The sequence below is a fragment of the Kitasatospora sp. NPDC048286 genome (assembly GCF_043201735.1).
GTDB lineage: Bacteria > Actinomycetota > Actinomycetes > Streptomycetales > Streptomycetaceae > Kitasatospora.
In genome coordinates this window covers 115,344-173,014 of record NZ_JBICZE010000019.1, presented here as the reverse complement: position 1 = coordinate 173,014, position 57,671 = coordinate 115,344, and the positions used below count along the sequence as shown (strand labels likewise).

General features: G+C 74.4%; 19 protein-coding genes (2 of these 19 cut by a window edge). 16 read left to right on the top strand and 3 right to left on the bottom strand.

Annotated elements, in window-relative coordinates:
* Positions 1-15,259, bottom strand: the 5' portion of a protein-coding gene (locus tag ACGF13_RS34910; RefSeq protein WP_392883159.1) for a non-ribosomal peptide synthase/polyketide synthase. The gene continues 10,004 nt to the left of window position 1, outside the view; 15,259 of the gene's 25,263 nt are visible here — the first part of the coding sequence; its start codon is at positions 15,257-15,259; its stop codon lies off the left edge, out of view.
* Positions 15,260-15,916: 657 nt separating this feature from the next.
* On the opposite strand from ACGF13_RS34910, the gene ACGF13_RS34905 reads away from it, so the two are divergent.
* From ACGF13_RS34905 to ACGF13_RS34885, 5 genes are all read left to right on the top strand, one after another.
* Positions 15,917-17,431: a TIGR02677 family protein gene (locus tag ACGF13_RS34905; RefSeq protein ID WP_392883158.1), complete on the top strand. Its 1,515-nt coding sequence runs from the start codon at positions 15,917-15,919 to the stop codon at positions 17,429-17,431.
* Positions 17,432-17,492: 61 nt separating this feature from the next.
* The gene (locus tag ACGF13_RS34900; RefSeq protein WP_392883157.1) at positions 17,493-18,707 is read left to right on the top strand and encodes a TIGR02678 family protein; all 1,215 of its coding nucleotides are present in this window, start codon (positions 17,493-17,495) and stop codon (positions 18,705-18,707) included.
* A 16-nt stretch (positions 18,708-18,723) separates the two neighbouring features.
* Entirely contained in the window at positions 18,724-22,809 is a 4,086-nt protein-coding gene (locus ACGF13_RS34895; protein WP_392883156.1) for a TIGR02680 family protein, read from the top strand.
* Complete coding sequence (locus ACGF13_RS34890; protein ID WP_392883155.1) at positions 22,806-24,029, top strand: TIGR02679 family protein; 1,224 nt, start codon at positions 22,806-22,808, stop codon at positions 24,027-24,029. Before ACGF13_RS34895 ends, ACGF13_RS34890 begins: the two co-directional genes overlap by 4 nt.
* An 868-nt stretch (positions 24,030-24,897) precedes the next feature.
* A complete protein-coding gene (locus ACGF13_RS34885; RefSeq protein ID WP_392883153.1) occupies positions 24,898-25,626 on the top strand; it encodes a GntR family transcriptional regulator in 729 nt (242 codons plus the stop codon).
* 19 nt (positions 25,627-25,645) lie between these two features.
* Here the strand turns inward: ACGF13_RS34885 and ACGF13_RS34880 are convergent, their stop codons facing one another.
* The gene (locus ACGF13_RS34880; protein ID WP_392883152.1) at positions 25,646-26,314 is read right to left on the bottom strand and encodes an HAD family hydrolase; all 669 of its coding nucleotides are present in this window, start codon (positions 26,312-26,314) and stop codon (positions 25,646-25,648) included.
* 179 nt (positions 26,315-26,493) lie between these two features.
* On the opposite strand from ACGF13_RS34880, the gene ACGF13_RS34875 reads away from it, so the two are divergent.
* The 6 genes from ACGF13_RS34875 to ACGF13_RS34850 all read left to right on the top strand — a co-directional run bounded on the left by ACGF13_RS34875 (position 26,494) and on the right by ACGF13_RS34850 (position 31,625).
* On the top strand, positions 26,494-27,645 hold the full coding sequence (locus ACGF13_RS34875) for an ABC transporter substrate-binding protein (protein WP_392883150.1): 1,152 nt from the start codon (positions 26,494-26,496) through the stop codon (positions 27,643-27,645).
* Positions 27,645-28,496 (top strand): ABC transporter permease, encoded by an 852-nt coding sequence (locus ACGF13_RS34870; RefSeq protein WP_392883148.1) that lies wholly within the window; start codon positions 27,645-27,647, stop codon positions 28,494-28,496. Before ACGF13_RS34875 ends, ACGF13_RS34870 begins: the two co-directional genes overlap by 1 nt.
* The gene (locus ACGF13_RS34865) at positions 28,481-29,284 is read left to right on the top strand and encodes an ABC transporter permease (protein WP_392883146.1); all 804 of its coding nucleotides are present in this window, start codon (positions 28,481-28,483) and stop codon (positions 29,282-29,284) included. Before ACGF13_RS34870 ends, ACGF13_RS34865 begins: the two co-directional genes overlap by 16 nt.
* Positions 29,281-30,393: an ABC transporter ATP-binding protein gene (locus ACGF13_RS34860; RefSeq protein WP_392883144.1), complete on the top strand. Its 1,113-nt coding sequence runs from the start codon at positions 29,281-29,283 to the stop codon at positions 30,391-30,393. Before ACGF13_RS34865 ends, ACGF13_RS34860 begins: the two co-directional genes overlap by 4 nt.
* 7 nt (positions 30,394-30,400) lie before the next feature.
* On the top strand, positions 30,401-31,252 hold the full coding sequence (locus tag ACGF13_RS34855; protein ID WP_392883143.1) for an alkaline phosphatase family protein: 852 nt from the start codon (positions 30,401-30,403) through the stop codon (positions 31,250-31,252).
* A gap of 88 nt (positions 31,253-31,340) precedes the next feature.
* A complete protein-coding gene (locus tag ACGF13_RS34850; protein WP_392883140.1) occupies positions 31,341-31,625 on the top strand; it encodes a hypothetical protein in 285 nt (94 codons plus the stop codon).
* A gap of 57 nt (positions 31,626-31,682) precedes the next feature.
* Here ACGF13_RS34850 and ACGF13_RS34845 read toward each other — a convergent pair whose 3' ends face one another.
* On the bottom strand, positions 31,683-32,339 hold the full coding sequence (locus ACGF13_RS34845; RefSeq protein ID WP_392883183.1) for a response regulator: 657 nt from the start codon (positions 32,337-32,339) through the stop codon (positions 31,683-31,685).
* A 570-nt stretch (positions 32,340-32,909) separates the two neighbouring features.
* Here ACGF13_RS34845 and ACGF13_RS34840 point away from each other — a divergent pair.
* The 5 genes from ACGF13_RS34840 to ACGF13_RS34820 form a co-directional block, all read left to right on the top strand.
* Positions 32,910-33,332 carry a DUF6223 family protein gene (locus tag ACGF13_RS34840; protein ID WP_392883138.1) on the top strand — a complete coding sequence of 141 codons (423 nt, stop codon included), beginning with the start codon at positions 32,910-32,912 and terminating at the stop codon, positions 33,330-33,332.
* Between the two features lie 240 nt (positions 33,333-33,572).
* Positions 33,573-34,802, top strand: coding sequence for an NAD(P)/FAD-dependent oxidoreductase (locus ACGF13_RS34835; protein WP_392883136.1), 1,230 nt, complete (start codon positions 33,573-33,575; stop codon positions 34,800-34,802).
* Positions 34,803-34,820: 18 nt separating this feature from the next.
* Positions 34,821-35,774 (top strand): sigma-70 family RNA polymerase sigma factor, encoded by a 954-nt coding sequence (locus tag ACGF13_RS34830; protein WP_392883133.1) that lies wholly within the window; start codon positions 34,821-34,823, stop codon positions 35,772-35,774.
* 644 nt (positions 35,775-36,418) lie between these two features.
* Positions 36,419-50,707 (top strand): type I polyketide synthase, encoded by a 14,289-nt coding sequence (locus ACGF13_RS34825; protein ID WP_392883131.1) that lies wholly within the window; start codon positions 36,419-36,421, stop codon positions 50,705-50,707.
* 16 nt (positions 50,708-50,723) lie between these two features.
* Positions 50,724-57,671 carry the 5' end (the start) of a type I polyketide synthase gene (locus ACGF13_RS34820; RefSeq protein WP_392883128.1) on the top strand. 8,052 nt of this gene lie beyond the right edge of the window, so the window shows 6,948 of its 15,000 coding nt (coding positions 1-6,948); it begins with the start codon at positions 50,724-50,726; the stop codon falls past the right edge of the window.

Genomic DNA, 57,671 nt, shown 5'->3' with positions numbered 1-57,671 from the left:
AGAACCCGTCCTCCGGGCCCACCTGCGCGACACCGAGCACTCCGGCGAACAGCTCGCACAGCGCCCGCTCCCGCTCGGTGCGCGGTTCCCGGCCCTGACCGCTCCCGGCCGGGTCGGGAGCGGTCAGGGCGGCCCGGTCGAGCTTGCCGTTCGGGGTCAGCGGGAGGGAGTCGAGGAGGACCAGGGCCGCGGGCCGGGCGTACTCCGGCAGTGCCTCGGCCGTGCGGGCGCGGACACCGTCCAGGTCGGGGGTCGTCCCCGGCTCGGGGACGACGTGGCCCACGAGCCGCTTGGCTCCCGAGGGCGTGTGGTGGACCTGTACGACCGCGTCGACGATGCCCTCGCAGGAGCTCAGCACCGCCTCGATCTCGCCGAGTTCGACGCGGAAGCCGCGGATCTTCACCTGGTGGTCGGCTCGCCCCAGGAACTCCAGGACGCCGTCCTCGGTCCAGCGGACCAGGTCGCCGGTGCGGTACATCCTCCCGCCGGGCGCGCCGAACGGGTCGGCGGTGAAGGCGGCGGCGGTCTGCCCGGGGCGGCTCCGGTAGCCGCGGGCGAGGCCGTCACCGGCGACGTACAGCTCACCCACGACGCCGGCCGGCACCGGGCGCAGCCGGGTGTCGAGGACGTACGTGCGCATCCGGTCACGGGAGCGGCCGATCGGCACGATCGCCGGGACGCGGTCGGCGGCGGCCAGGGTGTGCGAGGCCGCGAAGACGGTGATCTCGGTGGGGCCGTAGGCGTTGGTGACGCGGGTGTCCGGGCAGTGCTCCAGCACCCGGCGGACGGTGGCGGAGGTGACCACGTCGCCGCCCACGAACACGTCGCGGACGCCGGCCAGGCAGCCCGGGTGCTCCTCGGCCACCACCCGGAACAGGCCGGAGGTCAGCAGGACCACGGTGACGTCGTGCACGCGCAGGGTGCGGGCGAGGGTGGCGACGTCCAGTTCGCCGGGCGGTGCCAGCACCACCTCGCCGCCACGGAGCAGCGGCACCCACAGTTCGAGGGTGGCGCCGTCGAAGCCGTACGGGGAGTGCTGGAGGTAGCGGTGCGCAGTGCCCTCGGCGGGGCCGAAGGCGCTGTCGCAGGCCATCGAGAGCACGCCACGGTGGGTGATCTCGACACCCTTGGGCTCGCCGGTGGAGCCGGAGGTGAACATGACGTACGCGGGCTGGTCCGGCAGGACGGCGGCCGGGGTGCGGGGGTCGGGCGCGGCTTCGGTGTCCGGCCCCACGGTGAGATGGTGGTCGGCCGCCGGGAGCAGGGTCGGGGCGGCCTCGGCGTGGGCCTCGTCGGTCAGGACGGTACGGGCCCCGGCCACGCGGAGCATGGTGGCGAGGCGGGCCTGCGGCTGCCGGGCGTCCAGGGGGACGTAGGCCGCACCGGCCTTCAGGACGCCGAGGGTGGCGGCGACCAGCCAGGGTGAGCGGTCCATCAGCAGGGCCACCCGGTCCTCGGCGGCGGTGCCCAGGCCGGTGAGGCGGCCGGCGATCCGCTCGGCGTGCGCGTCGAGTTCGCGGTAGGTCCAGGTGCCGCCGTCCCAGCGCACGGCGACGGCGTCCGGGGTGCGGGCGGCCTGGTCGAGGAACGCCCCGGCCAGGCCGGGGCCGGGGAGCTCGGTCCGGGCGGCCGGACCGTCGGCGTTCCACCCGATCAGCAGCCGCCGTCGTTCGGCCGCGTCCGGGAGGCCCAGCTCGCCGACGGGCAGGTCCGCGCCGTCCACGAACTCCTGGAGCAGGGCGACGTAGCGCCGGGCGAGCCGGTCGGCCGCGTCGGCGCCGAACGCCTCGGTGGCGTAGTCCAGCCGCAGCCGCAGGCCGGTGGCGCCGTCGGGGGCGGCGACCATCAGCAGCGGGTAGTGGGTGGCCTCCCGGGTCTCGACCCCGGTCAGGGCGAGGCCTCCGGGCAGCACGGTGGCCTCGGGGTCCAGCGGGTAGTTCTCGTAGACCAGGGTCGAGTCGAACAGCCGGGGCAGCCCGGCGATGCGGTGGATCTCGGCGAGCCCGAGGTGCTGGTGCGGCAGCAGGGCGACCTGCTCGCGCTGGAGGGCGGACAGCTGCCGGGCCAACGGCAGGTTCTCGTCGAGCCGGACGCGGACGGGCAGGGTGTTGATGAACAGGCCGGCCATGGTCTCGACGCCGGGAAGCTCGGCGGGGCGGCCGGAGACGGTGGTGCCGAACACCACGTCGTCGCGGCCGGTCAGCCGGGCGACCAGCAGGGCCCAGGCGCCCTGGAGCACCGTGTTCACGGTCAGACCATGGGCACGGGCCCAGGCGCCGAGCTGCCCGCCGAGGCCCGCGGGCAGCGTGGGCTCGATCCGGCCGGGCCGGGCGCCCGGGGAGCCCTCGGCGGCCGCGGGGGCGGTCAGGGTCGGCTCCTCGGTCCCGGACAGGGCGTCCGCCCAGGCGGCCTTCGCCAGGTCGCGGTCCTGGGTGGCGAGCCAGCGCAGGTAGTCGCCGTAGGGGGTGACGCGGGGCAGGCCGGCGTCGGCGCCCCGGGCGGCGTACAGGGCGAAGAGGTCGCGGGCGAGGACGGGAACGGACCAGCCGTCCAGCAGGATGTGGTGGTGCGTCAGGATCAGCCGGTGGCGGTCCTCGCCGAGCCGGAGCAGCGCGGCGCGCAGCAGCGGGGGCCGGGTGAGGTCGAAGCGGCGGTCGTGCTCCTCGGCACCGATGCGCGCCAGTTCGGCGGCTCGGGTCGGCTCGTCGTCGAGGCTGCTCAGGTCGGCCTCGCACCACGGCAGTTCAGGGTCGGCGACGACGACCTGGACGGGGCGGTCGCTGTGGGCGTCGGTGAAGGCGGCGCGCAGGTTGCCGTGGCGGCGCAGCAGTGCGGCCCAGGCGGTGCGCAGCCGGCCGGCGTCGAGCGGGCCCGTGAAGTCCAGGTGCAGCTGGGGGGTGTAGACGTCGCTCGCGCCGCCGTCGTACGCGGCGTGGAAGTGGAGCCCCTCCTGGAGCGGGGAGAGCGGCAGGATCTCCTCAAGGCCGGGATGTGCCGCCTCGATGCCGTCCACCTGGTCCTGGGTGAGCGGCACCAGCGGGAAGTCGGACGGGGTGTGGCCGCCGGTGCGCTCGCCGCCCTCGACGAGGGTGCGCAGGGCGTTCAGCCAGAGTTCGGCCAGGTCACGGACATCGTCCTCGGTGAACAGCGCGGAGGCGAACGAGAAGGTGGCGGACAGGACCGGGCCGTGGGCGCCGTCCAGGGCGATGGCGTCGATGTCGAGCGCGTGCGTGCGGGGAGTGGCGGGGTCGGCGCCGGCGCCGAGGGCGTCGGAGTCCGGAGCGATCGACCAGTCGCCGGCCGCGCCCTCGCCGGCCGTCATCCGGCCGAGGTAGTTGAAGCCGATCTGCGGCTTCGCGCAGGTCGCGAAGAGCGGGGCGGTCTGCGGGTTGAGGTAGCGCAGCAGGCCGAAGCCGAGCCCGGCGCCGGGGATCCTGGCGAGCTGTTCCTTGGCCTGTTTGACGGCCTCGGCCGGGTGGTCGCCGGTGATGCTCAGCCGGACCGGGTACTGACTGGTGAACCAGCCCACGGTGCGGGAGAGGTCGGCGCCGGCGAGGTCGCCCGCGCGGCCGTGGCTCTCCAGGTCCAGCAGGACGCCCGGCAGACCGCGCCAGCGCTGTGCGGCGAGGGCCAGGGCGCCGAGCAGGACGTCGTTGACCCCGCCGTGGAAGGCCGCCGGCACGGTGGACAGCAGGGGGCCGGTGACGGACTCGGGCAGGGTGACCGTCAGGCTCGCGGAGCTGCCGACGGTGTCCTCGGCCGGGCTCAGCGGACGCGGGCCGAGCGGCGGTTCGTGAGCGGCGAGTTCCTCGGTCCAGTACGGGAGCTCCGCCATCAGGTCGGGGTCCTGGGCGCGGTTGCCCAGCACCTGGCTCCAGCGCCGGAAGGACGTGCCGACGGGGTCCAGCCGGACCGGCTCGGACGCGGCGAGCGCCTCCCAGGCATGGCGCAGGCCGGGGAGCAGGATCCGCCAGGACACCCCGTCCACGGCCAGGTGGTGGATGACCAGGAGCAGCCGTCCGGGGGCGTCCGGGCCGGCGTCGAACCAGACGGCCTGGAGCAGCGTGCCCTCCTCGGGCGCGAGGCGGGACACGGCGGCGTCGGTCTCGACGCGCAGGTCGGCGGCCGCGTCCACGCGCCGGACGCAGCCGGCGGCGTCGGCCGACCCGCGCTCGGCGACGGCCATCGCCCAGACCAGGCCGCCGACGGTGCGGGTCAGGCGCAGACGCAGGGCGTCGTGGTGGTCGAGGAGCGCCTGGACCGCGCCGGTCAGGCGCTCCTCGCCGAGCCCGGCGGGGACCTGGAGGAGGACCGACTGGTGGAAGGAGTCCACCGGTCCGCGGCGTTCCCTCAACTGGTGGACGATCGGGGTGAGTTCGACCGGTCCGACGCCGTCCTCGGTCCGGGTGGCCGGGCCGCCGGCGTCCTCCGTGCGGCAGATCGCCGCGAGCGCGGCCGGGGTCTGGTGCTCGAAGACCTCGCGCGGGGTGACGACCAGACCGGCCCGGCGGGCCCGGCTGACCAGCTGGATGGAGGTGATGCTGTCGCCGCCGAGGGTGAAGAAGCCGTCGTCGGCACCGACCCGGGGGACGCCCAGGAGGTCGGCGAAGAGTTCGCAGAGGATGCGCTCGCGCTCGTTCGCGGGGGCGCCGGGCCCGGCCGGGGCGGCGGGGCCGGCGAGGAAGGCGGGGGCGGGCAGGGCCCTGCGGTCGAGCTTGCCCGCCGCGGTCAGCGGAAGGGCGTCGAGCAGCACGATCTCGCCGGGCACGAGGTAGCCCGGCAGGGCGCGCGCGGCTCGCTGCCGCATCTCCTCCTCGTCGAGGGCGCTGTCCGGGGCGGTCACCACGTAGCCGGTCAGACGCTTGCCGCCGGCGGGCGTGTCGTGGGCGAGCACGGCGGCGGCCGCGACCCCGTCGAGGGCGCCGAGCACGGCGGAGATCTCGCCGGGTTCGACGCGCACCCCGCCGATCTTGACCTGGTCGTCGGCGCGGCCCCGGTACTCCAGGACGCCGTCCGGGGTCCAGCGGGCGAGGTCCCCGCTGCGGTACACCCTCGTGCCGGGGGCGCCGAAGGGGTCCGCGACGAACGCGGCGGCGGTTCGGGCGGGCTGGTCCAGGTAGCCGCGGGCCAACTGGACGCCCGCGAGGTACAGCTCGCCGGTGATGCCGGGGGGCACCGGCTGGAGGGCGGCGTCGAGCACGTACAGCCGGCAGTTGCCCTCGGGGCGGCCCAGCGGGACGATTCCCTCCGCGATGCCGTCCGGGACCTCGTACCAGGCGACGTCGACGGTGGCCTCGGTCGGCCCGTACTGGTTGAACAGCGGCACGTCCAGCACCTCGCGGCAGCGGCGCGCGAGCTCGGCGGGCAGGGCCTCGCCGCCCGAGAACACCCGGCGCAGGGGGGTGCGGGAGGCTGCGGCGGGCTCGTCGAGGAAGGCGCGCAGCATGGGCGGGACGAAGTGGACGGTGGTGACCCGTTCCGTCCGGATCAGCTCGGCGAGCCGGGCGGGGTCGCGGTGGTCCTCGGGGCCGGCCACGACCACGCAGGCGCCGACCAGGACCGGCCAGAACAGCTCGCCGACGGAGGCGTCGAAACCGGTCGCGGTCTTGTGCAGCACCCGGTCGTCGGCGGCCAGGCCGTACTGGTCGACCATGCCCCACAGCCGGTTCAGCATCGAGCGGTGCGAGACCGCGACGCCCTTGGGACGGCCGGTGGAGCCGGAGGTGTGGATCACATAGGCGGTGGTGTCGGGATGCGGTGCCGCGAAGGCGCTCTCGTCCTGCGGCGCCGGAGTGTCCGGCGCGTCGGTGAGGACCAGCGGGAGGGTGGCCCCGGCGGGCAGGCCGGCGCGGGACTCCGCCGTGGTCACCACGCACAGCGCGGCGGCGTCCTCCAGCAGCAGGGCGATGCGCGCGGGCGGCAGGGCCGGGTCGACCGGCACGTAGGCGGCGCCGGTGCGCAGCACGGCGTGCAGGGCGACCGGCAGGTCGAGGCCGCGGGGCACCGCGACGGCGATCCGCCGCTCGGGGCCGGCGCCGACGGCGCGCAGCCGCCGGGCGAGGGACTCGGCGCGGGCGTCGAGCTCGGCGTACGTGAGGCTCTCGTCGGCGAAGGCGACCGCCTCGGCGTCCGGCGTGCGGGCGGCCCGCTCGGCGAGCAGCTCGGGCAGGGTGGCGGCCGGGATGTCCAGGGCCGAGTCGTTGAAGCCGGTCAGGACGAGATCCCGCTCACCGTCGGTGAGGGCGGCGGCGGTGGAGACGGTCAGAGCCGGGTCGTGCACGAAGGACTCCAGGAGCGTGGTCCAGCGGTCGGTGAGCCGCCGGACGGTGGTGTCGTCGAAGATGTCTGCCCGGTACTCGGCGCGGGCGTCGATGCCGTCGGGGGCGCCCTCGGGGGTGCGCCGCTCGGTCAGGTCGAAGGACAGCTCGAAGCGGGCGACGGTGGCGCCGACCGGCATCAGCTCGGCGGCGATCCCGGGCAGGCGCACCGCGTCCGCGACCAGCTCGGGCTGGGCCGACAGCATCACCTGGAAGAGCGGGTTGCCGTCCGCGGTGCGCTCGGTGCCCAGTGCGTCGACCAGCCGCTCGAAGGGGAGGTCCTGGTGGCTGAAGGCGGCCAGGTCGGTCTCCCGTACGCGGCGCAGCAGTTCGCGGAAGTCCGGGTCGCCGGACGTGTCGGTGCGCAGCACCAGGGTGTTGACGAAGCAGCCGATCAGCGGCTCCAGCGCCGTGTCGGTGCGTCCGGCGACGGCGGTGCCGAGAGGGATGTCGGTGCCGGCTCCGGACCGGGTGAGCAGCGCGGCGAGCGCGGCCTGGAGGGTCATGAAGACGGTGGCCGAGTGCGCGCGGGCCAGTTCGGCGAGCCGGGCGTGCAGCGGTGCGGGGATGCGGAAGGTGAAGGAGCCGCCGGGGATGTCCGGGCCGGTGCCGGGTGCGGCGGGCCGGTCGGCCGGCAGGTCGATGCGGTCGGGCAGGCCGGACAGGCGCTCGCACCAGTGGGCGGTCTGCGCGTCGGCGAGGCCGCCCTCACCGGCAGTGAGGACCTCCTGCTCCCAGAGGCTGTAGTCGGCGTACTGGACCTCCAGCGGCGCCCGGTCCGGCTCCCGGCCCGCCGCCCGGGCGGTGTACGCGGCCGACAGGTCGGCGGCCAACGGGCCGAAGGACCAGCCGTCGGCCGCGATGTGGTGCAGGACCAGGACCAGGGCGTGGTCCTCGGCGCCGAGGGTGAACAGGGCGGTCCGCAACGGGGTCTGCGTGGCGAGGTCGAAGGGGCGCTCCACCAGATCGGCGACCGCGGCGGCGAGGCCGTCCTCGGTGGCGGGGCCGGCCGGGAGCGCCGGCCTGGCCCGTTCCGGGGCCAGGACCTGCTGGTAGGGGCGGCCGTCGGTGTCGGGGAAGCAGGTGCGCAGGGACTCGTGACGGTCGGTCAGATCGCCGAGGGCGGCGCGCAGTGCGTCGGCGCGCAGCGGTCCGCGCAGCCGCAGGACGACCCGCATGTTGTACGCGGCGGAGCGGCCCTGGTCGAGCCGGTGCAGGAACCACAGTCGGCGCTGCGCCGCGGACAGTGGGACGTGCTCCGGTCGGGTGCGGTGGACGAGGGGCGGCCGGGCCGCCGCGCCGCGGACGGCCGCCTGCACCCGCTCGGCGAGTGCGGCGACGGTCGGGGCGTCGAACACGGCCCGGACCGGCAGGTCGGCGCCGACGGTCGCGCGGATCGCGGAGGTCAGCCGGGTGGCCAGCAGTGAGTGCCCGCCGAGCGCGAAGAAGCTGTCGTCGATGCCGACGCCGGGGGCGTCGAGGAGCCGCCCGTACAGGCCGCACAGCAGCTCCTCCAGCGGGGTGCGCGGGGAGCGCCGGGTGGTCTCGGCGAGCGCGAGGGCGTCCTCGCCCGGGGTGGGCAGGGCCCGGCGGTCGACCTTGCCGTTGGGGGTGAGCGGGAGTCGTTCCAGGGTGACGAAGGCCGCGGGGACCATGTACGGGGGCAGGTCGGTGGCGACGTGCCGGCGGAGCTCGGCGGGGGTGGGCCCGGCGGGCTCCGGTGCGGCGGCCGCCGGTCCGGGCGCGGCGGCGCGCTCCGTGGCCGCGTCCTGTGCGGCGGCGGGTACGACGTAGGCGACCAGGCACGGCTCGGCGTCCTCGTCGTCGCGCCGGACGGTGACCACGGCGCGTGCGATGTCCGCACGCCGTTCCAGCACCGCCGCGATCTCGCCGAGTTCGACGCGGTGGCCGCGCACCTTGACCTGGTGGTCGGTGCGGCCGAGGAGGTCCAGGCGGCCGTCGGCGGTCCAGCGGGCCAGGTCGCCGGTGCGGTACATGCGGCTGCCGGGCTCGTCGTAGGGGTCGGCGAGGAAGCGTTCGGCAGTGTGGCCGGGGCGGCCCGCGTAACCGCGGGTGACGCCGTGTCCGGCGACGTAGAGCTCGCCCGGCGTGCCGATGGGAGCCGGGCGCAGCATCCGGTCGAGCACGTATGCGCGGGCGCCGGGGATGGGCGTGCCCACCAGGTGGCCGCCGTCGGCGCGAAGGGCGCCGGGTTCCGCCACGTCCTGGTACGTGCTGGTCATGGTGGTCTCGGTGGGCCCGTACTGGTTGACCACCCGGCAGGACTCACCGAGTGCCGCGATCCGCGCCAGATGGCCCCGGTTGAGTGCCTCGCCGCAGGTCATCACCAGGCGCAGTGCGGGGCGCTCGGCGGCGGGCAGGGCCTCGGCCTCCTCGGCGACGGCCGCCAGCAGCGAGGGAACGGCGGACAGCAGCACGGTCGCGCCGTGCCGCCGCATGGCGCGCGCCAGGGCGCGTGCGTCGTTGGCCTCGTCGGGGGCGACCAGGGCGACGCAGCCGCCCGCGGCGAGGGTGCCGAACAGGTCGCGCACGGACGGGTCGAAGGAGACCGATGCGAGGTTGAGCACGGTGTCGGCGGCGCCGAGACCGGCGGTTCCGGTGAGGTGGTCCAGGTAGCCGGCCACGCCGCGGTGCGGGACCACGACGACCTTGGGCAGTCCCGTGGAACCGGAGGTGGGGATCAGGTACGCGGGGTGGTCGGGGCTCAGCGGGGCGGTGCGCTCGGCGTCGGTGAGATCGGTGTCCGCGAACGCGGCGGCCGCGTCGACGGTGCGGGGAGCGTCGAGCAGCAGGCGCTCGGGCCCGTCGGCGCCGGCGGGCATCGCGCCGGCCGCCCCGCTGGTGGTGAGGACGAGCCGGGCCGCGGAGTCGCTCAGCAGGTGGGCGATCCGCTCGGCCGGGTAGCCGGGGTCGACAGGGACGTAGGCGGCACCGGACTTGAGCACGGCGAGGAGGGCCACGACCAGGTCGGCGGAGCGGGGGACGGCCACGGCGACGGTGGTCTCGGGGCCGGCGCCCCGGCCGACGAGCAGCCTGGCCAGCCGGTTGGCGCGGGCGGCCAGCTCACCGTGGCTCAGCTCGGTGTCGCCGAACCGGACGGCGGGAGCCTGCGGGGCGTGCGCCGCGGCGGCCTCGACCCGGGCCGTCACGGTGGTCCGCGGCCGGTCGGCGGCCGGGCCCCGGCCGGCGCGCAGCAGTTGCTCGTGCTCGGCGTCGGGCAGCAGCGGCACCTGGGCGACCGGGCGGTCCAGCCCGTCGGCGAGCGCGGTGAGGGCCCGGGTGAACAGCCGCAGCGCGGGCTCGTCGCCGGTCAGGGAGAGAGTGAGCCGCTCGCCGGGGACGACGGTGAGCTTCTGCGCGTAGTGGGTGCTGATCCGGTGGTCGACGCCGGTCAGCCGCAGGCCGTGGGCGGTGCCGATCGCGTCGACGTCGACCGGGTAGTTCTGGAAGACCACCATGGTGTCGGCGACCGCGCCGCTTCCCGCTGTGCGATGGATCTCGGCGAGCCCCAGGTGCTGGTGGGCGGCGAGAGCGGCCTGCTGCTCCTGGAGGCGGGTCAGGAAGGCGGCGACCGGCTCGGCGGGGTCCGGGCGGCCGCGGACCGGGACGGTGGTCAGGTAGAGGCCGACAGCGGTCTCGATGCCGGGCAGCTCGGCGGGGCGGACCGCCACCGGGGTGTCGAACACCACGTCGTCGCGGCCGGTGAGGGCTCCCAGGACCAGCGTCCAGGCGCCCTGGACCAGCGTGTTGAGGGTCAGGCCGCGGTTGCGGGCCAGCTCCGCGAGGCGGGCGGTCAGTGCGGCGTCGAGTCGGTGCTCGTGAGTGGCGCCGGTGGTCGCCGCGCCGGCCCGGGTCGGCTCGGTGAGACCGTCGAGGGCCTGCCGCCACGCGGTGCGGGCGGCGTCGGCGTCCTGCCGGTCGAGCCAGGCGTGGTAGGCCGCGGGGGACACGGCCGGCGGCAGCTGCGGCGCGTCCGGCCCGGCCTGGTACAGGACGAAGAGTTCGCCCAGCAGGACGGGCATGGACCAGCCGTCCAGGATGAGGTGGTGGTGGGTCAGGGTCATCCGGTGTCGGTCGTCACCGAGGGCCTCGTACCGCAGGCGCAGCAGGGGGGCGGCGGCGAGGTCGAATGCGGCGTCGTCGCCGTCGGTGCCGGAGCCCGCGTGCCAGCGCACCTCGGCATCGGCGAGGACGACCTGGACCGCGGTGCCGGAGCCGTCGGCGGACGTGTCGGTGAAGGCGACCCGGAGCGCGGCGTGTCGGCGCACCAGGGCCTGCCAGGCGGCGCGCAGCCGCGTCTCGTCCAGCGGGCCGGTGAGCTCAAGACGCCACCGGGTCAGGTAGTCCCGGCGGGTGGCCTCCTGGTAGCGGGCCTGGAAGAGCAGTCCCTGCTGGACGGGGGAGAGCGGGAGGAGGTCCGTCAGCGCCGGGTAGGTCTCCTCCAGCCGGTCGATGCCGGGCTGGTCCAGGGTGACCAGGGGGAAGTCGGTGGGGGTGTGGCCGGTGACCGTTCCCTGCCGGAGCTCGCGCAGGGCCGCCAGCCAGGCGTCGGACAGGGCGCGCACGTCGGATTCGTCCAGCAGGCCCGAGGCCCAGGTCCAGGTGGCCGTGAGCACGGGCCCGCCGGGACCGTCGTGCACGAACGCGTCCACGGTCAGTGGGTGGGCGACGGGCAGCCCGGGGGCGCCTCCGCCGCCGAACGCGCCGGTGGCACCGGCGGGGGACCAGTCTCCGGCCGGGGCGGGCGTGCGGCCGAGGTAGTTGAACAGCACCTGGGGGCGGGGCAGGGCGGCGAGCGCGGAGGCGGTCTGCCCGTTGACGTGGCGGAGCAGGCCGTAGCCGGCTCCCGCGTCGGGGATGCCGCGCAGTTGCTCCTTGATCTGCTTGACGACCGCGGCGAGCGTGAGCCGCCCCGCGTCGAGACGGACCGGGAACGTCCGGGTGAACCAGCCGGCCGTCCCCGAGAGGTCCGCGGTGCCGTCGCGGCCGTGACGCTCGACGTCGACGACGAGCGGCAAGGCGTACCGGTCCCGGGCGGCGAGGGCGAGGGCGGCCAGCAACACGTCCTCGGCACGGCCGTGGAAGGCCGCCGGAACGGTGGTCAGGAGACCCTCGGCGGGCACCTCGACGGTGAACCGGCCGGTGCCGGCCAGCGTGTCGACGGCGGGGTCCAGCGGCCGGCCGCCCAGGATCAGCCCATCCGTCAGAACGTTTTTCCAGTAGGCGAGTTCGTCGAGCAGACGCGGCTCGTTCGCCCGCAGGACGGTGTCCCGTGCCCAGCTGCGCAGCGGGGTGGGGACGGGGTCGAGGGCGCGGCCCCCGTACGCGGCGCGCAGGCCGGCGAGCAGCAGCGGCCAGGTGACCCCGTCGACGGCGAGGTGGTGGCCGACCAGCAGCAGCCTGCCCGCCTCGGGGAACCACACGGCCTGGAGCAGGACGCCCTCCTCCGGGGCGAGCCGGGTGACGGCCGCCTCCCGCTCGGCGTCCGGACCGGCAGCGCCGTCGGAGCCGTCCAGGCCGCTGTCGGCCCGGCGGATCAGCTGTTCCGCGCGCACGGTGCCGGGCGCGGTCACCTCCATGGCCCAGGCGTCGCCGCGCACGGTCAGCCGCAGTCGCAGGGCGTCGTGGTGGTCGAGCAGGTTCTGCACCGCGCCGGTGAGCCGGGCCTCGTCGAGACCGGCGGGAACCCGGACCAGCACCCACTGGTGGAAGGTCTCCGTCGGGCCGCCGCGCTCGCGCAGCCAGTGCGCCATCGGGGTGAGCGGCACCGCGCCGGTGCGCTCGGCCGGTGCGGTGGTGGTGGTGGCGGTGGTGGTCGAGGCCCCCGTCGCCCGGGCGACCCGGGCCAGTGCGGCGGCGGTCGGGTGGGCGAAGACCTGGCGGAGTTCGAGCTCCACGCCCTGGCGGCGGGCCCGGCCGACCACCTGGATCGCCAGGATGCTGTCCCCGCCCAGTTCGAAGAAGTTCCGCCCGGGAGCCACCTCGGGCAGGCCGAGCACCTCGGCGAAGACCCGGCACAGGACCGCCTCGGCACCGGCACCGGCCTGCGAAGGGCCCGTGCCGTCCGTGCTGCCCGTGCCGTCCGTGCTGCCCGCGACGGCGAAGTCGGGCGCCGGCAGCGCCTTCCGGTCCAGCTTCCCGTTGGCGTTCAGCGGCATGGCGTCGAGCACCGCGACGTGCGCGGGCACCATGTACGCCGGCAGCGTACCGGCGACCAGGTCGCGCAGTTCGCGGTCGCCGGGCGGGGTGACGCCGGGTCCGGCGGGGACGACGTACGCCACCAGCCTGGTGACGCCCGCGCCGTTGTCATGGGCGGTCACCACCGCCTGCCCGATCCGCGGATCGGAGGTGAGCGTCGCCTCGATCTCGCCGCACTCGATGCGGAATCCGCGCACCTTCACCTGGTGGTCGGTGCGCCCGAGGTACTCCAGCTGGCCGTCCCGGTTCCAGCGTGCCAGGTCTCCGGTGCGGTACATCCTCCCTCCGTGCCCGTAGGGGTCGGCCAGGAACCGCTCGGCGGTCAGTCCGGGGCGGCCCAGGTAGCCGCGGGCCAGCTGCACGCCGGCCAGGTAGAGCTCGCCCGGGGCACCGGCCGGTACCGGCCGCAGCCCGGCATCGAGGACGTACGCGCGGGTGTTCCAGACGGGCGCGCCGATCGGGACGGTCGGCGCCCCCTCGACGCACTCCCATGCCGTCACGTCCACGGACGCCTCGGTGGGCCCGTAGAGGTTGTGCAGCGGCACGTTCGGGAGCAGGCGGCGGAAGGTGTCGGCCAGTTCCGGCGGGAGGGCCTCTCCGGAGCAGAGCACGCGGCGCAGCCGGGCGCACCGGCCGGGGACGGACGGGTCGTCGAGGAAGGCACGGAGCATCGACGGCACGAAGTGCACCGTGGTGACGCCCGCGTCCCGGATCAGGTCGGCCAGGTAGTCGGGGTCCTGATGCCCGCCCGGCCGGGCGACGACCAGGGCCGCGCCGGTGGTCAGCGGCCAGAAGAACTCCCACACGGACACGTCGAATCCGTACGGTGTCTTCTGCAGGACGCGGTCGTCGGCGCCGAGTCCGTACCGCTGCTGCATCCACAGGAGGCGGTTGACGATCCCGCGGTGGGGGACGGCGACGCCCTTGGGACGGCCGGTGGAGCCGGAGGTGAAGATGACGTAGGCGGGGTTCGCCGGGTCGGCGGGCGCGTGCACCGGAGAGCCGGTGTGCGTGCGGGCGTCGGCCATGCCCTGCGCGTCGAGCACCAGGACCGGACGGGAGTCGGCGAGGACGGCCTGCGCCCGGGCGGCCGGAAGCGCGGGGTCCAGCGGCAGGTAGGCGGCACCCGACTTGAGCACCCCGAGCAGGGCTATGACCAGGTCGGCGGAGCGCTCCAGGCGCACGGCGACGACCGACTCGGGCCCCGCGCCGCGGGCGGCCAGGAATCCGGCGAGGCGCCCGGCCCGGTCGTCCAGTTCGGCGTACGTCAGCGTCTCGCCCTGGAAGACCACGGCGGGGGCGTGCGGAGTCCGGGCGGCCTGGGCGGCCACGAGGTCGTGCAGGGTGGTGACCGGGACCTCGTGCGCGGTGTCGTTCCACGCGCCGAGCACCGCGGCGCGGTCGTCCGGGGTGGTGAGGCCGACCTCCCCCACGGGGCGGCCGCTGTCGAGGAGTTCGGCGAGGAAGTGAAGGAAGCGGTCCCGGTGGGAGGCGAGCTCGCGCTCCGTGTAGAGCGCCGGGTTGGCGTCGAAGTCCACCCGCAGGCCGTCGTGCTTGCCGGGGCGGCCGCCGTAGAAGGCCATGGAGAGGTCGTCCACGGGGCCGTTGGAGAGGTTGTGCATCCGGCCGGAGACCTCGCCGAACCTGAGGTCGTAGTCGAACGGCATGACGTTGACGGTGGGTCCGTACAGCCGACGCGCGGTTCCGGTGATCCCCAGTGCGTGGCGCATCTCCTCGTGGCGGAAGCGCTGATGGGCGACGGCGGCCTTCACCGCGTCGGCGGCGTCGGCGGTCAGCTCGGCGAGGGTCGCCGCCGGGTCGACGTGAAGCCAGAGCGGCACCAGGTTGGAGAGCATGGCCGGGATGTTCTGGGCGGCGCTGGTGACCCGGGCGGAGACGCAGAAGCCGAGGGCGACCTCCTCCTCGCCGGTCAGCCGGTGCAGGTACGCGGCGGCCGCCGCGACGAGCACCCGCGGCCAGCTCGACCGGGCCTGCCGGGCGACCATGCGCAGGCCGCGCTCGACGGCGGGATCGATCCGGGCACTGCACCGCAGCATGTGCCTGGAGCCGGGGGCGCTGCGCGGCGTCAGCGACACCGGCTCGGGGCGGCCGCGCAGCTGCTCCGACCAGTAGGCGCGGTCCGCCCGGTGGTCCTCGGACGAGCGGTACTCGGCGGCCTCGTCCACCATCAGCCGGACGGAGTTCAGCGCGCCCTCGCCGGGGTCGCTCCCTGAGGCCAGTGCCGTGTAGATCGCCGCGATGCGCCGGGTGCTGACGGCGGCGCCGAAGGCATCGGTCAGCAGATGGTGGATGCTCAGGTACCACCAGTGGTGGTTCTCGCCGAGCCGCATCACCACCGCGGTCATGTGCGGGGGTATGCCCAGCGGCCGGGGCCGGGCCATGTCCTCGGCCATCCGCTCCCGTGCGGCGGATTCCGGGTCGGGAAGCGTGGAGAGATCGGCGTACCCCTGACTCCAGTCGCCCAGCGGCTCGACCCACTGACGGAGCTCGCCCTCGTGCTCCGCCACCCGGGCGCGCAGTCCGTCCGCCTCCGCCAGGAACCGGCGGGACGCCTCGCCGAGGAGCTCGACGTCGAGCGGCCCGTCGATGTCGATGTACACGCCGATGGTGTAGGCGGGGCTCTCGGGATCGAGCTGCTGGCCGAACCAGATGCCCGACTGACCCGGGGTCATGGGCAGGCCGAGAGGGCGGTGGTCGTACATGTGGGAGCTCCGGGAAGCGTTCAGGGCACAACGGCAGGGGCGGGCCGGCAGGAACTGTCAGCGAGGCTTGCCCGCGCTGCGGATGCCACTCAGATCCTCCCAAAAGTATTGATGTCGGGTCAGGGATACTTTTATCAGGTCAAGTTGACCGATTGGGCATGCGGTATCGCCCCAGCCGGCGGCCGGATGAACGGGCGTCGGCCCGGTTTTCCGGACGTCGGACCATCAGGGCTTACGGGCATCCATACGAGGCCGGTTCATCGGTCACCGGCGCTTCGGGAAGTGTTCACCTGGGTGAACTTCCGGCTCGTTCCGGGACGTCACCCCGTATCGGCCGTGCGCGAAGGTCGCGCGGACCGCATAGCCTCACGCCGAGGAGCGGACCGCATAGCCTCACGCCGAGGAGCGGACCGCATAGCCTCACGCCGAGGAAACGCCAATGCTCCGCCCGTCGGACTCCATGCCGGCACCCCTCGCCGCCGTACCGCGTCGGACCCCGCGGGAGTGCACCGAGCCCTGCGGTTGCTGCCACCCCGGCGACACCGACCTCATCCGCACCCCTGGCGTCGACGGCCTCGGCGTCGGCGCCGTCCGTGCGTCCGCGTACTGTGGTGCCGACGGAGGGGAGGGGCGCCGTTGCGCAGGGTGCCGCCGGAGATGTTCCGGTTCACGACGGGGGACAAGGCCGAACTCTACGGTGCGATCCTCAGGGCCTTCGGCGCGGCCAACGAGCGGTTGGAGACCGCGCTCGGGCTGGATGACGTCCGCGCCCGTCTGCGGACGGTCGGATGGCTCGACGAGATCCACGACGACGACCTGCGGGAGGCGCTGCGAAGGCTCAGGGAGTGGCAGCTGCTGGATGTCGTCCAGAACCACGCGGAGAACTACCGCACCGCCGAGGAGTACGAGCGCCGTAACCTCCAGTACTCGCTGACCCGGCGCGGCGAGGCCGCGTTCGCGGGGGTCGAGCACGCCCTCGCGGTGCTCGCGTCGACGGGTGCGCTCCAGACCGCGGTGCTGGAGGCGATCACGGACCGGCTCGACGAGCTGTACGTCCTGCTGGGGGACTCCGCCTCCTCGGACCGTCGGGTCTTCACCACGCTCCAGGAGCTGGAGGGCCACCTGGAGGCGCTCCTGTCCAACACCAAGGCGTTCAACGGAGAGTTGCAGCGCCTGCTGCGCGCCGAGGGTGCGGACCTGGCGACCTTCCGGGAGGTGAAGGCCGCGACGGTGGCCTATCTCCAGGAGTTCCTCGTCAACCTCGACCAGCGGGGACAGACGGTCGCCTCCGCCGTGGAGCGGGTCGAGCAGCGCGGGGTGAGCCTGCTGTACGAGCGGGCGCTGCGGGGCGCCGAGCTGCCGCCGGTCGCCGACGGCGATCCCGCGCCGGCCTGGTTGGAGCGGCGCCGGGCGCGCTGGGAGGGGCTCCAAGCCTGGTTCCGGCCCGCGGACGGGTCACGACCCCGTGTGGAACAGCTGCACGACGTGGCGCGGCGGGCGATCGTGACGCTCCTCCAGGTCCTCGACCGGATCACCGAGTCACGGCGTCGCTCCTCCAGCGCGGTCCAGGACTTCCGGGAACTGGCCCGCTGGTTCGCCGCGGCGCCCACCGACGACGACCTGCACCGTCTGTGGTCGGCCGCCTTCGGTCTCGGCCCGGCCCGCCACGCCCATCTCGCCCACCCCGACCCGGAGTTGGTTCCCTCGTCGGGCACCTGGGCCGAGGCCCCGCCGGTGGAGGTGTCCGCCCTGCTGCGCACCAGCGGCCGCACCGAGCGGTTCACGCGTACCGGCAGGGTGCGCGACATCGGCGGGATCAAAGCGGCCCGGGCCGAGCGGGCCCGGAAGGAGCGTGCCGAACTCGAAGCCGCCTGGGACGTTCTGGGCACCGACGGCTCTGTGCGGCTCTCCGACTTCGGCATGCTGGACCACGCCGTCTTCGAGCGACTGCTCGACCTCCTCGGCAGGGCCCTGGCCGTACGACCGGACGCCGGCGGGGCTCGCCGGGCGGTCACCTCGGACGGCCGGGTCGAGGTGGTGCTCCGGCCGCTGCCCGACGGCGGACGGGCCGTCCTGCGGACGCCGCAGGGGAGGCTGGAGGGACCGGACCACCTGGTGGAGATCCGCAGCCGGGGCGCCTCGCGGGCGATCATCCGCGAGGAGGGCGCATGAGCGGGCGGAGCGCGATCACCATCAGGACGGGCACAATCGCGATCACCATCAGGACGAGCACATGAGCACCCTTGCCAATCAGCTGGTCCTCGCCGAGCGGCAGGACGTCGCCCGTGGCATCAGACTGCTCCTCGGCCGGCCGCTGATCACCGAGCGCGGCGACCCGCCCGCCTTCGAGCTGATCCGCCGCCGACAGGATCCGTTGACGAAGTGGTTCGACTACCACTGCGGCTGGCAGCTCGTGGTGGAGCCGCGCCTGGGGTACTCGCGCCTGTTCAAGATCCGGACCGTCCCCGACAGCTCACGCCCCGCCCGCAGGCTGCGGTCCGGAAAGGCGCCGTTCGACCGCCGCCGCTACACCCTGCTGTGCGTCGTCGCGGCCGAGCTGCTCCCGGTCCCGGTGACGACGGTCGGCCTGATCGCCGACCGCGTCGTCCAGGCCTGTGCCACCGACGAGGCGCTGCCGCCCTTCGACACGGCGAGCAAGCCCGAGCGCATGGCCTTCGTGGACGTCCTCAAACTGCTGGAGTCCTACGGGGCTCTCCTCACCGTGGACGGCGTCACGGACAGCTTCGTCGACTCGGCGGAGGCCAAGGTCCTCTACCGGGTGGACGCCACCGTGCTGATGCGCCTGCTCGCCGCGCCCGTCGGGCCGTCCCGGCTGGCCGTACCGGCGGAGGACGTACCGCTGCGCTTCGAGGAACTGGTCGAGGGCACCGTACGCGAGAGCCGGTACGGTGGTGCCGACGCCTCCGACGCACAGCGCAACCTCAGGCTGCGGCACTCGGTGCTGCGCCGCCTCTTCGACGATCCCGTCCTCCACCACGACGAGCTCCGCGCCGACGAACTGGCCTACCTCACCTCCCCGACAGGGCGCCAGATCGTCCGGCGCGCCGCCGAGCAGGGCGGATTCGTGCTGGAGGAACGGGCCGACGGCCTGCTGCTCGTCGACCCGGACGGGATCGCCACCGACAGCCGCTTCCCGGACGACTCCGCGACGGCCCGTGTCGCCGCCCTGCTCCTGCTGGAACCGCTGACGGCGGCTCCGGGCGGGCTGACGCCGGAACAGCTCACCGGAGAGGCGAACGAACTCCTGCGGCGCTTCCCCCAGTGGGCGAGGAGCTACCAGTCGGAGGACGGCGCCCAGCGCCTCACCGCCGACGCCGTCCGCGTCCTCACCGACTTCGGCCTGGCCCGCCGGATCGGCGACCGCACCGTTCCCCGGCCCGCGGCGTTCCGGTACCGGACCACGATGGCCGACGGCCCCGCAACATGACCAGCGAGGACTCCCGATGACCGTGACACGACTCCCGCAGCCCTCCACGTTCCGGACGCCGGGGGCAGCAGCGCGGTGGCAGCCCTCCAGGGCCGGCATCCTCAACGTCTGGCGCTACTACGACGAGACCTTCACCTTCCACGAGGGCCGGCTGCTCCTGCGGGGGCAGAACGGCACCGGCAAGTCCAAGGCGCTGGAGGTGCTGCTGCCGTTCCTGCTCGACGCCAGCCTGCGCCCCAACAGGCTGTCCACCTTCGGCGGCTCCGAACGCACCATGCACTGGAACCTGATGGGCGAGGGCACCTCGGGCAAGACCCGGGTCGGATACGTGTGGCTGGAGTTCGTCCACGACGACGGCGATCCCGTCTGGTTCACCTGCGGCGCCAGGCTCCAGGCCAGCGTGCACACCACCGGTGTCACCGCCGACTACTTCACCACCGGCGGCCGGATCGACAGCCCAGGCGGTCTCTCCCTGGTCAACGACGCCGGACAGCCACTCACCCGCGCAGCCCTGGCCGAAGTCCTGCAAGGCCGGGGCGAGCTGCACGGATCGTCGACCGACTACCGCAACACCGTCCGGAGCACGCTCTTTCCCGGATTGAGCGAGCAGCGCTACGACGCCCTGATCACCGCCCTGCTCCAGCTCCGCACCCCCAAGCTCTCCGAGCGCCTGGACCCGTCGCTGCTGTCCTCCCTGCTCTCCCGGGCCCTGCCCCCGCTCGGTCAGGGCGAGATCACCGAACTGGCCGAGGGCTTCGAACGCCTCGACCGGCAGCGCGAACACCTGAAGACCCTGGACGACGAAGTGGCCGCGGCCACCGCCGTCGCGAACCAGCAACGCGGCTACGCCCAGCGCGTCCTGCGCGCCGGGGCGGCGGCGCTCATCTCCGCGACGACCGAGATGGACAACCTCACCCGCATCGCCCGGGAGAGCGAGGTCGCGCACGCCGAAGCCCTGCGCGAGCGCGAGGCGAGCACTCGTACGAAGGACGAGCTCGGACACCGGGCTCAGGAGATCGACGGCGCCATCGAGGGGCTGCTCGACTCCGAGGTCTACCGGCAGGGACAGGAACTCGACCAGCTCCGCCGCAGGGCCGACCACGCCGCCGGGACCGCAGCCCGTCTGCGCGCCGGCGCCGACCGGAAGATCCACGCGGCCACCGAGGAGGCCGAGCGGGCCGCCGAGGCGCGGCTGCGCTCCGAGCAGCGGGCCGAGCACACCCGCGTCGCCAGGGAGGACACCCGGGGCGCGGCGCGGCGTGCGGCCATGGAGTCCCTCTGCACCGAGATGCAGACGACGCTCGACACCGCACCGGGTCCGGCCGGGGACGCGGAGGAGCAGCGGCGCGTCGCCCGCCGCCTGCTGCGCGGTGCGGTCACTTCGCGGCACGGCCAGATCGCCCAGGTCCGGGCCGCCCTCGAACGCCACGAACGTCGCGTCGCGGACCGGACGACGGCGGAGCGCCACCTCGACACGGCGCGCGAGCGACTGGCCGAGGCGACCACGCGGCGCGACGGCAACGCCCGCGCCTACGAGACCGCCGTCGATGCCCACACCGACCGGCTGCGCCAGTGGGCGACGGCCGATTGCTCCGAACTGCACATCGACGACGTCGAGGAACTCGCCTCCCGGGCCGCCGCCGAGACGGACGTCCTCACGCTGGTCGAGGCCGCGGCCCGTGCGGCGGAGAGCGCCATCACCGCCGAGGAGACGACCGTCCGCGCCGGCCTGGAGGACGCCCGCGCCCGGCGTGACCGGGTCGCCGCGGAGCTGGAGGACACGGCGGCGGCGACCGATCTCCCGCCGGTCCCACCGCACACCCGCACGGCCGACCGGTCGGTCCTGCCGGGAGCGCCGCTGTGGCGACTGGTGGCGTTCCGGCCGGACGTGCCGCTCGAAGACCAGGCCGGTATCGAAGCTGCCCTGGAAGCGGCCGGCCTGCTGGACGCCTGGATGACCCCCGACGGCGGCACCGCCGTCGTCGGTCACGACACCCTGGCCGACCCCGCATCGGCCGTGCCCGCACCGGGCTCCTCGCTGCTCGACGTCCTGGCTCCCGAACCCGACGGCCCGGTGCCGGTCGTCCGGGTGCAGCGGCTGCTCGCCGGCATCGCCTACGGCCCCACACTCCCCGCGGGCCACCCCGCCGCCGTGGCGGCCGACGGAAGCTGGCGGCTGGCGACGGCGATGGGCTCCTGGACGAAGGAGGAATCCCACCACATCGGAGCCGCGGCCAGGGAACGCGCCAGGCAGCGGCGAATCGCTGCCCTCACCTCCGAACTGGCCGAGGCCGGCACCACCGTCACCGGATTCGAGGTGCGGCTGCGCGCCCTCGCCGACCGCCGGCAGCGCCTCGGCGCCGACCTCCGGTCCCGGCCGCACCATCGGGACGTGGACCAGGTCAAGCGCGCCTGGGAGCGGTCCGAGTCCGAGGTGGGCGCCCGTGAGGACGCCGTGCGCGAGGCCGTCGAGCGGCTCGCCCAGCAGGAGGACGCGGTCGCGACCGCGCTGCGCGCCCTCGCCCTCGCATCTGCCGAGCACGCCCTGCCGACCGAACGCACCGCCCTGGACGCGACCGCCACGGCCGTCGACGGGCTGCGCGAACAGGCCGACGTCTGGCTGGACGCCCACCTCGTCTGGGTGGCCGCCCGGCACTCCTGGGACACCGCCCGCAGCCACGCCGAGGCCTCCGCGGACGCCGCCGCGGAGAGCGTGGCCGAAGCCGAGGAGGCCGAGGCGTCCGCCCGAGGGCTGCGATCCGCGCTCCGGGCCGTCGAGAGCACCGTCGGCGAGGACTACCGCCAGGTGGCCGCCCGGATGAGCGACCTGCGAAAGTCGCTCGACCGGACCCGCCGCGAGATCGACACCAGTACCCGGGCGCTCATCATGCTGGAAGGCCGGATCGGCTCACTGAGCGCCACCATGGCCCAGGACGCGGGCCGGCGTGACGACGCCGTGGCGGCCCGCAACGAGGCCGCCCGGGGCTTCCGGCGCCTCTGCGTCCTCGGATTCCCCGAGGACGCGGGCCTCGGCCTCGCCCTCACCTCCGAGGACGGCACCCGCGCCACCCTCGAAGCGGCCCGCGAGACGGCTGCCGCCTGGCCCAACCTGCCGCACGGCACCAGGAACCTCGGCGACTCCCTGAACCGTCTCTCCGAAGCCGTCCACCGCGCCCGCCAGAGCCTCAGCAGCCGTGCCGACCTCGAACTCGAAGCCGAGGACGACATCCACGTCCTCACCGCCACCGTCGACGGCATCCGGGCCGGCGCGGCCGGCCTCCTCTCCATCCTCACCGGAGACCGTGACCGCAGCCAGGACGACATCACCGCCGCCGAACGCGGTCTCTTCGACCGGACCCTCACCGGCGACACCCGCCGCCACCTCGCCTCCCGCATCCGCCAGGCCGGTGAACTCGTCGAGCGGATGAACGGCCACCTCGAACGGGTCCGCACCGCCTCACGGGTGGCCGTCCGCCTGGTGTGGCAGATCCACCCCGACCTGCCCGCCGGCACCCGAACGGCCCGGGAACTGCTCCTCAAGGACCCGACCCGGATCACCGAAGCCGACCGCGAGGCCCTGCACGCCTTCTTCCGGGGCCGCATCGAGGAGGCCAAGACCCGTAACACGGCCGCCACTTGGGAGGAGCAGCTCGCCGAAGTCCTCGACTACACGGCCTGGCACCAGTTCGTCGTCAAGCTGGACCGCGCCAACGGCTCCGGGTGGCAGCTGCTCACCAAGAAGCTCCACGGCGCGCTCTCGGGCGGCGAGAAGGCCATCGCCCTCCATCTTCCGCTGTTCGCCGCTGTGGCCGCCCACTACGAGGCGGTGCCGGGTTCCCCGAGACTGATCCTGCTCGACGAGGTGTTCGTCGGCGTCGACACCGTCAACCGGGGGCAGGTCTTCGCCCTCCTCGCGGCGCTCGACCTCGACCTGGTGCTCACCTCGGACCACGAGTGGTGCACCTACCGGGAGCTCTCCGGCATCGCCGTCCACCAGCTGATCACCGGAGGCGACGGCGACGATGCCGTCACCAGCGCCCGCTTCACCTGGACGGGCACCGACCTGCTGCCCGACGAAGCCGACACGGACGAACCGGCATGACGGACCGCCATCCCCTCGACCTTCCCGGGCTCCGCCCCTTCTGGTCGGCCGTCCACGAGCGCCTGTCGACCGGCCGCCCCGTCAGCCGTGTGCGGTCCGGGCCACTCGACGACGCCGGCCGGGAGGCCCTGGCCGACCTCCTCGGGCTCGACCGGCTCCCCGGCGTCGAACCGACGATTCCCCTCGCCGGACTGGAGAGCGCCGTGGTGGACGCCTGCGGTCGAACGGTCCGGGAGGTGGTGACCGCGATCCTCGGCCCGATCCCCGACCGGGCCGCCGAGCGCGAGCGCAAGGCCGGTCAACGCGACGCCCTGTGGGGGTGGTTGGCCGGCCACCAGGTGGTCTGCGCCCAGCCCGTTCTCATGGACTGGGTCGGCCACCTGCGGACCAACGGCCTCGTCGACGGCTCACCCGGCCGAACCCGGAGCCTGCTGACCGCCGCGCTGACCGTCCTCGCCGCGCTCCCGGCCGACGGCGAGCCACTGCCGGTCATCGCCGCCCGCCACCTCGACGGCGACGCCCACGCCCTCGACGACGGCACCCGGCTTTCCGGCCTCGTCCTGCGCGCCCTGGCGGCGCTGTACGGCACTGACGTACCGGACAGCGCCGAGGCCCGGCGTGCGCTCTGGAGCCGGGCCGGCGTGGCCGACGACCAGCTCTCCGCCACCGTGCTCGCCGTCGGTCTGCGCCTCGACGGCGACGGCCCGGTCGCCAGGGTCTCCCGCGTCTGCGCCGAAGCCGGTCACCCCGTCAGCCTCACCCTCGCCCAGCTCCGCTCACCCGGCGAACTCGCCGTACCCGCCGGGCCGGTGCACATCACCGAGAACCCCAGCGTGCTCGCCCTGGCCCTGCGCCGCTTCGGCCCCCACTGCCCGCCGCTGGTCTGCACCTCCGGCTGGCCCAACACCGCCGTCATCCACCTGCTGCGCCGACTCGGCGGCGACGGCGCCTCCCTCCACTACCACGGCGACTTCGACGGCGAGGGCATCCGGATCGCCGCCCACGTCATGGCCAAGACCGGAGCCGTACCCTGGCGCATGACAACCGGGGACTACCGGTCTGCCGCAGCCCTGGTCCGCCCGGGCCCCGACCCCGGGCGCCTCACGCCCGCGCCGTGGGACCCGGCACTCGTCGAGGCGATGGCCGAGTTGCGCACAGCCGTGGTCGAGGAAGTGATCGCCGACGCACTGCTGGACGACCTGGCAACGGGAACGCGATGACACCCTGATCGACGGGCCGAAGCCAGTCGAACGTACTGTCATGCGACGGCCGCGCCCAACCGCGGTCCTCCCGGAGGATCGGGTCCATGCCCGCGTACCATCACGAACCACCGACGCAGCACCCGTCGACGGACCAGGCCGGTGACGGTCTCACGCGGGCTGGTGCCGCTTCACGGGTGTACCTGTACCTGTTCCAGTTCCCCGGCGCCGGGCTCCGCGCGCTGGGCGGCCGGGCGCTCGCGCGTCGGCGCCTGCGGATCGCGCAGCGGCCGGCACCGCTTGTCCGCGCTCCTGGGCGAGACGGGAACATGGAGCTGGGACGCCATGGGTGTCGTCGACGTGGTCGTTGTCGTGGCCGCCGCCGTTCTGGACTGGCGGGATCGTGGGATCACCGGATGTGACGTTCGTGAGTGATGGGGCCGGTGCGGCCGAACGCCCTCGTGCCGGGGTCCGTCAGCCGCCCGTGGCCGCGTGCTTGGCCAGTTCCAGGAGTGCCTCCAGGTCGTGGGCGGCCTCGGCCGCGCAGGCTTCCCCGAAGTCGTCGGCCCGCCCTCCTCGCGCAGGCATTGATGGCCGACCGCAGAGGTGACCAGGACCTGGCGGAATCCCTCTACCGCGAGGCGACCCGGGCCGCGTACCCAGGACCGCCCTGCAGGCCGCCTTCCACCTCGGGGGCCTCCTCCAGGGCCGTGGGAACCTGGAGGAGGCCCGGGCGCATTTCGCAGCCGCGTCCCGGTCCGGTGACCGCCGTCCGAGAAAGACGTCATGCGACGCCTCAAGCGACTTGTCGCCACTGGCGGGTGGTACAGGTTTCCTTGTCGGGCCCTCGGTGAGCGGCCTCGTGTTCGTTGCTGGATAAACTATGGCAATGGCGTCGTTCGATTCTTCAGTGCAGCGGGTCGAGGACGTTCTGCATGCCCGGATCGTGTCCGGGCGGTATGCCTCGGGGATGAAGTTTCCGGCCGAGCGCGAGTTGGCCGCGGAGTTGGGCGTCAGCCGTATGACGCTGCGCCAGGCCGTCGAGTCGCTGCAGTTCCGGGGCCTGGTGAAGCGGCGTCCCGGCCGGGCCGGGGGGACCTTCGTCTCCGCCGGTGCCCCGGTCCTTGAGCTCGCGTCCATGGTGGGCCTGGTCCAGCAGCTGGCTGCGGAAGGGATCGAGGTCGCCTCGACGGTCCTCGCCGCGGAGAGCGTGGCGGCGTCGCCCGAGGTGGCGGCGGGGCTCGGGCTGGCGGCCGGGGATGAGGTGCACCACCTGCGGCGGCTTCGGTTCGCGGATGGGGAAGCCGTCGCGATCGAGGGCGCCTGGTATCCGGCGGCGCTCCTGCCGGGGTTCCCGCTCGGGCGGATCACGGGTTCGGTGTACGCGGTGCTCGGCGAGTACCGCTCGACACCGGTACGGAAGGTCGAGGAACTGCTTCCGGCCGTCGTGTCGGCGGAGGAGCGGGAACTCCTGGGTGTGGGCGCCCGGAGTCCGGTGCTTCGGCTCATGCGCACCTCCTACCGGGAGGACGGCCGGGCGATCGAGTACGCGCACGACGTCTATCGGGCGGATGCGCTGCGCGTGCGTGTGACCACCGGAAGCGGGTTGGGGTTGTAGGGCCTGTCCGGGCGGGCCGCTAGCGAACGAGGGCCGCGAGGTCGCCGACGGGGTGGGTGCCCTTGGGCGCGCTGTGGGCGAGCGGTCCGACGAGAACGCAGGCCATGCCGGCGGCGTGTGCGGCACCGATCCCGGCGTGGGAGTCCTCGACGACGACGGTGCGTTCGGGGGACACCCCCAGGAGGGCGGCCCCGCGCAGGAAGCCCTCGGGGCTCGGCTTGCCTGCGATGACGTCCTCGCAGCACACCGTGACCTTGACGACGGAGTCCAGACCGGTCGCGGCGAGGGCCGGCTCCAGCAGGCGCCGCACCGTTCCGGTGACCACACCGACCTCGATGCCGGCCTCCGCCAGGCGCCGGACGAGCTTGACGTGGGAGGCCGGGATGCGGGGCCGTTCGGCTACCTCGCGGGCGTAGGCCGAGCACATGTGACCGAGGATCCGGTCGGCGAGGTGGGCATCGCCGTGCGAGAGTGCCGCGCAGATTTCGAGGTCGCTGATCCCGACGAAGCGGCGCTCGTACTCCTCCCATCCCAGCTCGATGCCGCACAGTTCCTCGGCCGCGTCCGCGTACAGCCGGCCGACGAGGTCCTCGTCGAGGGAGAGCGTGCCGTTGAAGTCGAACAGCACACCCTCTGCCCCGTGGAGGGCCGCAAGGGCGGCTTCAAGATCGAAGATGGTGTTGGACATAGGGGGAGTCCTTTGATGGGTTTCGATGGGCAGGCGGGGTGAGCGTAGCAGTTTTCGGTCTAGACCAAAGTTTGTTGACTGTTTGCCTTGACACCAGCCTTTGGTCATGAACGGCGCGCAGCATGGCGGGCGGTGAGCGAGATCGGCTCACTGCCCCTACCCTCAAGAACGGCGCCACCATGTCCACGCACCTGCCCGCGTCCGTCCCCTCCCGCCGCAGCTTCCTGCGCCTGTCCGCCCTCGGCCTGGGCGCGGCCGCCCTCGGTACGACCCTGGCCGGATGCGCCAGTGGTTCGTCGGCCGGCTCGCGCAAGCCCGTCGGATCCTCCCTGGACGAGATCGCCGCGCTGGCGAAGAAGGAGGGCAAGGTCCAGCTCATCGCCCTGCCGGACACCTGGGCCAACTACAAGGGCCAGCTGGAGAAGTTCCGCGCCAAGTACGGCATCGAGACCCCGGTGGCGTCCCCCGACGCCTCGTCGGCGGAAGAGGTCAAGGCGGTCAAGACCCTGCTCGGCCAGTCCTCCCAGCCGGACTCCATCGACATCGGTTACTCCTTCACCAAGCCCGCCACCGAGCAGGGACTGATCGAGGCCTACAAGCCGAGCAACTTCGACCGGATCCCGGACAACCTCAAGGACCCGAACGGCCTGTGGGTCGGCGCCTACTACGGGGTGGTCTCCATCGGCGTCAACACCAAGGCCGCCCCGCGCCCGGCGAGCTTCGAGGACCTCAAGCGCCCCGAGTACAAGGGCAAGGTCGCCCTGCCCGGCGACCCGCGGACCGGCGCCACCTCCCTCGCCACCGTCTTCGCCGCGGCTCTCGCCTACGGCGGTTCGACGGACGACATCACCCCGGGCATCGAGTACTTCGCGGACCTCGCCAAGCGCGGCAACCTCGTCAACATCTCCAAGACGAGCAGCGCGCTGGCCTCCGGCCAGGCGGCGGTCGTCTTCGACTGGAACTACAACTTCACCGGTATGAGCGCCGAGCTGAAGCGCACCGGCGTGGACCTGGAGTTCTTCGTCCCGGCCGAGGGCGTCTTCGGCACGTACTACGTGCAGCCCGTCACGAAGGCCTCGCCGCAGCCGAACGCGGCACGGCTGTGGGTGGACTGGCTGACCGGCGACGAGGGCGCCGAACAGTACGCCCTCGGCGGCGCGGTGCCGGCCCGGTTCACCGAGCTCGCGCAGGCCGGCAAGCTGTCCAAGGAGGCGATGGCCAACCTCCCGGACCCGGAGATCCTCCGCAAGGTGACCTTCCCGACCGTCGACCAGGGCGCGAAGGCCAACAAGCTCGTGACCGACACCTGGGCCGCGAAGGTCCGCGCCTGATGGCGGGCGCGAAGGCCGCAGCGCGCGGGCTGCGCCGCCCGGCCCTCGGCACACTGCCGTACTTCGTCTTCCTCCTGGTCTTCCTCTTCCTGCCGGTCGCGGCGAACGTCCTCCAGGCGTTCCAGGTCGCCGGGGCCTGGTCGACCGAGTCGATGGCCCGGGTCTTCGAGCCCCAGTACTTCGACGCGTTCGTCCTGACCAGCAACCTGTCCCTGGTCACGGCGGTCGTCGGCGGAGCCGCCGGGCTGGTCCTGGCCTGGGCGCTCGTCGGCGCGGAGCGCCCCCGGTGGCTCAAGAACCTGGCCCTGTCCTATGCGGCCATGGCCTCGCAGTCCGGCGGAGTGCCGCTGGCGTTCTCCTTCATCGCCACGATCGGCGGGCAGGGGCTGGTGACCTGGCTGCTGCCCGGTCTGCTGCACGGATTCCGGCTCGACTCCTTCCTGGGCGTCGCACTCGTGTACCTGTACTTCCAGATTCCCCTCATGGCGGTGCTGATGCTGCCCGCGCTGGCCGGCCTGCGCCGCGAGTGGCACGAGGCCGCGAGCACCCTGGGCGCCACCGGGTGGCGGTACGCGAAGGACATCGCCCTGCCGGTGCTCGCCCCCTCGCTCGGCGGGGCACTGCTGTTGCTCTTCGCCAACGCGTTCTCGGCGTACGCCACCGCATACGCCCTGGCCGGGGGCGGCCTGAACCTCGTACCGCTGCTGATCGGCTTCTTCATCGCCGGGAACGTGACCATCGACGAGTCGTTCGCAGCCGCCCTGGCCACGGTCATGATGCTCGTCATCGTGGTCGCGATGGGCGCGCGGGCACTGCTCGAACGGAGGAGCCGGGCATGGCTGAGCCACTGACCTCCCGGCGGCCGTTCCGCATCGGGGGACTGCTCCGTACGGCGGTCCTCGCCGTCGCCCTCCTCGGGTTCCTGGTCCCGGTGGCCGGGGCCGCCGTCTTCGGGTTCACCGTTCCGGGCAAGGCGGGCGCGACGCTCGACAACCTGGCCGCCGTCCTCACCTCGGCGGGCGCCGGCGACGCGCTGAACATGACGATGCTGCTCGCCGTCCTGTCCACCCTCGCGACGCTCGCGCTGCTGCTGCCGACCCTGCTGGTCCTCCACCTGCACGGGACGGCCAGGCTGCGTCACCTCGCGGAGTCGCTGTCGCTGCTCCCACTGGTGGTGCCGTCCGTGACGCTCGTCTCCGGAGCGGGGCTGTTCTTCCACGCCACGATGCCGGGATTCCTCGTCTCACCGCTCTCGCTGGTGCCGTTCTACGTGGTGCTGTGCCTGCCGCTGGCGTACCGCGCCCTTGACGCCCAGCTCCGGGCGGCCGATCTGCGCACCCTCTGGGCGGCGAGCAGCTCTCTGGGCGCCGGGAGCCTGCGCACGCTGGTGCGCGTCGTGCTGCCCGTCCTGCGCACCTCGCTGCTGTCCGCGGCGCTCATGTGCGTCGCGCTCGTACTGAGCGAGTTCGCGGTGGCCTCCCTGCTGCTGCACTTCACGTTCCCGGTCTACACCGTGCAGGCGGGCGGCAGTTCCCCTCGTGGCGCCGCGGCCCTGTCCTTCCTGACCATGATGATCACGTGGCTGCTCCTGTCGGGCATCTCGTGGCTCGCCCAACGACGGAAACGAACCGAATCATGAGTTCCCCCAACGCCCTCGGCGTGGCCCACCCGGCCACTGTCGCATCCCGTCCGGGCCACGTCTCGCTGGCCGGGGTCAGCAAGGCCTACGCCGGTCGGACCGTACTCGACGACCTGAGCCTCGACCTCGTCCAGGGCGAGATGGTGGCACTGCTCGGGCCTTCGGGCTGCGGCAAGACCACCACCCTACGGATCCTGGCAGGCCTGGAGCGGCCCGACGCCGGACGTGTGACCATCGCCGGCAGCGACGTGACCACGGCGCCGGCGCGCTCGCGCAACATCGGCGTCGTGTTCCAGCACTACTCGCTCTTCCCGCACCTGTCCGCCCGCGAGAACGTCGCCTACGGGCTGCGCATCCGGCGAGTGGATCGCGGCGGGCGGACCCAACGCGCGGATGAACTCCTGGAGTTGGTCGGGCTCGCGGAGCACGGCGGGAAGTTCCCCCACCAGCTCTCCGGTGGGCAGCAGCAGCGCGTCGCCCTGGCCCGCGCACTCGCGATCCAGCCCCAACTGCTGCTGCTGGACGAGCCGCTGAGCGCTCTCGACGCGACCGTCCGGGCCCGCCTGCGGGAGGAGATCCGCCGGATCCAACGCCAAGAGGGCATCACCACACTGATGGTGACGCACGACCAGGAAGAAGCGCTCACCATGGCCGACCGCGTCGGGGTCATGCTCGACGGGCGCATCGAACAACTCGCCACCCCGGAAACGCTGTACAACGAACCCGAGACGCCGTTCGTCTCGCAGTTCGTCGGCGTCGTCAACCGTATCGAGGGCACGGTGGCCGGCGGTCGGATCACCGTGTTCGGAGCCGGCCTGCGGATCGCCAACCGCGAACCTGTCGCGTCCGCGCGGGCCGTCGCCCTGATCCGCCCCGAGGACATCTCCGTACAGTCAGCCCGCGTCGGCGGGGCCGCAGGTGTCGTCGTCGAGCACATCCTGCGCGGGCCGCTCAGCTCGCTCCTCGTACGCCACGGCGCGGACCACCTCCGGGTGGACCTGGCCACACCGATGGCGGGCTCCTACCCGGTGGGAACCCCCGTGTCCCTCGGCGTCACCCGCACCCGCACCATCGTCGAAACCCCTGTCGAAACCCCCGCTGAAAGCTGAACCGCCCGTGCCGAACGCATTGCTCTCGCCAACGCCCGCCGCCCGGACCCGCATCCTCCTGATCGGCATCGACGGACTCCGCTGGGACCTGACCGCCGACTCGACTGCCGCCCCCACGCTCCGCGCCATGGCAGAGGAGGGCCACCTGATGCCCATGACCATGGAAGTGCCGACCATGTCCGGACCCGGCTGGTCCTCGATCCTCACCGGGACCACCCACGCCCAGCACGGGATCAGGGACAACTCCTTCGTCGGTCACCGGCTCCACCACCACCCGGACCTGCTCTCCCGGGCCTTCTACCAGGACCAGACCACCCGGACGTTCGCGGCGGCCGGCTGGCCCCCGCTGGTCTCCCCGGACGGGCTCGGCCCCGTCGTCCACCAGCGGGCGGAACAGCAGAAGGCCGGACTGCACACCGTCGTCGCCCGCGACGGCGAGGTGCACGGCTTCGTCCGGATCGACGCCGAGATCACCGACTTCGCGCTGGCCGCGCTCACCTCCCACCGCTCGCCGGACGTGTCGTTCGTCTACTTCTGCGACGTGGACGACGCCGGTCACGTCTACGGCGCGCGGACCGAGGAGTACCAGGCGGCTCTGAGCAGGGTCGACCGTCACGTGGCCAGGCTCCGGCATGCCGTACACACCCGCGCGGTGGACCACGGCGAGGACTGGCTCGTCGTGATCGTCGCCGACCACGGCCATCTCGACGAGGGCGGGCACGGCGGCGACACCCCCGAGGAGCGCACCTCGTTCATCCTGCGTTGGTCGCCCACCCTGCCCCTGGGCACGTGGCCCGACGAGGTCGCCCCGAACGAACTGCTGGAGCTGATCCTCGCGGAACGGGAACCCGCGCGGTAGGCGGCGGGCACCCATCGCCCGGGACCATGGCAGATCTGCCCGTGATCGCGTGCCCGCGCGGGTGTGATCCGAGTCGAAGAGGAAACCGATGGTCGGTATCCCCGAGGGCATCGACACCCCGGACATCATGGTCGAGCTGGACGTGCTCCAGTGGAACGTCGACCGCATGGCGGCCGGGCTGCGGGCTCGGCCGGCGGTGATGATGCGGCAGACGTCGCCCTCGGTGCAGCTTTCGGGGTCGGTCTCGGAGGCGGTGCGGGCCAGTCTTCGACAGACCCGAGCTGCACCAGAGGCCCTGTCTTCATGCGCGGACAAGTGGAAGATCACCCGACCGCGCCGACGTATTCGAACCCACTCTCACCAAGATCGATAGAGCAACGGCTTCTTACGGCGGCGTTCAGGCGCTGGCATGCGCCGGGGGCCGTCGATGTCAGAAGCTGCGCGGAGTCACCAGGCCGGATTCGTAGGCCAGGACCACGAGTTGGGCCCGGTCCCTGGCGTGGAGCTTGGTCATGGCCCGGTTGATGTGGGTCTTCGCCGTCATCGGGCTGATCACCATGCGGCCAGCGATCTCGTCGTTGGACAGGCCCTGCGCGACCATTGCGACCGCTTCGCGCTCGCGGCTGGTCAGCTCCTCCAGCCCCGCTCGGGTGCCGGTGGTGAGCGGTTGGGTGACGTACCTGTTGATCAGCTTGCGGGTGATCGACGGTGCCAGCAGGGCGTCCCCGCGCGCAGCGACGCGTACGGCATGCAGGAAGTCGTCCGGCACGATGTCCTTGACGAGGAAACCGGCGGCGCCGGCGCGCAGCGCGCTGTAAACGTATTCGTCCAGGCCGTAGTTGGTGAGGATGTCGACGTGCACCCCGGCCAGGGCAGGGTCGGCGGCGATGCGCCGGGTCGCCTCGATGCCGTCGGCGCCGGGCATCTGGATGTCGATGAGCGCGACGTCGGGCAGATGCTCCCTGGCCAGATCCAGGGCCTCCTTCCCGTCTGCGGCCTCGGCCACCACCTCGATGTCGCCTTCGAGGTCGAGGGCGCCCCGGGCCTGCGCCAACGCCTTGCCGGTGTCGTGCAGGCCCGAGGCCAGGGCCGCGATGGGGAGTGCGGCCAGCATGGTCACGCTCGCCGCCACCGTGACGAATCGGTGTCCCGCTCGCACGGCCGCGTACACGGCGAACAGGTACGCGACGGCCGGGACGTCGAACCTGGCTGCCTGGTAACCCACCGCGCACAGCCCAGTGACGGCCAGGACGGGAAGCGGAGCCCGGCGGCGCGGGACCAGCGCGAGACCGCCGGCCGCCAGCAGCGCGTACCCGAGCAGGTCAATGCCCGTGGCGGAGTGCTGTCCGGACAGCCCGGTGGCCAGCAACGTCACCGCGACACCGACAGCGATCACCCAGTCCACAGCGCCGGCCCGAACACGGATCCCTCCTGAACTCATGCGCGCACCCTAACGGGATGTCAGCACGGGCGACTCCTGCGTGCGGATGACCGGCTCACTACCGCACCCGCGGTACCCGCGCGGTTCCTGCGCCGTGCGCAGCAGCCGCTACGGCATCCGCGGCAGCGCGGATTGTCCGCGCCTGCCGGACGACCGGCGGTTGGTCCGCCGGACATGATCGGGCGACATCCGGTCCCAGCAGGAGGGGAAGCCCCCATGTCCGTTCGATCTGTGCTCGCCGTGGCCGCCGCTGTCGTCGCCGGAGGTGTCGTGTTCGCCGAACCTGCGGCCGCTCATGCCTCGGTGCAGCCGGTCGCCGTCAGTGTGTACATCCTGAGCGCCGGACGACTCGGGGCCATCGCGGCCACGTTGCTGGCACTGACCGGCGTGGTCATCGGCGGGCTGGCTCTGGCCCGCTCCACCGGCCGGATCGGCACCGGCCCAGGGCAACGCGGAGCCGTCGTGGCCCTGCTGGCGGGACTGACCGGCACGGCCCTCGGCGCCCTGGTGGCGGCGACGGCCTCCGGTGGCCTCGGCACCGGCAACGGCCTGGGCGGGGCCTTCGTGGCCCTGCTGCTGGGGTTGACCGGCACAGCCCTCGGCGGACTGGCGCTGACCCGCTCCCGCCGCGCCGACTGACCAGCTCACCAGCGAACGGGACCGCGCTCCGGGCAAGTGTCCGTGCTGCCTCAGCTCACGAACTCTTCGACTCGCCGGCGTACGCCGGTCGCCTCCCGGACCCGGGTACAAGTGCTGTCCGTTCAAGCATCCAAAGCCATCTGTCGAGCTGTGACCCACATCACATTCGGTTCCTGTCAGCAATCGGGGCGCTGTTCCGCTCAAGCCACCGGGAGCAATCGAACCGAACAGGAGCTACTCATGAAGCACCGCATCCTCGTTCTCGGCGCCGGCTATTCCGGGGCCTACACGGCCGGGAATCTGGCCCGCCGGCTGTCCCCGGCGGACGTCGAGATCACCGTGGTCGACGCTGGACCGGACTTCGTCGAGCGGATGCGCCTGCACCAGTTGGCGGCCGGCCGGGACATCGAGGCTCCGAAACTCGCCGACGTGTTCGCGGGCACGGGGATCCGGCTGCGCCTGGCCCGTGTCACCGCCGTCGACCCCGAGCGCCAGGTCGTCGCCGTGGCCGACGCCGACGGTGGCGGTGGCGGTGGCGAACTCGGCTACGACACGCTCCTCTACGCGCTCGGCAGCCACGGCGACGTCGACGGCGTTCCCGGCGCGGCCGAACACGCCTTCGACGTCGCCGCCCGGCCCTCGGCGCTGCGCCTGCGCGAGCGCTTGGACAGCCTGGGCAGGCGAGGCGACGGCGGGAGTGTGGTGGTCGTCGGCGACGGGTTGACCGGTATCGAGACCGCCACCGAGATCGCCGAATCCCGCCCCGGGCTGTCGGTGACGCTCATCGCCCGCGGCGAATTGGGCGCCCGGCTCTCCGCCGGGGCCCGCGGCCGCCTGCGCCGGGCCTGCGACCGGCTGGGCGTCACCGTCCTGGAGCACACCATCGTCGAGGCCGTCGAAGCGGCACGGGTGCTGTGCGCCGACGGCACCACCCTGGCGTCCGACACGACCGTGTGGACGGCCGGGTTCGCGGTCGACCCCATCGCCGCCGCCGGTGGGCTGGAGGTCACCGGGAACGGTCGGATCGTCGTCGACCGCACCATGCGGTCGGTGTCACACCCGAACGTCTACGCCATCGGCGACAGCGCCTACGCCATCGGCGACAACGGCCGACCACTGCCGATGTCCTGCGCCTCGGCCGCCTGCACCAGCCAGCAGGCCATCGAGGCGATCCTGGGACGCCTGACCGGCCGCAAGATCGCGAACACCAAGCTGGTCTACACGTACAACCACATCAGCCTCGGGCAGGGGGACGCGATCTGGCAGGGGGTCGACGACGAAGGGCAGCCGAAGCCGAAGCACATGGGCGGCCGAAAGTCCGCGCGGCTCAAGGTGCGCCTCGTCGCGCTCTCCCGGTGGGCCATCTCGCACCCGACCCTCGGCATGCCCAAGCGCAAGCGCCGCCTGGCCGCCGTGCCGGACGCGACCGCCGAAAACGCCGTCACGTCCGGCACGATGACGGTCGCATAGCCGCCTAGGGTGATCCACGTGGACAGCACCGCCACTGATCGCTTCGACACCAGTCGGTTCGAGGCCAGCCGCAACCGGCTGGCCTCGCTGGCGTACCGTCTCCTCGGCTCCGCCGCCGACGCCGAGGACGCCGTACAGGACGCGTTCGTGCACTGGCAGGCCGCCGACCGGCAGCGGATCAAGGTGCCGGAGGCATGGCTGACCAAGGTCGTCACCAACCTGTGCCTGGACCGGCTCCGCTCGGCGCAGGCCCGCCGCGAACGCGCCGTCGGCGCCTGGCTGCCCGAACCGCTCCTCGACGGCGACCCGATGCTCGGCCCGGCCGACACGTTCGAGCAGCGCGAATCGGTCTCCCTGGCCGTGCTGACTCTCATGGAGCGCCTGTCACCCCTCGAGCGGGCCGTCTACGTCCTGCGCGAAGCGTTCTCCTACAGGCACGCCGAGATCGCCGAGATCCTCGGCATCGCCGAGTCCGCGAGCCAGCAGCACCTCCACCGGGCCCGGCGCCGCATCACCACCGCGCGCCGCGGCGGCGGCGAAGCCGACCCGGCATCCGCCCGCAGGATCGTCGAGGAATTCCTCGCCGCTGCCTCGTCCGGCCGCACCGAACGGCTGGTAGCACTGCTCACCGACGACGCGACCGCGATCTCCGACGGCGCCGGCCTGACCGAGAAGCTGCTGCAGTACGACACCGCGCAGCGCATCGCCGCCATCGCACGGGCCGGCTTCAAACCCACAGCCGCGAAGCGGCGACTCGCCGGCGGCACGTCCGCCGTCCACTACGCGCTCGTCAACGGCGCCCCCGCCATCCTGTTCGTTCCCGGCGACCAGGTCGTCGGCGCCGTGACGTTCGACATCACGGGCGGCAGGATCGCGACCGTGCGCGGCATCGCAGCCCCCAGCCGCCTCGCCCGCCTCAACGAAGCCTGGCGGCAGCACGAACCGGACACGCCGCTCATCGCCCAGTGGTGACCCGACGCCGACCGCGTTCAGGCCTACGGCCGGACGCCATCGCAACTGGCGACCATCCAAGCGCGCAGGTGCGTCAGGCTGGTGCCGCGCCAGCAGTGCCCATCCTGCCGGGGAGGAGGGCTGTCCTCCAGCCGATCAACCGAGTTCCGGGCTGAAGGTGGAGGATCGTGGTCGCCAGGGTGGCGTGGCGCAGGGTCTTGGAGACGATCGCGATGGGGATGCCTTCGGCGATCATGATGCTGGCCGCGGTGTGCCGCAGCCGCCTGCCCCGTTGACGTAGCGGGTCGAGGTGGAGGGCTTGCCCTGAGTTCGTGGCGGCACCGGACGGGATCTGGCGGGAGCCGGGGGTGACGCGAACTCCGGGCCCGGAGCGGACCGCCGGAACGGACGGTTGACCCGCCCCACGGTGCGCGCGGGCCTCCCGCTGCTCCGCGACCCGCCCGCTCCCCGTGTCCACGTCGTGTCGCGGCCTGCGCTATCGAGCCGCTATGCGACTTGGGCAAGATCGGCGTCGCAGGTCCGGTGGCGGTACACGCCGGGCATGACGAAGGCGTCCCGGTCGGCGCGCGACCCGTGGGAGCGGGCCCCCCGCCACGGTCCGGCGACTGATGGTCCTGCTCGCCGTGAAGGAGTCCGAAGACACGATGGCGCACCCCGACGGTACGGAAGCACCGCTGCTGTGGACCCTGGCAGGCAGCGGCAAGGAGTCGCTGGCGGCCGGCGCGCGGGTCCTGCACGCGTACCTGGCCGGTCGTGACGACTGGAGCCCCCAGGACATCGCGTTCACCCTCGCGCGCACCGCTTCCGAGGGGAGCCGGCGGGCGGCACTGGTGGCGGACGGCCGCGAGGGATTCCTGCGGCGGCTGGACGCGCTCGCCGACGGCAGGAGCATGCCCGGCCTGGTGGAGGGCGCCGCAGGGGCAGGCCGCCGGGTCGCCTTCGTGTTTCCCGGACAGGGCGCGCAGTGGCCCCGGATGGCGGTGGACCTGCTGGACACCTCCACGGTGTTCCGCGACCGGATGGACGCGTGCGCGCAGGCCCTGGAACCGTTCGTCGACTGGTCGCCGATCGACGTGCTCCGCGACCCGGACGCGCCGGGCGCGCCCGCCGCGGACCGGGCCGACGTGGTGCAGCCCCTACTGTTCGCCGTGACGGTGTCGCTCGCCGAGCTGTGGCGCTCCCACGGCGTGGAACCGGCCGCCGTGCTCGGGCACAGCGTCGGCGAGGTCACCGCCGCCGCGGTCAGCGGCGCGCTGTCCCTGGACGACTCCGCGCGGGTGGTCGCCCTGTGGAGCCAGGCCCAGGCGACCCTGGCCGGGCAGGGCGACATGGTCTCCGTCATGGCCCCGGCCGACGAGGTCGAGCCGCGGCTGCGCGGCTGGGACGGCCGCCTCGTCGTCGCCGCGCACAACGGTCCGCGGTCCGTGATCGTCTCCGGCGACCGCGACGCCGCGGCCGAACTCCTCGCCGACCTGGCCTCGGAAGGGGTGCACGCACGGCGGATCGCGGTGGGCCTGGCCGCGCACTCCCCCCACATCGACGCGATCATCCCCCGGATGCGCGCCGACCTCGCACCGATCCGGCCCCGCACACCGCGGCTGCCCTACTACTCCGGACTGACCGGCGGACGACTGGACGCCCCGGTCCTGGACGCCGACTACTGGTGCCGCAACCTGCGCAACACGGTCAGGTTCCACGAGGCGGCCGGCGCCCTGCTGCGGGACGGGTACGGCGTCCTGCTGGAGGTCAGTCCGCACACCGTGCTGACCTCCGCCCTCACGGACTGCGCGGAGGAACACGGCGCGCAGGCCGCCGTCCTCGGGACGCTGCGCCGGGACCAGGACGGTCCGGGCCGGTTCCTGGCCTCGCTCGGTGACCTGTACGTGTGCGGTGCCGCCCCGGAACGGGAAGCGCCGCCCGCCGGGCAGCACGCCCGGGTGCCGGAACTGCCGGCGGCCGTCCTGGCGGCGCTCGCGGAGCCCGGCCCGGCCGACGCGAACGGGCCGGCCGACGCGGGCGCCACGGGCGGCGGCCGGGAGGTCGGCCGTGCGTTCCGCGCGGAGCCGGCCGGAATGGACGCCCCGGAACGGCGCGCCGCGCTGGCACGGCTGGTGGACGAGGAGATCGCCGCGCTGACCGGGCGGTCCGATCCGGTCCCCGCCGACCTGGCCTTCCTCGACCTGGGATTCGACTCCGTCACCGCCGTGGAGCTGCGCAACCGGCTGAGCGCGGCGACGGCGCTGCGCATCCCGGCGACGGTTGTCTTCGACTGCCCGACCCCGGCGGCCCTGACCGCGTACCTCTGCGCCGAGATCAGCGGCGACCGGCCCGACGGGAACACGGACGCGGACGAGCCGGTGCGGCGGGCCGAGGACGACGACCCCGTGGTGATCGTCGGCATGGGCTGCCGCTACCCCGGCGGGGTCGGCAGCCCCGACGAACTCTGGGAGCTGGTGTCGGCAGGTGCCGACGCCGTCTCCGCGCTGCCCGACGACCGCGGTTGGGACACCGCCGGACGGTACGACCCCGCACCGGGCACACCGGGCCGGTACTACCAGCGGGAGGCGGGTTCGCTCGCCGGAGCGGCCGACTTCGACGCCGAGTTCTTCGGCATCTCGCCGCGCGAGGCGCTGGCCATGGACCCGCAGCAGCGGCTGCTGCTGGAGACCACCTGGGAGGCGCTGGAGCGGGCCGGGATCGACCCGTCCACCCTGCGGCGGACCCCGACGGGCGTCTACGTCGGGGCGATGACCATGGACTACGGCCCCTCCCTCGAACAGGGCGCCGACGAGGGCGGCCACCTGCTGACCGGCAACACCGGGAGCGTCGCGTCGGGCCGCCTGGCCTACACCCTCGGCCTGGAGGGAGCGGCGGTCACCGTGGACACGGCGTGCTCGTCCTCGCTGGTGGCCCTGCACCTCGCGGTACGGGCGCTGCGCTCCGGCGAGTGCTCGCTGGCCCTGGCCGGCGGCGCGACCGTGATGTCCACGGTCGGCATGCTCGTGGAGTTCAGCCGGCAGGGCGGCCTGGCCCCGGACGGCCGCTGCAAGGCGTTCGCGGCGGCCGCCGACGGCTTCGGCCTGGCCGAGGGCGTGGGCATGCTGCTGCTGGAGCGGCTGTCGGACGCCCGCCGCAACGGGCATCCGGTGCTGGCGGTGGTGCGTGGTTCGGCGGTGAACCAGGACGGTGCGAGCAATGGTCTGACGGCGCCGAACGGTCCGTCGCAGCAGCGGGTGATCCGGGCGGCGCTGGCGGACGCGGGGCTGACCGTGTCGGACGTGGACGTGGTGGAGGCGCACGGTACGGGGACGCGGTTGGGTGACCCGATCGAGGCGCAGGCGCTGCTGGCCACCTACGGCCAGGGGCGGCCTTCGGATCGCCCGGTGTGGATCGGCTCGCTGAAGTCCAACATCGGCCACGCCCAAGCCGCGGCCGGTGTGGGCGGGGTCATCAAGTCGGTGCTGGCGCTGCGGCACGGCGTGATGCCCAAGACGCTGCACGTGGACGGTCCCACACCCGAGGTGGACTGGTCGGCGGGCGCCGGCCGGCTGCTGACGGAGGCCCGGGCGTGGGACGACACGGGTCGTCCGCGCCGGGCGGGGGTGTCCTCCTTCGGCATCAGCGGGACCAACGCCCACGTCATCCTGGAGTCCGCGCCGGCCGAGGCGGTGGAGGACGCCCCGCGTCCCGGGACGGTGGTGTGGCCGGTGTCGGCGCGCAGCGCCGAGGCACTGCGCGCGCAGGCGGAGGCGTTGGCGGCGCGGGTGGCGGCGGAGCCCGGCCTCGACGTGGCGGACGTGGGTTGTTCGCTGGCGGTGGGGCGTGCGTCCTTCGAGCACCGTGCGGTGGTGGTGGGTGGGGACCGGAGCGAACTGCTCGACGGCGTGAAGGCGCTGGCGCAGGGTGCCGCGGTGTCCGGCGGCGGGCTGGTTTCCGGTCGGGTGGCGCTGGTGTTCCCGGGTCAGGGTTCGCAGTGGGTGGGGATGGCCGCGGAGTTGCTGGCCGGGTCGGCTGTGTTCGCGGGGCGGATGGCGGAGTGCGGGCGGGCGCTGGCGCCTTATGTCGACTGGTCGTTGGCGGAGGCGTTGGGTTCGGAGGCGCTGCTGGCGCGGGTGGATGTGGTGCAGCCGGTGCTGTGGGCGGTGATGGTGTCGCTGGCGGAGGTGTGGCGTTCGTTCGGTGTCGTTCCGGACGCGGTGGTGGGCCACTCGCAGGGTGAGGTTGCGGCCGCCGTGGTGGCGGGTGGTCTGAGTCCGGAGGACGGGGCGCGGGTGGTGGCGCTGCGTTCCCGTGCGGTGGGGGCGCTGGCGGGGCGTGGCGGCATGGCGTCGCTGCCGCTGCCGGTGGACGCGGTGCGGGAGCGCATTGCGGGGCGGTTGTCGGTGGCGGCGGTGAACGGTCCGTCGTCGACGGTGGTGTCGGGTGACGCGGGCGCGGTCGCCGCGTTGGTGGAGGCTCTGGTGGGGGAGGGGGTGCGGGCGCGGTTGATCGAGGTCGACTACGCGTCGCACTCCGCGCATGTGGAGGAGGTCCGCGAGCAGCTGCTCGCCGACCTGGACGGCATCGTGCCGCTGTCCGGTGCGGTGCCGTTCTATTCGAGCGTCACGGGCGGCCTGTTGGACACGAAGGCCCTGGACGCCGGGTACTGGTACCGCAACCTGCGGGAGACCGTCGAGTTCGAGCAGGCCACCCGCGCGCTCCTGGCGGCCGGGCACCGCGTTTTCATCGAGTCCAGTCCGCACCCGGTGCTGTCGGTGGCGGTGGGGGAGTCGGTGGAGGCGGCGGGTGCGGACGCCGCGGTGCTGGGGACGTTGCGTCGCGGGGAGGGCGGTCCGGCGCAGGTGCTGCGCGCGGTCGGCCGTGGCTGGGAGCGCGGGTTGGAGGTGGTCTGGTCGCGGGCGTTCCCGGGGGCCCGGCGCGTCGAGCTGCCGACGTACGCCTTCCAGCGCACCCGCTACTGGCTGACGGCCCCCGCCGCCGTCCCGGCCGCCCCCGCCGAGGACCGCTGGGACGACCTGGAACTGCAGGACCCCACCCGGCTCGCCGAGATCCTCGGGGTCGGCCATGCCGCCCTGGACGAAGTCCTGCCCGCACTGGCGGCCTGGCGCTCCGTCAGGAGCCGTGAGCGGAAGGCGGAATCCTGGCGCTACCACGTCGCCTGGGCACCCCTGTCGGTCACGCCGGCGGACGGCCTCCCCGGTCGCTGGCTCGCTCTGCGTCCCGAGGGCGGTGACGCGGCGGCCGTCCTGGACGCCCTCGGCGAGGCCGGAGCCGACCTCCTCCCGTGCGTCGTCGCCGATCCGGGCGCGACCCGCGAACAGCTGGCCGCCCTGCTCACGGAGACCGCCGGGGAGCAGCCGATCGCCGGCGTGCTGTCCCTGTTGTCCTGGGAGGAGCGCCCCCACCCCGAACACCCCGACCTGCCCGGTGGCCCGGCGCTGACCCTCGCGCTGGCCCAGGCACTGGAGGACGCGGGCATCCAGGCCCGGCTCTGGACGCTGACGAAGGGACTGGCGGTCCTGGGCGGCGCGGAGCGGCCCGGACACGTCGGTCAGGCCGCCTCCGCCGCCCTGGGCCGGACGCTGGCCCTGGAGCACCCGCACCGCCGGGGCGGCCTGGTCGACCTGCCCGAGGTGCTGGACGCACGGGCCGCCCGCCGCCTGTGCGCGGTGCTCGCGGGAGCCGCGGCCGACGAGGAACAGGTGGCGGTGCGCTCCACCGGGGTCCACGGACGCCGGCTCCGCCCCGCGTCGTCCGGGTCGCCGAAGGCCCGTGCAGGCGGCCCGGACGTCCGGTGGCGGGGCACGGTCCTGGTCACCGGCGGCACCGGCGGCGTCGGCTCGCACACGGCGCGCTGGCTGGCGGGCCGGGGCGCGGAGCGGCTGCTGCTGGTCAGCCGACGCGGCGCCGACGCCCCCGGTACGGACGCGCTGCGGGCGGAACTGACGGCGCTGGGCGCCGAAGTGGCCTTCGCGGCCTGCGACGTCGCCGACCCGGCCGCACTGGCGGCGCTGCTCGCCGACATCCCGGCGCGATACCCGCTGTCCGCCGTCATCCATGCGGCGGGCGTCCTCGACGACGGTGTGCTCGACGCGCTGGACCCCGCGCGGCTCGCCGTGGTGCTGCGCGCCAAGCTGACCGCCGCACGGAACCTGCACGAGGCCACCGCGGGTCTCGACCTGTCGGCCTTCGTGGTGTTCTCGTCGGTGATGGGCGTCGTGGGCAACGCCGGGCAGGGCAACTACGCGGCCGCCAACGCGGCCGTCGACGCACTCGTCGCCGCCCGCCGGGCCGCCGGGCTGCCCGGCACGTCCGTGGCCTGGGGCGCCTGGGCCGGGCCGGGCATGCTGGCGGACGAGGTCGCCGCACGGCTGCGGGACTTCGGCATGCCGGTGATGGAGCCCGAAACGGCCGTCACCGCGATCGGCCGGGCACTGGAGGCGGACGACACGCTGGTCGTGGTCGCCGACGTCGACTGGAAGCGCTTCACCGCGGCCATCGGCCTGCGGTCCGCCGCCCTGCTCGACGGGCTACCGGACCCGGCGGCCGCGGGGCCCGCCCCGGACACCGCCGGACTGTCGGCGGCCCGGGAGGGCGACGGCGCCGCCGACACTCTGCGGCAGCGGATCGCCGTACTGCCGCGCCACGAGGACCGGGTCAGGACGCTCACCGAACTGGTGCGCACCCATGCGGCGACGGTCCTGCGCCACCCCGACGTCGACACGGTCCAGCCCGGAAAGGCGTTCTCCGCGCTCGGATTCGACTCCCTGATGGCGGTGGAGCTGCGTAACCGGCTCGCCGCCGTCACCGGGCTGGCCCTGCCCGCCACCGTCCTCTTCGACCACCCCACGCCGTCGGCACTGGCCGACCGGCTGCTCGCGGAACTGGACCTGAACCCGAACCCGGACCTGCCGGACGCGACGGGCGGCACCGCCGAGTCCGCCGGGGCCGCCGACCCCGTCGGCAACGAGCCGATCGCGATCGTCGGCATGGGCTGCCGCTTCCCCGGCGGGGTCGCCCGGCCCGAGGACTTCTGGCAGCTGCTCTCCAAGGGCACCGACGCCGTCGGCGACTGGCCGTCGAACCGGGGCTGGGACACCGAGGGGCTGTACGACCCGGACCCCGACCGCGCCGGCACCACGTACAGCAGGCAGGGCGGCTTCCTGCACGACGCGGCCGACTTCGACGCGGAGTTCTTCGGCATCTCGCCGCGCGAGGCCCTGGCCATGGACCCGCAGCAGCGGCTGCTCCTGGAGACCGCCTGGGAGGCGGTCGAGGGCGCCGGGCAGGATCCGACCGCGCTGAAGGACCGGCAGGTCGGCGTCTACGTCGGCACCAACGGCCAGGACTACTCCGCGCTGCTGGAGGGCGCCGAGGGCGTGTCCGAGGGCCACCTGCTGACCGGGAACACGGCCAGCGTGCTGTCGGGGCGGCTGTCCTACGTCCTCGGCCTCCAGGGGCCCTCGCTCACCGTCGACACCGCGTGCTCCTCCTCGCTGGTGGCGCTGCACCTGGCCGTGCAGGCACTGCGGCGCGGCGACTGCGAGCAGGCCCTCGCGGGCGGGGTGACGGTGATGAGCACCCCGCGGCTCTTCGTGGAGTTCAGCCGTCAGCGCGGGCTCGCCGCCGACGGACGGTGCAAGGCGTTCTCGGCGGACGCGGACGGCACCGGCTGGGGCGAGGGCGCCGGAGTGCTGCTGCTGGAGCGACACAGCGACGCCCTGCGCCACGGCCACCCCGTACTTGCGCTGATCACCGGCACCGCCGTGAATCAGGACGGCGCCAGCAACGGGCTCACCGCCCCCAACGGCCCGTCCCAGCAGCAGGTCATCCGCGCCGCGCTGGCCGACGCCGCGCTGCGCGCCGACCAGATCGACGCGATCGAGGCCCACGGCACCGGCACGAAGCTCGGCGACCCCATCGAAGCGCAGGCGCTCCAGGCCGTCCACGGGCCGGCGCGCACGGCGGACCGGCCGCTGTGGCTCGGCTCCGTGAAGTCGAACATCGGGCACACCCAGGCGGCGGCCGGGGTGGCCGGAGTGATGAAGATGGTGCTGGCCATCCGCCACGGCGAACTGCCGGGAACCCTGCACGCCGGGACGCCGAACCCGCACGTCGACTGGTCCGACGGTGCCATCCGCCTGCTCACCGCGCACACCCCGTGGCCGGAGACCGGGAACCCACGCCGGGCAGGCGTGTCGTCGTTCGGCATCAGCGGCACCAACGCGCACGCGATCATCGAGCAGGCGCCCGCCATCGCGGCCGTGCCCGCCCTGGACCGGACCGACATCCCGGCCGCCCCCACCGAGGGAACCGCCGCCACCCCCGCCGCCGCCACGATGGCGCTCGCCGCGGACACCGCCGTCCCCACCGCCCGCCGTACCGGCTCGCCCGTGCCGCTGCTGCTCTCGGCCAGGACTCCGGAGGCCCTGCGGGTCCAGGCCGGTCGGCTGGTGAGCCGGCTCGACGCCGACCCGGACGTCGAACTGGTGGACGTCGCCTATTCGCTCGCCACGGGACGGGCCCCGCTCGAACACCGGGCCGCCGTCCTGGGACGGGACCGGGCGTCCGTCCGGCGCTCGCTCACCGCACTCGCGCGCGGCACGACGGCGGGCCGACTGCTCACCGGCGGCGTGCGCCCCGGCCGGACCGCCTTCCTGTTCCCGGGACAGGGCAGCCAGCGGGCCGGAGCCGGCGCAGAGCTCTACCGCGACGACCCGGTGTTCGCCGACGCCCTCGACGACGTGCTGACCGGCCTGGACCCGCACCTCGACCTGAACCTGCGCGACCTCCTGTTCGCCGAGCCCGGAACCCCCGACGCGGAGCTGCTCGACCGCACCCGGTACACCCAGCCCGCACTGTTCGCCCTGGAGACGGCGCTGTTCCGGCTCGTACGGCACTGGGGCGTGCGGCCCGACCTGCTGATGGGGCACTCCATCGGCGAACTCGCCGCCGCCCACGCGGCGGGCGTGCTGGACCTGCCCGACGCCTGCGCGCTGGTGACGGCCCGGGGCCGGCTGATGGACGAACTGCCCGAGGGCGGGGCGATGGTGGCGGTGGAAGCCGGCGAGGAGGAAGTACGCCAGGCCCTGTCGGCCGAGGACCGGGACGCGGTGGACATCGCCGCCGTCAACGGGCCCGACTCCGTGGTCCTGTCCGGTGACGAGGACGCGGTAAGCCGCCTGGCCGGGGCGTTCCGCGCCCGCGGCCGGCGCATCCGGCGCCTGAGCGTGAGCCACGCCTTCCACTCCGCCCGGATGGACGGCATGCTCGACGCCTTCCGGGACGTGGCCGAGTCGCTGACCTACCACGCGCCCGGCATCGAGATCGTCTCCAACCTGACCGGGCGTACGGCCACGGCCGCGGAACTCCGTTCCCCCGACCACTGGGTGCGGCACGCCCGGGGCACCGTGCGCTTCCTGGAGGGGGCCCGCCAGCTGCGGGCCGAGGGCGCGACCACGTACCTCGAACTCGGACCGGGCGGCGTGCTGTCCGGCATGCTCCACGCCTGCCTCCCCGACGCCACCCCCACCCCCGGCGGCCCCGGGACGGTGCCGCTGCTGCGCGACGGCCGCGGCGAGCCGGACGCGGTCCGCACCGCACTCGCCTCGCTGCACCTGCGCGGTGTGGCGGTGGACTGGTCGGCGGGCTGGAGCGGCACCGACGTGCGGTGGGTCGACCTGCCCACCTACGCCTTCCAGCACCGGCGCTTCTGGCCGGAAGCCGCGTCGGACCCGGCCCCCGCCGCCTGGCGCGCCCGCCGGGGGACCGCGGCCCCCGTCGGCCCCCGCCGCTACCGCATCGCATGGGAGCCGCTCGCCGCGCCCGCGGAGCCCCGCCTCTCCGGCCGCTGGCTGCTCGTCACCCCGGACGGACCCGGTGCCGAGGACACCGCGCTCGCCTGCGAACACGCGCTCGCCGGACACGGCGCCGACGTGGCCGTGATCCGGGTCGGGGCCGCCGCCGAACGCGCCGAACTGGCCGCGCTGCTCCCGGAGTTCGGCTCCTTGGACGGAGTCCTGTCGCTGCTGGCCCTGGCCGAGGGCCCCCGCCCGGGCCTGCCGATGCTCGACGCCTGCCTGACCGGGACCCTGCTGCTGCTCCAGGCCCTGGGCGACAGCGGCATCGACGCACCCCTGTGGTGCGCCACCCGCGGCGCGGTGGCAGCCGACGGCACGGAGGAGGTCCGCCCCGAGCAGGCCCAGGTGTGGGGCCTGGGCCGGGTGGCGGCACTGGAGCACCCGCTGCGCTGGGGCGGCCTGGTCGACCTGCCGGACCTGCTGGACGAGCCCGCGCTGGACGGGCTGTGCGCGGTGCTGGCCGGACGGGACGGCGAGGACCAGGTGGCCGTACGCGCGCCGGCACCGTTGGGCCGCCGGCTCGTCCCCGCGCCGGAGCCCGCGACACCCGCGCCCGCACCGTGGACGCCGCGCGGCACGGTCCTCGTCACCGGCGGCACCGGCGGCCTCGGCGCCCAGGTGGCGCGCTGGCTCGCGGAGCGCGGCGCGGACCACCTGGTCCTGCTCGGCAGGCGGGGCCCCGAGGCCCCGGGAGCCGACGCGCTGGCCGACGCCCTGGCGGCGCTCGGCGCCCGGAGCACCCTGCTGGCCTGCGACGTCGCCGACCGCACCGCGCTGGAACGGATCCTGGAGCGGCTGCACGCCGAGGGCGACACCGTACGGGCCGTGGTGCACACCGCGGGACTCACCTCGGACACCGCGTTGACGGACTGCACGCCGGAGGAACTGGCCCTGCGGACGGCGGCGAAGACGCGCGGCGCGGCCCACCTCGACGCTCTGTTCGAAGGCCGTCCGCTGGACGCCTTCGTGCTGTTCTCCTCGATCTCGGGCACCTGGGGCAGCGGCGGCCAGGGCGCGTACGCGGCGGCCAACGCCTACCTGGACGGCCTCGCCGCGGCGCGGCGCGGCCGGGGCCTGCCGGCGACCTCGGTGGCCTGGGGCCCCTGGGCCGGCGCGGGCATGGCCGAGGGCGCAGTCGGCGACGGCCTGCGCCGCCACGGGCTGGTGCCGATGGACCCCGCGGCGGCGCTCTCGGCGCTCGGCCTGGCGCTGGCCCTGGACGAGGGCGAACCGGTCGTCGCCGAGCTGGACTGGAGTCGTTTCGCGCCCACCTTCGGTTCGGTCCGGGAGAGCGCGCTGCTGCGCGGCCTGCCGGCCGCCGCCGAGTTCCGGTCGGCGGACGGCGGCCCCGCGGCCGCGGACACCTCCACAGGGTCCGGACCCGGTACGGGCGGCGACCCGTCGTGGTCGCACCGGCTGCACCGGCTGTCCGAGCCCGAGGGCCGCAAACTGCTGACGGAGCTGGTCCGGAGCGAAGCGGCCGCCGTGCTGGGCCACGAGTCGGCCGTCGGCCTCGCAGCCGACCGCCCGTTCCGCGAGGCGGGCTTCGACTCGCTCACCGCCGTCGAACTCCGCAACCGGCTGGTCGCGGCCACCGCCCTGCCGCTCGCGCTCACCTCCGTCTTCGACCACCCGACGGCGGACGCCCTCGCCGCGCACCTGTTCGCCGGGCTGAGCGGCACGGAACCGGGTGCCGACGGCACGGCCGGTACGACCGGCACGACCGGCACGACCAGCGCGGCCGGCACGACCGGCGCGGCCGGGCCCGCGGCGGCCGACGAACCCCTGGCGATCGTCTCGATGGCCTGCCGGTTCCCGGGCGGCGTCCGCTCGCCCGAGGACCTGTGGCAGCTGGTGGCCGACGGAGTGGACGCGATCGCCGCGCTGCCCGCCGACCGCGGCTGGCCGCTGGACACCCTCTACGACCCGGACCCCCTGCACCCGGGCACCTTCTACACCACCGGCGGCGGATTCCTGGACGGCGCGGCCGAGTTCGACGCGGAGTTCTTCGGCATCTCCCCGCGCGAGGCCCTGGCCATGGACCCGCAGCAGCGGCTGCTGCTCGAAACCAGCTGGGAGGCCCTGGAGCGGGCCGGACTCGACCCCGCGTCGGTCCGCGGCAGCGAGGGCGGCGTCTACGTCGGCGTCGCCTCCCAGGGCTACGGCACCGGCCCGCAGGACCCGGCCGACGAGGTCGAGGGGCACCTGCTCAGCGGCACGGTCACCAGCGTCGCCTCCGGCCGGGTCGCCTACACGCTCGGCCTCGGCGGCCCCGCCGTGACCGTGGAGACGGCCTGCTCGTCCTCGCTGGTGGCACTGCACCTGGCCGGCCAGGCACTGCGGGCCGGCGACTGCTCGTTCGCCCTGGTCGGCGGCGCCGCGGTGATGGCGAGCCCGGACGTCTTCGTCGAGTTCAGCCGTCAGCAGGGCCTGTCGCCCGACGGCCGCTGCCGCTCCTTCGCCGAAGGGGCGAACGGCACCGGGTGGGGTGAAGGGGTGGGCGTCCTGCTCGTGGAACGCCTCTCCGACGCGCGCCGCCTCGGGCACCCGGTTCTCGCCCTGGTACGGAGCACCGCGGTGAACCAGGACGGTGCCAGCAACGGCCTCACCGCCCCGAGCGGCCCCGCGCAGCAGCGGGTGATCCGGGCCGCGCTGGCCACGGCGGGACTGTCCGGCGCCGAGATCGACCTGGTCGAGGCGCACGGCACCGGGACCGTACTCGGCGACCCCATCGAGGCGCAGGCCCTGCTGGCCACCTACGGCCAGGACCGGCCCGCTGACCGCCCGCTGTGGCTGGGGTCGCTGAAGTCCAACATCGGGCACACCCAGGCCGCCGCCGGAGTCGCCGGGGTCATCAAGACGGTGCTCGCCCTGCGGAACGGCGTGCTCCCCGGCACCCTGCACGCCCAGGAGGCGTCCAGCCGGGTGGACTGGTCGGCCGGCGCGGTCCGGTTGCTCGCGGACGCCCGCCCCTGGGACGCCCCGGACGGGGGCCGGCCGCGCCGGGCCGGCGTCTCCGCGTTCGGCATGAGCGGCACCAACGCCCACGCCATCCTGGAGGAGGCACCCGCCGCCGACGGCCCGCCCGGCGACACGGACGGCGGACCGGCCGAGGACACCGGGGCCACGGTTGCCTGGCTGCTCTCCGCCATGACCCCCGCGGCCCTGCGCCGCCAGGCGCGCCGACTGGGCGAGCACCTGCGGGCCGACCCCGACGCGGGCGCCGCCGCGGCCGCCCGGGCGCTCGCCACCACCCGCCCCGCCCTGCCCTTCCGGGCGGCCGCCACCGGCCGCGACCGCGCCGCGCTGCTCGGCTGGCTGGACGCCCTCGCGGCGGGAGAACCCGCGCCCGACGCCGTGCAGGACCGGGTGCGCGGCGGCCGCACGGTCTTCGTCTTCCCCGGCCAGGGCTCGCAGTGGGCCGGCATGGCCGCGGCGGCGCTCGACACCTCCGCGCCGTTCGCCGCCGCCGTCGCCGCCTGCGAACGGGCGCTCGCCCCGCACACCGACTGGTCCCTGACCGAGGTGCTGCGCGGCGCGCCCGGCGCACCGACGCTCGACCGCGTGGACGTCGTCCAGCCGGTGCTCTTCGCGGTGATGGTCGCGCTGGCCGCGCACTGGCGCGACACCGGGGTCACCCCGGACGCGGTCGTCGGGCACAGCCAGGGCGAGATCGCCGCCGCCTGCGTCGCCGGAGCGCTGTCGCTCGACGACGCGGCCCTCGTGGTGGCGCGGCGCAGCCAGGCGCTACTGAGGCTGGCGGGCCGCGGCGGCATGGTGTCGGTCGCAGCCTCCGCCGAGCGGGCCACGGGCCTGCTGCCCGCCGGCGGACGCGCGTGCGTGGCCGCGGTGAACGGCCCTGACGCCGTGGTCGTCGCCGGGGAGCCCCAGGAGCTGGCCGCCCTGCTCGCGGCCTGCGAGCGGGAAGGCGTCCGGGCCAAGGCGATCCCGGTGGACTACGCGGCCCACTCGGCCCAGGTCGCTGAGATCGAGGACGAACTGCGCGAAGCCCTCACCGGGATACGCCCCCGCGCCTCGGCCGTCCCGCTCTACTCGACGGTGACCGGCGAACCCGTCGCCGGAGAGTCGCTCGACGCCGCCTACTGGTACCGCAACCTGCGCGAACCGGTCGACTTCGCCGGAGCGACCCGCACCCTGCTGGACGCGGGCCACACCCTGCTCGTCGAGGTCAGCCCGCACCCGGTGCTGCTCGCCGGGATCGAGGCGGTGGCCGCGGAGGCCGGGCGGGAGGTGTCGGCGGTCGGCACGTTGCGGCGCGGCGACGGCGGCCGGGACCGGCTGCTGGCCTCGCTGACCGAGGCGTGGGCGGCCGGCGGCGGTCCGGTGGACTGGTCGCCCTGGACGGGGACCCCCGGGTCGGGCGGACCGGCCCCCGTCCTGCTGCCGACGTACCCCTTCCAGCGCGACCGGTACTGGCTGGCCACCCCGGGCCGGACGGCCGCCGCCCCCACCGGGGCGCCGGCCGAGGACGCTCCGGAGGCCGCGGCCGACGACGACGGCACCGCCGCCGCACGACTGGCCGCCCGGCTGGCCCCGCTGGACCGGAGGGCCCGCCGGCAGGCGGTGCTCGACCTCGTCGTCCGGCACTCGGCCGCGGTCCTCGGCCACACCGGAACCGGCCCGGTACGCCCGGAACGTTCCTTCGCCGAGGTCGGCTTCGACTCGATGCTCGCGGTGCGGTTCAGGAATGCGCTGTGCGAGGCCACCGGGCTGGCCGTCCCGCCGACGGCCGTCTTCGATCACCCGACGCCCGAGGCGCTCGCCGCCTACCTGGACGCGGAGTTGTCCGCCGCGCCCGAACCACCCTCGCCGCTGCTGGCCGAGCTGGACCGGCTGGCCACGCTCCTCACGTCCGCCCCGCCCGGAGCGGACGACAGCGACGGGGTCGGCGAACGACTGGACGAACTGCTGCGCGGCTGGCGCCGGCGCGCCGGCGCCCCGGGCGGCAGGGCAGTACCTCCCGGGGCGGTGGGCGACACCGCAACGGTGACCGCAACGGCGACAGCGGACGAGCTGTTCGCCCTGATCGACAACGACTTCGGGAACGTCTGAGAGAGAGCTGGCACTGATGTCCGACGACAAGAAGCTGCTCGACTACCTCAGGCGCACCACCGCGGACCTCGGTGACGCCCGGAGGCAGCTGCGCGAGGCCGAGCGGGCCCGCCACGAACCGATCGCCATCGTCTCCATGGCCTGCCGCTACCCCGGCGGCGCCGACACGCCCGAACTCCTGTGGGACCTGGTCTCCCGGGGCGCCGACGCGGTCTCCGCCTGGCCGGTCAACCGCGGCTGGGACCTGGAGGGCCTCTACGACCCGGACCCCGAGCGGCCCGGCACCTCCTACACCCGGCACGGCGGCTTCCTGCACGACGCGGCCGAGTTCGACGCGGAGTTCTTCGGCATCTCGCCGCGCGAGGCCCTGTCGATGGACCCGCAGCAGCGGCTGGCCCTGGAGACCGCCTGGGAGGCGGTCGAGCGGGCCGCGATCGACCCCCGCGCGCTGCGGCGCACCGGCACGGGCGTGTTCCTCGGGGCGATCGGCAACGGCTACGGCGCGGGCTCGCGCCACCTCCCCGAGGTCCAGGGCCTGCTGGACACCGGGACCGCGAGCAGCGTGGTCTCCGGCCGGATCGCCTACACCCTGGGTCTGGAAGGGCCCGCGGTGACCGTGGACACGGCCTGCTCCTCCTCCCTGGTCGCCCTGCACCTGGCGATCCGCGCCCTGCGGGCGGGCGACTGCACGCTGGCCCTGGCCGGCGGGGTGTCGGTGATGGCGACCCCCGACCCGTTCGTGGCGTTCAGCCGCCAGCGCGCACTGTCGGCCGACGGCCGCTGCAAGGCGTTCTCGGCGGACGCGGACGGCACCGGCTGGTCCGAGGGCGCCGGCGTCCTGCTGCTGGAGCGGTTGTCGGACGCCCGCCGCAACGGACACCCGGTACTGGCCGTCATCCGCGGTTCGGCGACGAACCAGGACGGTGCGAGCAACGGTCTGACGGCGCCCAGCGGTCCGTCGCAGCAGCGGGTGATCCGGGCGGCGCTGTCGGACGCGGGGCTGACCGTGTCGGACGTGGACGTGGTGGAGGCGCACGGTACGGGGACGCGGTTGGGCGACCCGATCGAGGCGCAGGCGCTGCTGGCCACGTACGGCCAGGGACGGCCCGCCGAACGGCCGCTGTGGCTGGGCTCGCTGAAGTCCAACATCGGCCACACCTCGGCGGCGGCCGGCGTCGGCGGCGTCATCAAGATGGTGCTGGCGATCGGGCACGGCGAACTGCCCAGGACCCTGCACGCGGACCGGCCGACGCCCATGGTGGACTGGTCGTCGGGTGCCGTGGAAGTCCTCTCCGAGGCCCGCGACTGGCCCGCCGTCGACCGGCCGCGCCGGGCCGGCGTGTCCGCCTTCGGCGTCAGCGGCACCAACGCCCACCTGATCCTGGAACAGGCCCCGGCGGAGGAAGCCGAACCGGTGGCCGAAACCGCGGCCGACGGCGATCCGCACCCGCTGCCCTGGGTGCTCTCGGGGCGTACCGACGAAGCGCTGCGTGCCCAGGCGGCCCGGCTGCTGGCACACCTGGGCACCGCCCCCGGACCCCTGCGGGCCGCCGACACCGGCCGCGCCCTCGCCCTCACGCGTACCGCCTTCGAGCGGCGGGCCGTCGTGGTGGGCACCGACCCGGACCGGCTGCTCGACGGCGTGAAGGCGCTGGCGGAGGACCGCTCGGTGCCGGGCCTGGTGCGGGGCGACGGTGTGTCGTCCGGTCGTTCGGTGTTGGTGTTCCCGGGTCAGGGGTCGCAGTGGGTGGGGATGGCCGCGGAGCTGCTGGCCGAATCGGCTGTGTTCGCGGGGCGGATGGCGGAGTGCGAGCGGGCGCTGGCGCCTTACGTCGACTGGTCGTTGGCGGAGGCGTTGGGTTCGGAGGCGCTGCTGGCGCGGGTCGATGTGGTGCAGCCGGTGCTGTGGGCGGTGATGGTGTCGCTGGCGGAGGTGTGGCGCTCGTTCGGCGTCGTTCCGGACGCGGTGGTGGGCCACTCGCAGGGCGAGATCGCCGCGGCCGTGGTGGCGGGCGGTCTGAGCATCGACGACGGGGCGCGGGTGGTGGCGCTGCGTTCCCGTGCGGTGGGGGCGTTGGCGGGCCGTGGCGGGATGGCGTCGGTTCCTCTGCCGGTCGAGGCGGTGCGGGAGCGGATCGCGGGCCGGTTGTCGGTGGCGGCGGTGAACGGTCCGTCGTCGACGGTGGTGTCGGGTGACGCGGACGCGGTGGCGGCACTGGTCGAGGCCTTGGTGGGGGAGGGTGTGCGGGCGCGTGTGATCGAGGTCGACTACGCGTCGCACTCCGCGCATGTGGAGGAGGTCCGCGAGCAGCTGCTCGCCGACCTGGACGGCATCGTGCCCGTCTCGGGCGGGGTGCCGTTCTTCTCGACGGTGACGGGCGGCTGGCTGGACACGAAGCTCGTCGACGCCGAGTACTGGTACCGGAACCTGCGGGAGACGGTGGAGTTCGGGAAGGCCACGGAGGCGTTGCTGGGGGAGGGCTTCCGGTTCTTCGTCGAGTCCAGCCCGCACCCCGTGCTCACCTTCGGTGTCCAGCAGACCGCCGACGCGGCCGACACCGCCGGTTCCGCGCAGGGCCCCGCCGTGGTCGTGGGCACGCTGCGGCGCGGCGAGAGCGGCCTCGACCGCTTCCTGACGTCCCTGGGAGAGGCCCACGTGGGCGGCCTGCTGCCCGACTGGGACCGGGTGTTCGCCGGACACCGTCCGGGCGGCGTCTCCCTGCCCACCTACGCCTTCCAGCGCCGCCCGTACTGGCTGGAGGACACCGGCCCTGCGGCGGGCGGTCCGTCCGGGACGTCCGCGGCGGGCGACGACTTCTGGGAGGCCCTGGGCGGGGGTGACCTGGACCGGTTCACCACCGCCCTCGGGGTGGCGCCCGAGGACCCGCTGAACGTGGTGCTCCCCGCGCTCGCCAGCTGGCGCACCGAGCGCACCGAGCGTTCGGTGGTCGACTCCTGGCGCTACCGCGTGACCTGGCGGGCCCTGCCCGAGGGCCCGGCGGTCGCATTGGACGGCAGCTGGCTCGTGCTGTCGTCGGACGGCCAGTCCGAGGACGGGGCACGCCAGTCGGAGGCGACCGTCCACGCCATGGAGCAGGCCGGGGCCTCGGTGGTCCACATACGGATCACCGAGGCGGCGGCCGACCGCGCCGTGCTGGCCGACCGGGTGCGCGCGTCCCTCGACGCGCTGCCAGGACCGGTGACGGGAGTGCTGTCGCTGCTGGGCCTCGACGAGCGCCCGCACCCGGAACACCCGTCCGTCCCGCTGGGCACCGCGCTCAACCTGGCCCTGGTGCAGGCCCTCGGCGACGCCGGGATCGGCGCGCCCCTGTGGTGGGCGACCCGGGGCGCGGTGTCGGTCGGGGGCACGGACACCGGGAGCGGGGTCAGCGCCGCGCAGAACCTGCTCTGGGGCCTGGGCCGGGTCGCCGCGCTGGAGTTCCCGCAGCGCTGGGGCGGTCTGGTCGACCTCCCGGAGGTCCTGGACCCGGACACCGCCGGGCGGCTGTGCCGGGTGCTGGCCGGCCAGGCCGGGGACGAGGACCAGGTGGCCGTCCGGGCCACCGGCTGCCACGGCCGGCGGCTGGTCCGGTCCGCCCTGGGCGACACCGCGCCGCGGCGGAGCTGGCGGCCCGGGGGCACCGTGCTGATCACCGGCGGTACCGGCGGGATCGGCGCGCAGATCGCGCGCTGGCTGGCCCGGCGGGGAGCCGGGCACCTGGTGCTGGTCAGCCGGCGCGGCCCGGACACGCCGGGTGCGCCGGAGCTCGCCGAGGAACTGGCCGCGCTCGGCACCCGGGTCACCCTGGCCTCGTGCGACGTCGCCGACCTTCAGGCCCTGCGCGCGTTGAAGGACGGCCTCGAACAGGACGGCCACCGGATCAGCACCGTCTTCCACGCCGCGGGGGCCGGGCTGCTGGTGCCACTGCCCGACACCGACGCGGACGAGTTCGCCGACACTCTGCACGCCAAGGTCGGCGGGGCCCGGAACCTGGACCTGCTCTTCGACCGGGACACCCTCGACGCGTTCGTGCTGTTCTCCTCCATCTCCGGGGTGTGGGGCAGCGCCGTCCACGGCGCCTACGCCGCCGCCAACGCCTACCTCGACGGCCTCGCCGAGGACCGCAGGAGCCGCGGCCTGGCCGCGACCTCCGTGGTGTGGGGCATCTGGAGCCCCGAGGGCGGGGCCGGCGGGATGGCGGCCGAACTGGCGGAGGAGACCCTGCGCGGCCACGGCGTGCTCTTCATGCCGCCCGCGGTCGCGATCACCGGGCTCCAGCAGGTCCTGGACCACGACGAGACGGTGGTCGTGGTCGCCGACATCGACTGGGACCGCTTCGCGACGGTCTTCACCTCGGCGCGCCCCAGCCCGCTGATCGGGGAACTCCCCGAGGTGCGCAGCGCGCTGGCCGCCGGACCGGAGACCGGCGGGACCGGTGCAGGGGGGACCCCCTCGGCGCTTCGCGACCGGCTGGCGCCGCTCCCGGCGGCCGAGCGGACCCGGGTGCTGGTCGACCTGGTCCGGACCCACGCGGCCGCCGTCCTCGGCCACGACTCGCCGGACGCGGTCGCCCCCGGCCGCGCCTTCCGCGAGCTGGGCTTCGACTCCCTGACCGCCGTGGACATGCGCAACCGACTCAACGCCGCCACCGGCCTGCGGCTCCCGGTCACCGTCGTCTTCGACTACTCGTCGGCGACCGCGCTCGCCGGACGCCTGGAGACCGGCCTGCTGGGTGCCGCCGAGGAGCCCGCCACCGTCCGGCAGCCCCCGACGGCGCTACCCGCCGCCGACGACGACCCCATCGTGATCGTCGCCATGAGCTGCCGCTACCCCGGCGGCGTCCGCACCCCCGAGGACCTGTGGCGCCTGGTCGCGGACGGGCACGACGCCGTCTCCGGGCTGCCGTCCGACCGGGGCTGGGACCTCGACACGCTGTACGACGCGGACCCCGACCGGCCCGGCCGGAGCTACGCCGCCGCGGGCGGATTCGTCAGGGACGCGGACCGCTTCGACCCCGGGTTCTTCGGGATCTCCCCGCGCGAGGCCCTCGCCATGGACCCGCAGCAGCGACTGCTGCTCGAAACCTCCTGGGAGGCGATCGAGCGCGCCGGCATCGACCCGTCCACCCTGCGCGGCACCCCGACCGGCGTCTTCGCCGGCGCCTCCTACCAGGGCTACGGCGGCACCCTGCGCGACATCCCCGAGGAACTGGAGGGCCTGTTCATCGCGGGCATCTCCACCAGCGTCCTGTCCGGGCGGGTCGCCTACCAGCTCGGCCTCCAGGGGCCCGCCGTGACCGTGGACACGGCCTGCTCCTCGTCACTGGTGGCGGTCCACCTCGCCGCGCAGTCGCTGCGCTCGGGCGAGTGCACGCTGGCCCTGGCGGGCGGCGCCACGGTGATGGGCACCCCGCTGTCGTTCACCGGCTTCAGCCGGCAGCGCGGGCTCGCCGAGGACGGGCGCTGCAAGTCCTTCGCCGCCTCGGCGGACGGCTTCGGCATGGCAGAGGGCGTGGGCCTGCTGCTCCTGGAACGTCTCTCGGACGCCCGCCGCAACGGCCACCCGGTACTCGCGGTGCTGCGCGGCTCGGCGATCAACCAGGACGGCGCGAGCAACGGACTGACCGCGCCCAGCGGCCTGGCCCAGCAGCGGGTGATCCGCGACGCGCTGGCGAACGCCCGGCTGTCGGCCGCCGACGTGGACGCCGTCGAGGCGCACGGCACCGGCACCCGGCTGGGCGACCCGATCGAGGCCGACGCGCTGCTGGCCGTCTATGGCCAGGACCGGCCGGCCGACCGGCCGGTGTGGCTCGGGTCGCTGAAGTCGAACATCGGGCACACCCAGGCCGCCGCCGGCGTCGGCGGCATCATCAAGATGGTGCTGGCCATGGGGCACGGCGAACTGCCGCGCACCCTGCACATCGACCGGCCGACCCCGAACGTCGACTGGACGGCGGGCGCCGTCGCCCTGCTGACCGAGGCCACCCCCTGGCCCGAGACCGGCCGGCCGCGCCGGGCCGGAGTGTCCTCGTTCGGCCTGAGCGGCACCAACGCCCACGTCGTCATCGAACAGCCGCCGGCCGAGCCCGCACCCGCCCTGCCCGCCGGGCCCGCACCCGCCCTGCCCGCACCCGCCGCCATCCCGTGGGTCCTGTCCGGGCGGACCGCCGAGGCGGTGAAGGCCCAGGCGGAGCGGCTGCACGCGTACCTGACGGAGCGGCCGGAGCTGCCGTCCGCCGACGTCGGCTACTCGCTGGCCACCACCAGGACCGCCTTCGAGCACCGCGCGGCCGTCGTCGGCGGCGACCGGGCGACCCTGCTGGGCGGCCTGGCCGCGCTGGCCGCCGGAGAGCGCGCACCCGGCCTGGTCCAAGGCACCGTCGCCCGGTCGGCCAGGACCGTCTTCGTCTTCCCCGGCCAGGGAACCCAGTGGGCCGGCATGGCCCGGGAACTGCTCGACCACGCCCCGGCCTTCGCCGACCGGATCGCGGCCTGCGAACGCGCCCTCGCCCCGTACCTGGAGTGGTCGCTGCTCGCGGTCCTGCGCGACGCGCCCGACGCGCCCCCGCTCGACCGGGTGGACGTGGTGCAGCCGGTGCTGTGGGCGGTGATGGTGTCGCTGGCCGAGCTGTGGCGGGCGCACGGGATCGTCCCCGACGCCGTGGTCGGCCACTCCCAGGGCGAGATCGCCGCCGCCTGCGTGGCCGGCGCGCTCTCGCTGGACGACGCGGCCCGGATCGTCGCCCTGCGCAGCCGGGCCCTGCTGGCCCTGACCGGACGCGGCGGCATGCTGTTCGTGCCGCAGCCGGTCGAAGCCGTGCGCGAGGCACTGTCCGCCCACGACGGGGCACTCGACGTCGCCGCGGTCAACGGGCCGACGTCGGTGACGGTCTCCGGCGACCCGGCTGCACTGGAACGGCTGCGCGAGCAGTACGCCGAGGCGGGCGTCCTGGCCTGGCCGGTC

Bases quoted from the DNA above. Each gene is read 5' to 3' on its own strand.
- ACGF13_RS34905 (WP_392883158.1), top strand. From the start codon at position 15,917: ATGTTCCGGTTCACGACGGGGGACAAGGCCGAACTCTACGGTGCGATC.
- ACGF13_RS34900 (WP_392883157.1), top strand. From the start codon at position 17,493: ATGAGCACCCTTGCCAATCAGCTGGTCCTCGCCGAGCGGCAGGACGTC.
- ACGF13_RS34895 (WP_392883156.1), top strand. From the start codon at position 18,724: ATGACCGTGACACGACTCCCGCAGCCCTCCACGTTCCGGACGCCGGGG.
- ACGF13_RS34890 (WP_392883155.1), top strand. From the start codon at position 22,806: ATGACGGACCGCCATCCCCTCGACCTTCCCGGGCTCCGCCCCTTCTGG.
- ACGF13_RS34885 (WP_392883153.1), top strand. From the start codon at position 24,898: ATGGCGTCGTTCGATTCTTCAGTGCAGCGGGTCGAGGACGTTCTGCAT.
- ACGF13_RS34880 (WP_392883152.1), bottom strand. From the start codon at position 26,314: ATGTCCAACACCATCTTCGATCTTGAAGCCGCCCTTGCGGCCCTCCAC.
- ACGF13_RS34875 (WP_392883150.1), top strand. From the start codon at position 26,494: ATGTCCACGCACCTGCCCGCGTCCGTCCCCTCCCGCCGCAGCTTCCTG.
- ACGF13_RS34870 (WP_392883148.1), top strand. From the start codon at position 27,645: ATGGCGGGCGCGAAGGCCGCAGCGCGCGGGCTGCGCCGCCCGGCCCTC.
- ACGF13_RS34865 (WP_392883146.1), top strand. From the start codon at position 28,481: ATGGCTGAGCCACTGACCTCCCGGCGGCCGTTCCGCATCGGGGGACTG.
- ACGF13_RS34860 (WP_392883144.1), top strand. From the start codon at position 29,281: ATGAGTTCCCCCAACGCCCTCGGCGTGGCCCACCCGGCCACTGTCGCA.
- ACGF13_RS34850 (WP_392883140.1), top strand. From the start codon at position 31,341: ATGGTCGGTATCCCCGAGGGCATCGACACCCCGGACATCATGGTCGAG.
- ACGF13_RS34840 (WP_392883138.1), top strand. From the start codon at position 32,910: ATGTCCGTTCGATCTGTGCTCGCCGTGGCCGCCGCTGTCGTCGCCGGA.
- ACGF13_RS34835 (WP_392883136.1), top strand. From the start codon at position 33,573: ATGAAGCACCGCATCCTCGTTCTCGGCGCCGGCTATTCCGGGGCCTAC.
- ACGF13_RS34825 (WP_392883131.1), top strand. From the start codon at position 36,419: ATGGCGCACCCCGACGGTACGGAAGCACCGCTGCTGTGGACCCTGGCA.